Source organism: Nonomuraea sp. NPDC048892, assembly GCF_040649735.1.
Classification (GTDB): Bacteria; Actinomycetota; Actinomycetes; order Streptosporangiales; family Streptosporangiaceae; genus Nonomuraea; species Nonomuraea maheshkhaliensis.
Genome location: NZ_JBEZFZ010000001.1, coordinates 483,368 through 540,080, shown reverse-complemented (window position 1 = coordinate 540,080; position 56,713 = coordinate 483,368). Strand labels below are relative to the sequence as shown.

The 56,713-nt window shown below is 70.4% G+C and carries 52 protein-coding genes and 1 tRNA gene (1 of these 53 only partly in view); 27 read left to right on the top strand and 26 right to left on the bottom strand.

Annotated features, from left to right (window positions below):
- On the top strand, window positions 1-1,315 hold the 3' portion of the coding sequence (locus AB0C28_RS02625) for a PLP-dependent aminotransferase family protein (RefSeq protein ID WP_357839553.1). It extends 53 nt beyond the left edge of the window; only the last 1,315 of its 1,368 coding nucleotides appear in the window; its start codon lies off the left edge, out of view; it ends in the stop codon at window positions 1,313-1,315.
- Window positions 1,316-1,324: 9 nt separating this feature from the next.
- Here AB0C28_RS02625 and AB0C28_RS02620 read toward each other — a convergent pair whose 3' ends face one another.
- Window positions 1,325-1,843, bottom strand: a complete 519-nt coding sequence (locus AB0C28_RS02620) for a universal stress protein (RefSeq protein ID WP_357839556.1) — start codon at window positions 1,841-1,843, stop codon at window positions 1,325-1,327.
- Window positions 1,844-1,952: 109 nt separating this feature from the next.
- Here AB0C28_RS02620 and AB0C28_RS02615 point away from each other — a divergent pair, with 109 nt between their 5' ends.
- The 3 genes from AB0C28_RS02615 to AB0C28_RS02605 are packed head-to-tail and all read left to right on the top strand — an operon-like array spanning window position 1,953 to window position 8,270.
- Window positions 1,953-5,159 carry a BTAD domain-containing putative transcriptional regulator gene (locus tag AB0C28_RS02615; RefSeq protein WP_357839559.1) on the top strand — a complete coding sequence of 1,069 codons (3,207 nt, stop codon included), beginning with the start codon at window positions 1,953-1,955 and terminating at the stop codon, window positions 5,157-5,159.
- Between the two features lie 48 nt (window positions 5,160-5,207).
- The gene (locus AB0C28_RS02610; RefSeq protein ID WP_346109279.1) at window positions 5,208-5,369 is read left to right on the top strand and encodes a hypothetical protein; all 162 of its coding nucleotides are present in this window, start codon (window positions 5,208-5,210) and stop codon (window positions 5,367-5,369) included.
- 48 nt (window positions 5,370-5,417) lie between these two features.
- On the top strand, window positions 5,418-8,270 hold the full coding sequence (locus AB0C28_RS02605; protein WP_358072865.1) for a LuxR C-terminal-related transcriptional regulator: 2,853 nt from the start codon (window positions 5,418-5,420) through the stop codon (window positions 8,268-8,270).
- 60 nt (window positions 8,271-8,330) lie between these two features.
- Here the strand turns inward: AB0C28_RS02605 and AB0C28_RS02600 are convergent, their stop codons facing one another.
- Window positions 8,331-9,026 carry a hypothetical protein gene (locus AB0C28_RS02600; RefSeq protein WP_358072863.1) on the bottom strand — a complete coding sequence of 232 codons (696 nt, stop codon included), beginning with the start codon at window positions 9,024-9,026 and terminating at the stop codon, window positions 8,331-8,333.
- Window positions 9,027-9,141: 115 nt separating this feature from the next.
- Here AB0C28_RS02600 and AB0C28_RS02595 point away from each other — a divergent pair, with 115 nt between their 5' ends.
- The 3 genes from AB0C28_RS02595 (at window position 9,142) to AB0C28_RS02585 (ending at window position 11,413) form a co-directional block, all read left to right on the top strand.
- The gene (locus AB0C28_RS02595; RefSeq protein WP_357839568.1) at window positions 9,142-9,681 is read left to right on the top strand and encodes an MFS transporter; all 540 of its coding nucleotides are present in this window, start codon (window positions 9,142-9,144) and stop codon (window positions 9,679-9,681) included.
- A gap of 95 nt (window positions 9,682-9,776) precedes the next feature.
- Window positions 9,777-10,301 (top strand): copper chaperone PCu(A)C, encoded by a 525-nt coding sequence (locus AB0C28_RS02590; protein WP_358072861.1) that lies wholly within the window; start codon window positions 9,777-9,779, stop codon window positions 10,299-10,301.
- Window positions 10,298-11,413, top strand: a complete 1,116-nt coding sequence (locus AB0C28_RS02585) for a Dyp-type peroxidase (protein WP_358072859.1) — start codon at window positions 10,298-10,300, stop codon at window positions 11,411-11,413. Before AB0C28_RS02590 ends, AB0C28_RS02585 begins: the two co-directional genes overlap by 4 nt.
- A gap of 20 nt (window positions 11,414-11,433) precedes the next feature.
- Here AB0C28_RS02585 and AB0C28_RS02580 read toward each other — a convergent pair whose 3' ends face one another.
- Complete coding sequence (locus tag AB0C28_RS02580) at window positions 11,434-12,762, bottom strand: aminotransferase class I/II-fold pyridoxal phosphate-dependent enzyme (RefSeq protein ID WP_358072857.1); 1,329 nt, start codon at window positions 12,760-12,762, stop codon at window positions 11,434-11,436.
- Window positions 12,763-12,797: 35 nt separating this feature from the next.
- Here AB0C28_RS02580 and AB0C28_RS02575 point away from each other — a divergent pair, with 35 nt between their 5' ends.
- Window positions 12,798-13,415, top strand: coding sequence for an FMN-binding negative transcriptional regulator (locus tag AB0C28_RS02575; protein WP_357839577.1), 618 nt, complete (start codon window positions 12,798-12,800; stop codon window positions 13,413-13,415).
- A 348-nt stretch (window positions 13,416-13,763) separates the two neighbouring features.
- On the opposite strand, the gene AB0C28_RS02570 is transcribed toward AB0C28_RS02575, so the two are convergent.
- The 3 genes from AB0C28_RS02570 to AB0C28_RS02560 all read right to left on the bottom strand — a co-directional run bounded on the left by AB0C28_RS02570 (window position 13,764) and on the right by AB0C28_RS02560 (window position 16,471).
- Entirely contained in the window at window positions 13,764-14,483 is a 720-nt protein-coding gene (locus AB0C28_RS02570) for a hypothetical protein (protein WP_358072855.1), read from the bottom strand.
- Between the two features lie 113 nt (window positions 14,484-14,596).
- A complete protein-coding gene (locus tag AB0C28_RS02565; RefSeq protein WP_357839583.1) occupies window positions 14,597-15,349 on the bottom strand; it encodes a class I SAM-dependent methyltransferase in 753 nt (250 codons plus the stop codon).
- 156 nt (window positions 15,350-15,505) lie between these two features.
- Entirely contained in the window at window positions 15,506-16,471 is a 966-nt protein-coding gene (locus tag AB0C28_RS02560) for an MBL fold metallo-hydrolase (protein WP_358072853.1), read from the bottom strand.
- Window positions 16,472-16,698: 227 nt separating this feature from the next.
- Here AB0C28_RS02560 and AB0C28_RS02555 point away from each other — a divergent pair, with 227 nt between their 5' ends.
- Window positions 16,699-18,888, top strand: coding sequence for an MMPL family transporter (locus AB0C28_RS02555; protein ID WP_358072851.1), 2,190 nt, complete (start codon window positions 16,699-16,701; stop codon window positions 18,886-18,888).
- On the opposite strand, the gene AB0C28_RS02550 is transcribed toward AB0C28_RS02555, so the two are convergent.
- Genes AB0C28_RS02550 through AB0C28_RS02540 form a run of 3 tightly spaced genes read right to left on the bottom strand, consistent with a single transcriptional unit; the run spans window position 18,825 to window position 22,322 of the window.
- Window positions 18,825-19,727, bottom strand: coding sequence for an alpha/beta fold hydrolase (locus AB0C28_RS02550; RefSeq protein WP_358072849.1), 903 nt, complete (start codon window positions 19,725-19,727; stop codon window positions 18,825-18,827). The genes AB0C28_RS02555 and AB0C28_RS02550 overlap by 64 nt on opposite strands.
- Window positions 19,728-19,734: 7 nt before the next feature.
- Window positions 19,735-20,727 carry an NAD-dependent epimerase/dehydratase family protein gene (locus tag AB0C28_RS02545; RefSeq protein WP_358072847.1) on the bottom strand — a complete coding sequence of 331 codons (993 nt, stop codon included), beginning with the start codon at window positions 20,725-20,727 and terminating at the stop codon, window positions 19,735-19,737.
- A complete protein-coding gene (locus AB0C28_RS02540) occupies window positions 20,724-22,322 on the bottom strand; it encodes a fatty acid CoA ligase family protein (protein WP_358072845.1) in 1,599 nt (532 codons plus the stop codon). The genes AB0C28_RS02545 and AB0C28_RS02540 overlap by 4 nt, the downstream gene beginning before the upstream one ends.
- Window positions 22,323-22,408: 86 nt before the next feature.
- Between AB0C28_RS02540 and AB0C28_RS02535 the strand changes: the two genes are divergently transcribed.
- Window positions 22,409-22,633, top strand: a complete 225-nt coding sequence (locus AB0C28_RS02535; RefSeq protein ID WP_357839602.1) for a hypothetical protein — start codon at window positions 22,409-22,411, stop codon at window positions 22,631-22,633.
- Here AB0C28_RS02535 and AB0C28_RS02530 read toward each other — a convergent pair.
- The 3 genes from AB0C28_RS02530 to AB0C28_RS02520 are packed head-to-tail and all read right to left on the bottom strand — an operon-like array spanning window position 22,630 to window position 24,499.
- Entirely contained in the window at window positions 22,630-23,013 is a 384-nt protein-coding gene (locus AB0C28_RS02530; RefSeq protein ID WP_358072843.1) for a hypothetical protein, read from the bottom strand. The genes AB0C28_RS02535 and AB0C28_RS02530 overlap by 4 nt on opposite strands.
- Before the next feature lie 11 nt (window positions 23,014-23,024).
- On the bottom strand, window positions 23,025-24,251 hold the full coding sequence (locus AB0C28_RS02525; protein WP_357839608.1) for a beta-ketoacyl-[acyl-carrier-protein] synthase family protein: 1,227 nt from the start codon (window positions 24,249-24,251) through the stop codon (window positions 23,025-23,027).
- Window positions 24,248-24,499 carry a phosphopantetheine-binding protein gene (locus AB0C28_RS02520; protein ID WP_357839611.1) on the bottom strand — a complete coding sequence of 84 codons (252 nt, stop codon included), beginning with the start codon at window positions 24,497-24,499 and terminating at the stop codon, window positions 24,248-24,250. The genes AB0C28_RS02525 and AB0C28_RS02520 overlap by 4 nt, the downstream gene beginning before the upstream one ends.
- Window positions 24,500-24,691: 192 nt before the next feature.
- Here AB0C28_RS02520 and AB0C28_RS02515 point away from each other — a divergent pair, with 192 nt between their 5' ends.
- The 6 genes from AB0C28_RS02515 to AB0C28_RS02490 all read left to right on the top strand — a co-directional run bounded on the left by AB0C28_RS02515 (window position 24,692) and on the right by AB0C28_RS02490 (window position 31,192).
- Entirely contained in the window at window positions 24,692-25,693 is a 1,002-nt protein-coding gene (locus AB0C28_RS02515; protein WP_358072841.1) for a 3-oxoacyl-[acyl-carrier-protein] synthase III C-terminal domain-containing protein, read from the top strand.
- Between the two features lie 22 nt (window positions 25,694-25,715).
- On the top strand, window positions 25,716-26,264 hold the full coding sequence (locus AB0C28_RS02510) for a hypothetical protein (RefSeq protein ID WP_357839617.1): 549 nt from the start codon (window positions 25,716-25,718) through the stop codon (window positions 26,262-26,264).
- A gap of 146 nt (window positions 26,265-26,410) precedes the next feature.
- Complete coding sequence (locus AB0C28_RS02505) at window positions 26,411-26,761, top strand: VOC family protein (protein ID WP_357839620.1); 351 nt, start codon at window positions 26,411-26,413, stop codon at window positions 26,759-26,761.
- A gap of 128 nt (window positions 26,762-26,889) precedes the next feature.
- A complete protein-coding gene (locus tag AB0C28_RS02500; protein ID WP_358072839.1) occupies window positions 26,890-29,271 on the top strand; it encodes an excinuclease ABC subunit UvrA in 2,382 nt (793 codons plus the stop codon).
- 51 nt (window positions 29,272-29,322) lie between these two features.
- Window positions 29,323-30,657, top strand: coding sequence for an MFS transporter (locus AB0C28_RS02495; RefSeq protein ID WP_358072837.1), 1,335 nt, complete (start codon window positions 29,323-29,325; stop codon window positions 30,655-30,657).
- 175 nt (window positions 30,658-30,832) lie between these two features.
- On the top strand, window positions 30,833-31,192 hold the full coding sequence (locus AB0C28_RS02490; RefSeq protein WP_357839629.1) for a hypothetical protein: 360 nt from the start codon (window positions 30,833-30,835) through the stop codon (window positions 31,190-31,192).
- An 8-nt stretch (window positions 31,193-31,200) separates the two neighbouring features.
- Here the strand turns inward: AB0C28_RS02490 and AB0C28_RS02485 are convergent, their stop codons facing one another.
- The gene (locus tag AB0C28_RS02485; protein WP_358072834.1) at window positions 31,201-31,929 is read right to left on the bottom strand and encodes an SDR family oxidoreductase; all 729 of its coding nucleotides are present in this window, start codon (window positions 31,927-31,929) and stop codon (window positions 31,201-31,203) included.
- Window positions 31,930-32,163: 234 nt separating this feature from the next.
- Between AB0C28_RS02485 and AB0C28_RS02480 the strand changes: the two genes are divergently transcribed.
- Window positions 32,164-32,682, top strand: a complete 519-nt coding sequence (locus AB0C28_RS02480) for a hypothetical protein (RefSeq protein WP_358072832.1) — start codon at window positions 32,164-32,166, stop codon at window positions 32,680-32,682.
- 3 nt (window positions 32,683-32,685) lie between these two features.
- Here AB0C28_RS02480 and AB0C28_RS02475 read toward each other — a convergent pair whose 3' ends face one another.
- The 3 genes from AB0C28_RS02475 to AB0C28_RS02465 all read right to left on the bottom strand — a co-directional run bounded on the left by AB0C28_RS02475 (window position 32,686) and on the right by AB0C28_RS02465 (window position 34,507).
- Entirely contained in the window at window positions 32,686-33,312 is a 627-nt protein-coding gene (locus AB0C28_RS02475; protein ID WP_358072830.1) for a class I SAM-dependent methyltransferase, read from the bottom strand.
- A complete protein-coding gene (locus tag AB0C28_RS02470; RefSeq protein WP_357839641.1) occupies window positions 33,309-33,497 on the bottom strand; it encodes a hypothetical protein in 189 nt (62 codons plus the stop codon). The genes AB0C28_RS02475 and AB0C28_RS02470 overlap by 4 nt, the downstream gene beginning before the upstream one ends.
- Before the next feature lie 161 nt (window positions 33,498-33,658).
- The gene (locus AB0C28_RS02465; RefSeq protein WP_357839644.1) at window positions 33,659-34,507 is read right to left on the bottom strand and encodes an alpha/beta hydrolase; all 849 of its coding nucleotides are present in this window, start codon (window positions 34,505-34,507) and stop codon (window positions 33,659-33,661) included.
- A 78-nt stretch (window positions 34,508-34,585) separates the two neighbouring features.
- Between AB0C28_RS02465 and AB0C28_RS02460 the strand changes: the two genes are divergently transcribed.
- On the top strand, window positions 34,586-35,215 hold the full coding sequence (locus tag AB0C28_RS02460) for an ABATE domain-containing protein (protein WP_358072828.1): 630 nt from the start codon (window positions 34,586-34,588) through the stop codon (window positions 35,213-35,215).
- A 231-nt stretch (window positions 35,216-35,446) separates the two neighbouring features.
- Entirely contained in the window at window positions 35,447-36,007 is a 561-nt protein-coding gene (locus AB0C28_RS02455; RefSeq protein ID WP_358072826.1) for a hypothetical protein, read from the top strand.
- A gap of 426 nt (window positions 36,008-36,433) precedes the next feature.
- On the opposite strand, the gene AB0C28_RS02450 is transcribed toward AB0C28_RS02455, so the two are convergent.
- From AB0C28_RS02450 to dnaA, 10 genes are all read right to left on the bottom strand, one after another.
- Entirely contained in the window at window positions 36,434-36,730 is a 297-nt protein-coding gene (locus AB0C28_RS02450) for a GntR family transcriptional regulator (protein WP_358072824.1), read from the bottom strand.
- An 87-nt stretch (window positions 36,731-36,817) separates the two neighbouring features.
- Window positions 36,818-36,891: transfer RNA gene (locus AB0C28_RS02445), tRNA-Ile, on the bottom strand.
- A 128-nt stretch (window positions 36,892-37,019) separates the two neighbouring features.
- Window positions 37,020-37,766 carry a DUF3566 domain-containing protein gene (locus AB0C28_RS02440; protein WP_358072822.1) on the bottom strand — a complete coding sequence of 249 codons (747 nt, stop codon included), beginning with the start codon at window positions 37,764-37,766 and terminating at the stop codon, window positions 37,020-37,022.
- A gap of 3 nt (window positions 37,767-37,769) precedes the next feature.
- Entirely contained in the window at window positions 37,770-40,268 is a 2,499-nt protein-coding gene (gyrA, locus tag AB0C28_RS02435) for a DNA gyrase subunit A (RefSeq protein WP_357839657.1), read from the bottom strand.
- A gap of 21 nt (window positions 40,269-40,289) precedes the next feature.
- A complete protein-coding gene (gene gyrB / locus AB0C28_RS02430) occupies window positions 40,290-42,233 on the bottom strand; it encodes a DNA topoisomerase (ATP-hydrolyzing) subunit B (protein WP_357839660.1) in 1,944 nt (647 codons plus the stop codon).
- A gap of 305 nt (window positions 42,234-42,538) precedes the next feature.
- Window positions 42,539-43,174: a DciA family protein gene (locus tag AB0C28_RS02425; RefSeq protein WP_358072820.1), complete on the bottom strand. Its 636-nt coding sequence runs from the start codon at window positions 43,172-43,174 to the stop codon at window positions 42,539-42,541.
- Window positions 43,164-44,408: a DNA replication/repair protein RecF gene (recF, locus tag AB0C28_RS02420; RefSeq protein WP_358072817.1), complete on the bottom strand. Its 1,245-nt coding sequence runs from the start codon at window positions 44,406-44,408 to the stop codon at window positions 43,164-43,166. Before recF ends, AB0C28_RS02425 begins: the two co-directional genes overlap by 11 nt.
- Before the next feature lie 155 nt (window positions 44,409-44,563).
- Window positions 44,564-45,508, bottom strand: a complete 945-nt coding sequence (gnd, locus tag AB0C28_RS02415) for a phosphogluconate dehydrogenase (NAD(+)-dependent, decarboxylating) (protein WP_358072815.1) — start codon at window positions 45,506-45,508, stop codon at window positions 44,564-44,566.
- Between the two features lie 49 nt (window positions 45,509-45,557).
- Complete coding sequence (dnaN, locus tag AB0C28_RS02410) at window positions 45,558-46,697, bottom strand: DNA polymerase III subunit beta (protein ID WP_357840672.1); 1,140 nt, start codon at window positions 46,695-46,697, stop codon at window positions 45,558-45,560.
- A gap of 541 nt (window positions 46,698-47,238) precedes the next feature.
- Window positions 47,239-48,819 carry a chromosomal replication initiator protein DnaA gene (gene dnaA, locus AB0C28_RS02405; protein WP_346109215.1) on the bottom strand — a complete coding sequence of 527 codons (1,581 nt, stop codon included), beginning with the start codon at window positions 48,817-48,819 and terminating at the stop codon, window positions 47,239-47,241.
- A 446-nt stretch (window positions 48,820-49,265) separates the two neighbouring features.
- Here dnaA and rpmH point away from each other — a divergent pair, with 446 nt between their 5' ends.
- From rpmH to AB0C28_RS02365, 8 genes are all read left to right on the top strand, one after another.
- Window positions 49,266-49,403: a 50S ribosomal protein L34 gene (gene rpmH / locus AB0C28_RS02400; RefSeq protein WP_043614899.1), complete on the top strand. Its 138-nt coding sequence runs from the start codon at window positions 49,266-49,268 to the stop codon at window positions 49,401-49,403.
- 59 nt (window positions 49,404-49,462) lie between these two features.
- Window positions 49,463-49,825: a ribonuclease P protein component gene (gene rnpA, locus AB0C28_RS02395; protein ID WP_357839675.1), complete on the top strand. Its 363-nt coding sequence runs from the start codon at window positions 49,463-49,465 to the stop codon at window positions 49,823-49,825.
- On the top strand, window positions 49,822-50,103 hold the full coding sequence (gene yidD, locus AB0C28_RS02390; protein ID WP_357839678.1) for a membrane protein insertion efficiency factor YidD: 282 nt from the start codon (window positions 49,822-49,824) through the stop codon (window positions 50,101-50,103). Before rnpA ends, yidD begins: the two co-directional genes overlap by 4 nt.
- Before the next feature lie 4 nt (window positions 50,104-50,107).
- Window positions 50,108-51,058: a membrane protein insertase YidC gene (yidC, locus tag AB0C28_RS02385; protein WP_346109209.1), complete on the top strand. Its 951-nt coding sequence runs from the start codon at window positions 50,108-50,110 to the stop codon at window positions 51,056-51,058.
- A gap of 20 nt (window positions 51,059-51,078) precedes the next feature.
- Window positions 51,079-51,567 (top strand): R3H domain-containing nucleic acid-binding protein, encoded by a 489-nt coding sequence (locus tag AB0C28_RS02380; protein WP_346109300.1) that lies wholly within the window; start codon window positions 51,079-51,081, stop codon window positions 51,565-51,567.
- Window positions 51,568-52,044: 477 nt separating this feature from the next.
- Window positions 52,045-52,749 carry a 16S rRNA (guanine(527)-N(7))-methyltransferase RsmG gene (gene rsmG, locus AB0C28_RS02375; RefSeq protein WP_357839681.1) on the top strand — a complete coding sequence of 235 codons (705 nt, stop codon included), beginning with the start codon at window positions 52,045-52,047 and terminating at the stop codon, window positions 52,747-52,749.
- A 137-nt stretch (window positions 52,750-52,886) separates the two neighbouring features.
- Window positions 52,887-53,822 (top strand): ParA family protein, encoded by a 936-nt coding sequence (locus tag AB0C28_RS02370; protein WP_357840675.1) that lies wholly within the window; start codon window positions 52,887-52,889, stop codon window positions 53,820-53,822.
- 1,062 nt (window positions 53,823-54,884) lie between these two features.
- Window positions 54,885-55,859 carry a ParB/RepB/Spo0J family partition protein gene (locus AB0C28_RS02365; RefSeq protein ID WP_358072812.1) on the top strand — a complete coding sequence of 325 codons (975 nt, stop codon included), beginning with the start codon at window positions 54,885-54,887 and terminating at the stop codon, window positions 55,857-55,859.
- Window positions 55,860-56,713: the final 854 nt, after the last annotated feature.

Here is a 56,713-nt window from a genome sequence, read left to right as displayed (position 1 = left end):
CCGCCAGCTTCTCGACGCCATCCTCGACGGCCGCCTCAGATCGGGCGAACGCCTCCCCCCGACCAGAGACCTGGCCCGCAGCCTGGAGATCTCCAGGAACACGGTCGCCCTCGCCTACGACCGCCTGGTGGCCGACGGCTTCCTCGTCGGTCGCGCGGGCGCGGGCACGTTCGTCTCGGCGGAGCCGGTCAGGGGCCGGGCCGCCCCGAAAGGCGTCGTACGCCCGCGTCCGGTGTGGAATGACCTGCCCCTCCCGCAGCCCATGACCCCCGCCCGGTACGACTTCCGCGCCGGCGTCCCCGACCCGCGCCTGTTCCCCATGGAGACGTGGCGCCGCCTGGTGGCCCGCGAGCTGCGGGTGAGCGCCGCCGGCTACGGCGATCCTGCCGGTCACGAGCCGCTGCGCGCGGCGATCTCCCGTCACATCGGCCTCAGCCGCTCGGTGCACGCGGGCCCCGGCGACGTGCTGATCACGAACGGCGCCCAGCAGGCGCTCGACCTGATCGGCCGCGTCCTGATCGAGCCGGGCGCGGTCGTCGCCGTCGAGGAGCCCGGCTATCCCCCGGCCCGCCTGCTGTTCCGCTCGCTGGGCGCCCGCGTGGCCGGCGTTCCCGTGGACGGTGAGGGCATCGACGTCACGGCGATCCCGGGTGAGGCCCGCGTCGTGTACGTCACGCCGTCGCACCAGTTCCCGCTGGGCACGCCCATGTCGCTGGCCCGCCGCGCCGCCCTGCTGGCCTGGGCCGAGCGCCGCAGGGCGGTGGTGATCGAGGACGACTACGACAGCGAGTTCCGCTTCGGCGAGCGGCCGCTGGAGCCGCTGCAGAGTCTCGACCGGGCGGGCCGCGTCATCTACGTGGGCTCGTTCTCCAAGACACTGCTGCCCATGCTCAGGCTCGGCTTCCTGGTCGCGCCCGCCTCGCTCGCGCCGGCCCTGCGCGCGGCCAGGCAGTTGTCCGACTGGCACGGGGAGCTGCCCACGCAGGCGGCGCTGGCCCGTTTCATCGACGAGGGGCTGCTGGCCAGGCACATCAGGAAGGCGACCCGCGAGTACGCCGCCAGGCACGCTCTGATCGCCGAGGCGCTGGCGGGAGACGACCGGCTGCTGCCGGTGCCGTCAACGGCGGGGCTGCACCTGTGCGCCCGGTTCGCGCCGGGTGTGATGATGCGTCCGGTGCCGGAGCTGGCGGTGGAGTCGCTGGCGGCGTACTACGACGGGAGCACGCCCGAGCCGGGCCTGGTGCTGGGGTACGGCGGGATCGGCACCGAAGCCATCCCGGAGGGACTGCGCCTGCTCAGGTCGACGATTCGCTAGAGGCCCTGGTCAGGGATGTCGGCGGGTCCAGAATCTGCGGTTGCGCTCCCCCGACATCTCGGGGTCGTCGGGCGGGGAGGGCTGCTGCACGATCACGACCGTCGTACGAGCGTGCCGTGCGCAGTACATGCTGGTCGAGGGCAGGAAGATGCGGCTGAGCACGCCGCGTCTCCCCCGTCCGAGCACCAGCAGGTCGCCTTCGCGGGCCAGGTCGACGAGGTGATAGCCGGGGTCGCCGACGCGGCCGACCATGAAGGTGGCCAGGTCGTCGGGCACCCCGCCCGCCACGTCCTCGAACACGCCCGCGATCACCTCGGTGCAGCGCGCCTCCTCACCCGCCCGGACGGCGTGCTGCACGGGCAGCGCCTCGGGGAAGGGGTGGACGGGCGCGCGGCTGACGTGCACGGCCACGAGAGCCATCCGGTGCAGCCTCGCCGCGCCGATGGCCCAGGCCAGGGCCCAGCGCGCCGCCGGGGATTCGTCCACCCCGACGATCAGCCGCGCACCGCCGGGCAGATCCTGTTCCACGGTGCCTCCTGTCGAAGTACGACCATAGTGCGCCTGCCCGCTGGTTACCGGGAGGTGGCACTTTGCGAACTCTGGAGTCCCCCGGCGAGGCCGGGCGTAGCATGCGGGGGTGGAACGAGGGTGGGTGCGGCCTCGTCCCGCCCTCGACCGGCGGCTCGACGGCGCACTCGTACACCGGCTCACCTCGCTCGTGGCGACGACAGGCTACGGGAAGTCGACCGTTCTGGCTGGTTGGAGCCAGGCTGTGGGTGCGGTGCTGCACCGGCTGGGGAGCGCCGATCGTGACCTGCCCACGCTGGCCGCGGCGGTGGCCTCGGCGGTGGCGGCCAAGGTGCCCGATCTGCCCGCCGAGCTGGTGACCGCGGCGGGGGCGCCGCTCGGGCCCGGCGCCGACGAGGCGTCCAGGGCGGCGGCGCTCGCGGGTGCGCTGGCCGAGGCTCTGTCGCGGCGGCTGCGGCGCGGGCTGGTCCTGGTCTTCGACGGTGTCGAGGTGATCGCGGGCGCGCCGGGTCCCGTCCGGTACGTGGAGACGCTCGTACGTGCCGCGCCCCGCCACCTTCACCTGGTCACCGCGTCGCGGGCGCCGCTGCCGTTCCCGACGGCCCGGTTGCGGCAGGACCACGAGGTGCTCGACCTGGACGCCACCGATCTCGCGCTGACGCCGGAGGAGACGGCCGCCTGGGCGCGGGCGCTGCTGGGCGAGGCGGGCGCGGACATCGCGGCCGAGTTGCACCGTACGTGCGCCGGCTGGCCCGCGGCGGTGCAGGCGGCGCTCGACGCGCTGGCCCGCGAGGACCCCGCCGCCTGGCGCGGCACCGTAGCCGGGCTGACGGCGAACTCGGCCACGCTCGACCGGCTCACGGTGGCCGCGTTCGAGGACCTGCCGGCCGCCATGCGTGAGCTGCTGCGGGCCGCCACGGTGCTGCCGGTGCTGACGCCGGACCTGGCCGGGGCGCTGGGCGCACCGCCCGACACGCTGGACGCGCTGGCCGGCCGCGGCCTGTTCCTCGAATTCCTGGAGCCGGGCCGCGAGAGCTGCCGGCTGACCTCCCAGGGCGGCCAAGTGCTGGCGAAACACGCCCCGCTCGACCGGCACGAGGCGCACGACGTGGCGGCGGTCGCGGCCCGCTGGTACGTCGAGCACGACCGGCCCGAGCTGGCCCTGCGCGCGGCGATCTCGACCGCCCACTCCGTGCTCGCCGCCTCGCTGCTCGACGCGCACGGCCCGCGCCTGGCCGAACGCGGCGACGTGCCGGCCGCGCTGGAGCTGCTGCCCGAGCCCGCCAGGCGCTCTCCCCCGATGCTCAAGCTGGCCGGCTTCGCCGAGCAGAACCGCGGCCACTGGACCAGGGCCCGCGAGCTGCTCGCCCAGGCCGCCGATGGGCCGGCCTTCGACGCCTCCGTGGCCAGGCGGCTGGCCTTCATCGACCACCTGCGCGGCGAGCTGGACCGGGCGCTGGCCATGTACGAGCAGGGTCACGCCTTCGGCCTGCCGCCCGCCGACGCGGCCATGTGCACCGCCTCGATGGCCTCGGTGCACTGGCTGAAGGGCGACCGGGTGTCCTGCGCCGAGCTGGCGGACAAGGCGCTGGAGCAGGCCAGGAGCCTGGGCGATCCGGGCGCGCTGGCCATGGCCAACACGGTCCTCGCGATGCTGGCCGCGCTCGACGGCGACCGCCGCGCCAACGACGCCTACTACGTGCGGGCGCTGGCCTACGCCGAGCGGGCCGGCGACCTGGTCCAGCTGATCCGCATCCACGCGAACCGGGCCTCACGCCACCTGGACGAGGCCGCGTACGAGGACGCGCTGGCCGAGACGGAGATCGCCGGCCGGCTGTCGGATCTGGTGGCCTTCGCCCCCTTCGCCGCCCTGAACGTGGCCAACCGCGCCCAGGCCCTGACCCGGCTGGGCCGCCTGGAGGAGGCACTGACCGAGGCCGCCGACGCGGTGGCCAGGTGGGAGGCGATGGGCTCCAGGCTGACCGGCACCGGCATGAACCAGCTCGCCACCGTGCACGCGCTGCGCGGCGACCGAGGGGCCGCGGCGGCGCTCTACCGGCGGGTGATCGCCCAAGCGGAGCCGTCGGGGGAGGTGCAGGCGCTGTCGCACGCGCTCAACGGGCTGGCCGAGCTGCTCGCGTACGAGGATCCCGACGAGGCCGCGCGCGTCGCCCGGCAGGCGCTCCGGTACGCCGACGGGATCGCCGGGGTGGCGGCCAGGATAGCCGCCGTACGGGTGGCGCTGGCGGCCGGGCGGCGCGAGGAGGCCAGGGCGCTGCTGGAGCAGGTCGAGCCGGTCGCGGCCGGCCGCAGGGACCACGCCGCGCTGGCGGCCGTCGCGGAGGTGCGCGCGGAGCTGGACGGCGACGTCGCCTCCGCCGACGAGGCGGTGCGCCGGTGGACGATGCTCGGCGACCCCATCGGCCGAGCCAGGGCCGAGCTGGTCAGGGCCGCGCTGGCCGACCCCGCGACCGGCGTCGAGGTGGCCGTGGCGGTGCGCGAACGGGTGCACGCGATCGGCTGCCGGGCGCTCGACGACCGCATCGACGCGCTGGTGGCCCGCGCCGCTCCTCCACGCCAGGCGAAGGTGGTCGTGGAGACGATGGGAACGTTCCGCGTGCTCAGGGGCGCGGTGCCCGTACCGCGTACGGCCTGGCAGTCGCGCAAGGCCCGTGACCTGCTGAAGATCCTGGTCAGCCGCCGGGGCGGCGCGATCGGCAGGGAGCGGCTGGTCGAGATCATCTGGCCGGAGCAGGAGGACCAGGCGGTGGGGCTGCGGCGGCTGAACGTGATGGTGTCCACGCTGCGCGCCGTGCTGGATCCGGGGCACGAATGGCCGGCGGACGAGATCGTGGTCTCGGAGGAGGGGGCGTTGCGGCTGGAGCTGGCCAACGTACAGGTCGATGTAGAGATATTTCTGGATCTGGTGGCTGAGGCCGTACGGCTCGATCAGGCCGGACGTACGGCGGAGGCGCTGGAACGGTGGGCGGCGGCCGAGAACGCGTACGGCGGGGAGTTCTGCGAGGAGGACCCCTACGCCGACTGGGCCGTGGGGCTGCGTGAGCAGGCCCGGCTGGCGTACGTGCAGGCGGCGGCCAGGCTCGCCACCGAGCGGGCCGGCACGCACCGCTACGACGAGTCGGCCCGCTACTGGCTGCGGCTGCTCGAACGCGACCGCTACGACGAGCGCGCCCACCTGGGCCTGGTACGGGTGCTCGACCTGGCGGGCCGGCGCGGCGACGCCCGCAGGCGCTACCAGTTCTACGCGGAGCTGATGCGCGAGCTGGAGGTCGAGCCCGCACCGTACCCTGGCTAGCATCCCGACCTGAACCAGACCTGAACCGCCTGGCGAGATCGTGCACAGATGAGAACGGTCATCGTCCGGCTGGTCGAGCCCGAGCAGTCCGGCGGCCAGCTCCGTGGGCTGCTCGAAGAGGTCGGAGGCGAACCGGTGCCGTTCAGCGGCCCGGAAGCCGTCATCGAGATGCTGATGGTGGCCGCGGGACTACGCAGAGATTCGACCTGAACCTCCCGCGAACACCTCTCGCCACGATGGGTGACGAGAGGAGGCACGATGAGCGAGCACGGGAGCTGTTGGCCGTTCGTCGGGCGAGGGGGGTCACTCACGACCGTACGGGAGGCGTTGCGGTCGGGAGCGGGCATGATGATCGCCGGGGCGGCAGGGGTGGGCAAGAGCAGGCTGGCGGCGCAGGCCGTGGCTGGGCTGCCGGGATACGCGGTGGTGCACGCGCTGGGGACGGAGACCGCGGCCGCGATCCCGTTCGGCGCGTTCGCGCACGTGCTGACGGGGCCGCCGCGCAGCGGCGAGAACCTGCTGCGCTGGGCGGCGCGGCACCTGCGCGGACAGGCGGGGCGGCGGGGGCTGCTGGTGAGCGTGGACGACGCGCAGCGGCTGGACCAGGCGTCGGCTGCGCTGGTGCACTACCTGGCCGAGAGCGGGGAGGCGCAACTGCTGGTGACGGTCAGGTCGGAGGAGCCGCAGCCGGCTCCGGTCACCGCCCTGTGGAAGGACGAGCTGCTGCGGCGGATCGAGCTGCCGCCGCTGACGGTGGCGGAGGTCGGTCAGGTGCTCGAAGCGGCGCTCGGCGGGGAGGTCTCGGCGCGGACCGTACGGCAGCTCGCGGGGGTGAGCAGAGGGAACGTGCTCTACCTGCGCGAGCTCGTGCACGCGGGGCGCGACTCGGGCTGCCTGGCCGAACGCGGGGGCACGTGGCGGTGGAGCGGCGAGCCGGCCATGACCACCCGGCTACGCGAGCTGGTCGGCGACCGGATCGGCCATCTCGACCAGGACGAGCGCGAGGTGCTTGAGCTGGTGGCGTTCGGTGAGCCGGTGGGCATCGAGCTGCTGACGGCGCTCACCTCGGCGCGGGCGGTCGAGCGGGTCGAGGCGCGCGGCCTGGTCGTGACCGTGACCGACGGCCGGCGCGAGAACCTGCGGCTCGGCCACCCGCTCTACGGTGAGGTGATCCGCGGCGACTGCGGCACCCTGCGGACGCGGCGGCGGCTGCGGACACTGGCCGAAGGGCTGGAGGCGGCGGGGCTGCGGCGGCGCGAGGACGAGCTGCGGGCTGCGGTGTGGCGGCTGGACAGCGGCTCGCCCACCGACCCCGGGCTGCTCACGTCGGCGGCGCGGCAGGCGTGGAGCCGGCAGGATCCTCGGCTCGCGGCTCGGCTGGCGAGGGCTGCGATCGAGGCGGGGGCGGGTGTGGGGGCGGTGGCGGTGCTCGGCGAGGTCCTCACGGTGCTGGGCGAGACCGGCCCGGCACTGTCGGCCCTGTCGTCGGCGCTGTCGTCGGTGTCGGCGCTGTCGTCGGGAACGTCGGTGTCGGAGTCAGGGGCAGGGGCGTCGGGGACGCTGTCGGCGTCGGGCGTTTCGGGAATTTCGGGAACGTCGGCGGCGCAGGGGACTGCTGGGCCGCAGAGGGCTGCCGGGGCTCGGGATGCGATGACCGAGGGCGAGCGGGCGCAGCACGCCTGCAGCCTGGGGATGAACCTGGCGTGGGCGGGTGCGGACGCCGAGGCGTGCCGGGTGCTCGACACGGCGGTCGCGACGCTGACGGAGCCGGGGTGGCGGCAGGAGGCGTATGTCTACCGCGCCGTCGCCGACTGCTTCGCCGGCCGGCTGAGCGACGCGGCCGAGTCGCTGGCCGGAGCCCGTTCCTGCGTGCCCGCCACCGCCCGCGGCCGCGCCCACGCGGCGGCACTGGAGACCTGGGTGGACGCCTACGCGGGCCGCCAAGAACGCACCCTCGCCCGAGCCGGCCGAACGGCGGACACCGGAGCAAACCGGCCCAATACTCCGACGCCGCTGCACCGGGCAGATGCTCGGGCGTCGCTGGACCGGCCGCACGCTCCCGCGTCGCTGGACGCACGGGAGTCCGCGCACGCGCTGTTGGCTGTGCCGGACGTGCTGGAGTCCGCGCACGCGTTGCCGACGTTGCTCGACGCGTTGTGTGTGGCGCACCTGTTCTCCGGGCGGCTGGAGGAGGCGGCACGTGCTGCGGAGCGGGGCATGGAGTTGCCGGCCGCCGAGTTGCCGGTGACCGGGTTCGCGGCGCATCTGGCGATGGCGGCCAGGCTGAGGGGCGACGCGGCGGAGGCGGTGCGGCGGTGCGGGGACGATCTGGCCAGGCTGCCGGAACACGAGCCGTACCTGGGGCGGTGCCTGGCCGAGCAGGCGCACGCGTTCGCGCTGCTCGGCAGGCTGGGCGAGGCCACGCGGGCGCTGGCCGAGGCCGAAGAGGCGGCGTCCCGGTGGGCTTTCACCCGTCAGCACGTGCTCCACGCCTCCGTCTGGGTGACGGCGGCGGGCGGTGACGTGGCCGACGCCGTACGGCGGTGCCTGGCGGCGGCCGAGCACGCGGAGCGGCACGAGCTGCGCGGTCACCTGATGTTCGCGCTGCACGACCTGGTTCGGCTCGGGGCCGCTCCTGCCGCCGTGGAGCGGCTGCGGGAGCTGGCGTCCCTGGTGGAAGGGCCGCTGGTGAAGCTGCTCGCCCGGCACGCGCGGGCGCTGGGGGATCCGGGCGCGCTGCGGGAGGTGGCCGGGGAGTTCGAGCGCCGGGGCCTGCTGCTGTACGCGGCCGAGGCCACGGCGCACGAGGCGGTGGCGTACCGGGAGACGGGGCGCGGCACCCTGGCCAGGGGTGCGCGGACGCGGGCATGGGCATTGGCCAGGCGCTGCTCGGGGATCAGCACACCGGCGCTGGTCGAGCTGGCCACGCCCGAACTCACGCCACGGCAGCGGGAGATCGTCCAGCTCGCGGCGGCCGGGCTGACCAACCGGCAGATCGCCGACCGGCTGACGCTCTCCACCCGGACAGCGGCCAACCACCTCCAGGCCGCCTACGACAAGCTCGGCGTGAACGACCGCACACAGGTAGCCCGCCTGCTGACCGCCCTGTGAGCAGACATCCAGATCGACCTGCGCAGGCCGTCTCAGGTCGGGACGGCTTGCGCGGGGCGGTCAGATGAGTTTGAGGAGGATGTCGTACAGGGTGTCGCGTTCCGTCTCGGACAGTGCCCCGTACGGTGCCGACGCGCGCCGGTTTGTCTCGGCCTCGATTGCGGTGCGTTCGGGGCCGTCCCGCAGGTCGACGATCTCGGACGCGGACAGGCCCACCGAACGCCATGCCGCCGCATGCGCGTCGGCGCGGTGGTAGCGGAGGGCGGCGAGGCGGTTGAACAGGCGCAACCCCGGCCCCGTGCCCTCCGGCTCGTACGGCGGTGCCACCAGCTCCAGCGCCCCGCCCGGCAGCCGTTCGGCGGCGGCGAGCACCCGGCCCACCAGCTCGGCGGGCCCGGCCAGGTCGTGGCCCACCCAGACGCGGGCCACAGCGGCGGCGTGCAGGTCGTAGACGTGGTGGACGAAATCCAGGCCCTTGTCCGTCAGCCGCAGCAGCCCGTCGCCGTCCTCGGTCAAGGTGCCTTCGTCGAGGTGCTGAAGGAGGGTTCGTTCCTGGTCGGAGGCGTACCGGTAGAGGACGGCCAGGCCGGTGCGGGGCAGCGGACGGAGGGGGAGGGTGAAGCGCAGGTCGTACAGGTACGCGGGGGTCAGGCCCGAGGCGGCGGCCAGGTCGGCGAGGGGTTGGGCGGCCGAGGCGTGCACATTGACGTGGGCGACGTTGATGACCGGGGCGATTTCCGCCGCATACTCCGACAAGTCCCGAAATTTAGGCATCAGACTCGATTATCCGGGTCTTGGTGGCGAGGGCGATGGTTTCACGTGAATCGGGATCGACGCCCGGACCGCCGGGCCGGCGTGGAATGCTAGATCCATGGCGCTGTCGCTCCGTCTCGCCCGCACCGCGGTGTTCGCCGTCGTGTGCCTCGGGCTCGGCGTGGCGGCTCACGTGCTCGGCGGCTCGTCCGTGCCCGCCCCCGCCATGGTGGTGGCGTTAGGACTGGCGTTCGGGGCCGCGTACCCACTGGCGGGGCGTGAGCGCTCGCTCGCGCTGATCCTGCCGCTGCTCGCCGGCCTCCAGGTGCTGCTGCACCTGCTGTTCAGCCTGTCCCACACGGTCTCGCCCGCGGCGCCGGCCATCCACCTGCACTCGGGGCTGGTGCCGGGCCTGGGCATGCTCGCCGCCCACGGCTGGGCGGTCGGGCTGACCGCGCTCTGGCTGGCGCGCGGCGAGGCCGCGCTCTGGGCGCTGCTGCGCCGCCTGGCCGTGCGGTTGCTGGTCGTCGTCCGGCTGCCGCTGCTCGTCACTCCTTTCTCCGCATCCCTGGGTACGCCCGAGCCGCGCGTGCTGCGCTCGGCCGTGCTGCGGCACGTCGTCAGCAGAAGGGGCCCGCCGCGGGCCGTCGCCGCCTGACCTCCGGGTCCGGCAAGACGTTCTCCCCTCTATGACGACCCCCGCCGCCCGGCAGGGTCTGCTTCGGCATGCCGGGCGGAGAAAGGCCTTTTGCCATGTTCGTTCGACATGCCCTCGTACTCGCCGCCACCGCCGTGGCGCTGACCGCCTGCGCCGACGCCTACGAGCCCGCCGCACAGGCCACCACCTCGGCCCAGGCCACCGCTCCGGCCACCGCCCCGGCCGCCGGACTGAGCATCACCGACCCCTGGGTGAAGACCACGAAGGAAGGGATGACCGCGGCGTTCGGGACGCTGGTCAACAGCGGCGCCGCGCCCGTCACGATCGTCTCCGGCGCCTCCCCGCTGTCGCCCAAGATCGAGCTGCACGAGGTGGTGGAATCCGGCGGCAAGATGGTCATGCAGCCCAAGGAGGGCGGGTTCGTCGTGCCTGCGGGCGGCACCCACGAGCTCAAGCCCGGCGGTGACCACATCATGCTGATGGGCGTCACCGAGGAGGTGCGGCCGGGGGCGAGGATCTCGTTCACGCTGCAGGTTCAGGGCGGCGCGCCGCTGGAGTTCACCGCCGTGGGCAAGGACTTCGCCGGCGGCGAGGAGGACTACCAGCCGGGGCACAAGTGATCAGCCGCAGAGGGCTGATCACCGGCGGCGCCGTCACCGCCGCCGGCGTGCTCGGGCCGCACCGGGCCGAGCGGCAGGTGATCTGGCTCACCTCCACCGAGGTGACGCCGTTCCACGGGACGCACCAGGCGGGCGTGGCCACACCGCCGCAGGCGCACGCGGTGTTCCTCGGCTTCGACCTGCTGCCGCGCACCCGTAAGGAGGCGATCGTGCGGCTGCTCCAGCTCCTGACCGACGACGCGGCCCGCCTCACCCAGGGGCGGCCCGCGCTGGCGGACACCGAGCCCGAACTGGCCATGACCCCGGGCGGGCTCACGTGCACGTTCGGGTTCGGGCCGGGGCTGTTCGCGGCGGCCGGGGTGGACTCGCCGGTGGCCGCGCTGCCCGCGTTCAAGACGGACCGGCTGGACAAGCGCTGGAGCGGTGGCGATCTCCTGGTCCAGGTGTGCGCGGACGACAGCGTGAGCGTGGCGCACGCCGTACGGATGATCGTGAAGGACGCACGCTCCTTCGCCCGCGTACGGTGGACGCAGCGCGGCTTCCACAGCCCCACCAGGCGCAACCTGATGGGCCAGATCGAGGGCACGGGCAACGCCACCGACCTCGACAAGGCCGTCTGGATCGGCCAGGGCCCGATGCGCGGCGGCACCACGATGGTGTTGCGCAGGATCCGGATGAAACTGGAGACCTGGGACGCCGCCGACCGGGTGGCCAGGGAGTTCACCATCGGGCGGCGGCTGAGCGACGGCGCGCCGCTCACCGGCGCGGCCGAGCGCGACGCGCCCGACTACGCGCGCAAGAACGCCCTCGGGTTCCCGGTCATCTCCGAGTTCGCCCACATCCGGCGGGCGCACGTGGCCGATCCCGCGTCGCGACTGCTCCGGCGGCCCTACAACTACGACGAGGGGCTGAGCGTCGAGGGCGAGTCGGACTCGGGGCTGCTGTTCGCCTCCTTCCAGGCGGACATCGGCCGGCAGTTCGTCCCGGTGCAGCGCATGCTGGCCGAGGGTGACCTGCTGAACGAGTGGATCAGCGCGATCGGGTCGGCCGTGTTCGCCATCCCGCCGGGGTGCGCGCCCGGCGGGTGGATCGGGGAAACCCTGCTCTCCTGATCATCAGGCTGGCCGCCGTCCTAGCCGTACCTGCCCGTCGAGGCAGGGCGCAGGGCGGCGGCCAGGTCGTCGGCCAGCGGCTCGATCTCCTCCTGGGTCAGGGTGGAGACGGTCAGGCGCAGCGCGGGCGGCGAGCCGATGCGGTTGCGCGCGCCGGGCGCGCACGCCCAGCCGCGCGTCAGCAGCCGGGTGATCGCGGTGCTCTCGTCCGCGACGGGGATCCACACGTTCAGCCCGCTGCGTCCGTACGCGGTGACGCCGCGCGCCGCCAGCGCCGCCACCAGGCCGTTCCTGCGCAGCCCGTACGCCGCCGCGACCGCCGCGGAGTCCACCGCCTCCGTCCGCCAGAGGTGGGCGACGACGCGTTGCAGCAGATGACTAACCCAGCCCGCGGCCAGCCGCTGCCGCCCGCGCAGCCGGTCGAGCGTGACCGGGTCGCCGGCGATCAGGGCGAGGCGCAGGTCGGGGCCGAACGCCTTGGCGGTGGAGCGGGTGTGGATCCAGCGCGCGGTGGCCCCGGCCAGCGGATACGGCGGCAGGTCCACGAAGCCGGAGCCGTGGTCGTCCTCGATCAGCAGCACCTCAGGACTGGCCGCGAGCAGCGCCCGCAACTCCCGTGCCCGCGCGGCGGACAGGGCCGCTCCCGTCGGGTTCTGCGCGCGAGCGGTGATCACCACGGCGCGCACCCCTGCCCGCAGTGCCCGCGCGAGCTCGTCCGGCAGTGGGCCCTCCTCGTCCAGCCGCATCGGCACCGGGCGCAGCCCGAGAACGGCGACCAGGTCGAGCAGGGCCGTCCAGCCCGGGTCCTCGACGGCGACCGGGTCACCGGGACGCAGGTGGGCGGTGAGCACGCGTTCGACGGCGTCGAGGGTGCCGGAGGTGATCGCCAGCGCCTCGGCAGGTACGCCGTCGGCCCGCAGCCGGGCTCTGGCCAGGGTGATGAGCTCCTCGTCGTCGCCGGTGCCGTACATGGCGGGGCTCTCCTCGTGCGCCCGCGCGGCGGCGGCGAGTGCCTCGTGCAGCGGCGGGAGCAGGGCGGGATCGGGGTTGCCCCGGGACAGGTCGCGCACGCCCGGCGGCGCCTCGATGCGGATCTCCTCGCGGAACGTGCTGGCGGGTCGCGGCCTGACCCGCGTGCCGCGCCGGCCCGCGGTCTCCACGACGCCGCGCTCGCGCAGCAGCCGGTACGCGGCCGCCGCCGTGCCGGGGCTGACCCCCGCCCGCTCGGCCACCTCGCGCACCGGCGGCAGCACCGCCCCTGGCGGCAGCCGACCCTCGGACACGGCGACCTCGACGCCGGACGCGATCTCGCTGGCCGTTCCGCCGGTGAACGGATATGTTTCTAGCACAATGCTAAGTATGTACTAATACAAAGAGGTTCGCCATGCTCATCAACCCATGGGACGCCGCCAGGAACGAGGACGAGTGGCGTGAGTGGCTGCGTACGCGCGACTTCGGCCAGATCGCGGTCAACGGCGTGGGCGGCGCGGCCCCCGTGGTGGTGCCGACCCACTTCCTGTTCGACGGGGAGGAGATCGTGCTGCACCTGGCCCGGCCCAACCCGATCTGGGCGGCGCTGGAGGCGAACCCCGCGGCGGTGGTGAGCGTGTACGACGACTACGCCTTCATCCCGAGCGGCTGGCGTGGCGACTCTCCCGAGACGGGCGTGCCGACCAGCTACTACGCCTCCGTCCAGCTCGTCTGCCAGGCCGAGATCGTGGACGACAGGGAGGGCAAGGCGGAGATCGTGCGCCGCCAGCTGGCCCACCACCAGCCGGACGGCGATCACGGCGAGATGGCCGCCGGCGCGGGGCCGTACCACAAGCTGCTGTCGGCGCTGCGCGGGCTGCGGCTGCGGGTGGTGGACGTGCGGGCCAAGTTCAAGTTCGACGACCATCGGCCGGAGGTGCGCGAGCGGGTCTCGGCCGGGCTGGCCGAGCGCGGCCTGCCCACGGACGCCGGCGCGCGGGCCCGGCAACTCAGGCGCGCGGCCGGCGGCTGAAGAGGGGCTCGGCGGGGCTCTTTTCCACACGATGCACAGTCTGTGGATAACTGGCCTCTCCTGTGGATAACGTCGTTTCGGCCTCCGCGCCGGACGGCTCCCGCGGCCGCCCGTCCGCCGGTGACGGCCGCGACTTCGGGCGACCCCATGGCCCCACCTCGGCAAGAAGTGTGTTCTCCCAGGTCAGGGCCATGCTTTCGGCGGGCAACGAGTGTCCGTACCACACCTCAAAAGCTGCCTGAAACGGCGGCGAGGAAGGGGCCCGTACCTGTATGGGGACGGGTACGCGCCCCTCCCCAGCCCGCACCCCACACCCTGTGGACGAACGACCCGGTGGAGCGGCCTCCGTCACCAGTTCCAGTACGACCGCGCCTCGGACTTCCACTCCTTCGGGAAGTACTGGTGAATCTTGAACGCCATGCCCTGGCCCCGCGCGATGTACTGATCGCGTTCGAGCTTCCTGACGATCGGCTTGCCCGGGTTGCCCCGGTTGTCCCACCAGGACTCCCACTGCTTGACGCAGGTCTGAGCCCCCAGGTACTGGTTCGAGCAGGAGGCCGGCGGCGACCAGATCTGGGTGTGCCCGAAGTCGATGGTCTTGCCCGACGACTGCTCGGTGATCGTCCCCCACGCCTTCATGCAGTAGCCCTGTGCGGGAATCGCCCATTTGACGTAGTGCTGCCGCCCCGAGGTGGCGATAGTCGTGAGATTTCCGCACTTGGCGTCACCGATCTGCTCCTTGGTGACCCGTACGGTGTAGTAGGTGCCGTTGTCGCGCCAGCCGTCCAGCATCAGCCAGCCGCCGGTGCGGACGAACTTCTCGGCGGACGCGGGCGGCCACTTCTTCGGATCGCCCCAGCTGATCTCCGACGTCGTGGACGACAGGGGCTTCCAGGTCCACTGCCCCGCCGCCTGCCCGTCGGCCCAGTGCTGGCCGGCGCTGCGCGCGCCGAACATGGAGTACTGGCCGTAGTTCTCCGCCGCCTGGGCCGGGGCGCTCATGCCGGCGAGCACGGCGACCGCGCCCACGACGGCGCCGGTCCGTACGCTCATCTTCTGGATCATCACCGGCCGGATGGTATCGGCGGACCCGCGCGTCACCCCGTCGGATCAAAATTTCTCGAACTGATCAGTGGTGGTCGGCGGGGCCCCGGTGCGAAGGACCGGGGCCCCGCCCCGGGTCAGCCGGACCGCCTCATGAGGGCGAAGATGCCCCAGCCGAGGTATTCACGCTGGTAGCGGACATGCCGCACCGGCGACTCGTCCAGCTCCGCGCGCAGCTCGGCCGCCAGCTCGTCATCGGGGTTCGAGTCGAGCCAGCGCCGCAGGTTGAGCCACTGCGGAGCCACGTACCTGTCCCAGCTGTCCTGGTCGGCCAGGACCATCTCGACGACGTCCCAGCCGAGCTCGCCGAACTGCCCGACCAGCCCCGGCAGGGAGCGCAGGTCGCCCTTGTCGCGCATGTGGCAGCCCTCGACGGTGGCCTGGTCGGGCGGGTCGAGCCGCCAGTACGGCTCCCCGATCAGCATCAGGCCGCCGGGACGCAGGCTGCGTTCGAGCAGCTCGACGGTGCCCCGCAGGCCGCCGCCGATCCAGGTCGCGCCAATGCAGGACACGACGTCGACCGGCTCGTCGGCGACGTAGGTGGAGGCGTCGCCGTGCACGAACGTGACGGCCGCTCCGACGCCCAGCTCGGCGGCCCGAGCGCGCGCCGCCGCGGTGAACACGGTGCTGACGTCGACTCCGGTGCCGCGTACGCCGTGGTCGCGGGCCCAGGTGCACAACATCTCGCCCTTGCCGCTGGCCAGGTCGAGCAGCCGGCTGCCGGCCGGCAGGTCGAGCGCCCGGCCCAGGGTGGCGAGTTTGCCGGCGGTGACGGGGTTGAGGATGCGGTGGCTGTGCTCGCGGATGGTGATGCTACGTGGAAGATCCACTTCTGAGGTTCCTTCGGGTCGTAGACGCGATTCGTACGTGACTGGACCGGTTCGCACCGGCCGAACGCGCCTGGACCTTCATACAAAGCACCTCATCGCGTGGCTCGAGAGTCGTCCGGGCGAGGCTAGAACAGCCTGTCCGCCGACGTCCACCGGTTATTTCCCGGCCTCCAGGTCCGTGGCGATCCGGCCGCGCATCATGGCCTCCATGACCTTCATGAACCGCTGCGTCCGCGCCCGTCCGAGGACGAACGGGTTCGCCGCCGCCCCCGCGCGCAGTTCCTCCATGCGCGCCAGGCCGTGATCGGCGGACCCGTGGTTGTTCAGCTCCACCTCCACCCCCGCCTTGCGCATCCGGGAGGCGAAGGCGAGCACGGAGGCGAGGTAGACCCGCTTGTCGGCGACGGCCGCAGGCGGGTTGGTGCCGCCCCACAACATCGCGGTGTGCCGCCGTCCCTTCCACCGCGCCGGGAAGATCATCGAGACGGTGCCCGGCGTGTGGCCGGGGGTGTGGTGGAAGGAGATCGTCGTGTCGCCGAGGGTCAGGCGGCGGCCGTCGGCGATGTCGAGGTCACGCTTGGGGGCGTGCTGCGGCTTCTCCGCGGCGAGGAGATCCCAGTCCTTCGGGCTCATCATGACGCGGGCGCCGTAGCGGTCGGCGAGGTACTGGGCGCCGCCGAAGTGGTCGGCGTGCCCGTGGGCGGCCACCACGTACTTGATCGCCGACGGCTCGACGCCCAGCGACTTCAGCTGGGGGACGATGACCTTCGCGGCCTCGTCAGGCGATCCCAGCGCGTCGATCAGGATGACGCCGCCCGAGGTGAGCAGGGCCGTGACCGAGACGAATCCGGTGCTCACCACGGCCACGTTGTCGAAGATCCGCAGCGGCTCCGGCGCCTTCGGATTGGGCGCTGTCACGCCCGGAGTGAGCGCCTTGACCAGGGACTTGAGCACCGGATCGCGGCCGGCCAGCTTCGCCGCCCTGGCGTAGTGGTCGCGCGCGCTCCCCGGCGCGGCGGCCTGCGCGGTGGTGGCCTGCGCGGGGGTGCCGCCCGCCAGCGGCAGCAGGGCCGCGGCCGACAGCAGGGCCCGGCGGGACGTGGTGGACTGCGCAAGGGACATTCGCCTCGTACCTGCTTTCACTCGCCCGGATGCGACGTCGCTCCAGCAGAGCAGAGCCGATCAAGGGGCGTCCAATATTGAGATCCCCCGCGCGTCGATAGCGGAGCCGATATCAAAGCTGGTCAATGCCCCGGCAAACGTGTGTGCGCGGCCGGGCGGGTGAGCCGGGTCCGCCGCCACTGCTTTGCCTACTGTGAGCCCCCGATTGATCGGGAAAGGCGGGACTCATGCCGGTCGGGAGCATCCGTCGTGATCCGGCCCTCGTCGAACCCGCGCCGGGCGCGCTGGGCAGGTGGGGGTCCGCGATGGCCCGCCGCGGGCGGCTGGTGATCGCGTTGTGGCTGGTCCTGGCCGCCGGCGCGGCGGCGCTGCTGCCCGGGCTGCCGGCGCGGCTGGCGCCGCCCTCGCTGGAGGTGCCTGGCTCGGAGTCGGCCGTCGCGGCGGCCGTGATCGCGCGCGGCTTCCCCGAGCAGGGCACCGAGCAGGTGGTGCTGGCCTTCACCTCGGCCACGCTGCGTGCCGCCGAGCCGGGGTACCAGCGCGTGATGGCCGCCGTGATGAACGCGATGGCCGCCCGTCAGGACGTCGGGGCGCTGCTGCCGCTGCCCGAGGTCGCCGGCCAGCATCCCGGGCACGCGTACGTGCTGACCGGGGTGCACGGAGACGAGCGGGCCCGGCAGCGCAACCTGCCCGCCCAGCTCGCGACCGCTCAGGAGGCGGCGAGACAGGCGTCGGGGGGAGCCGTCTCGGTCACGATCCTGGGCGCCGGCCGCGCGTTCGCCCAGCTCGCCCACACCGACATGGCCGATCTGCGGGCGATGGAGACCATGACCGTCCCGGTGGCCGTGCTGCTGCTGGTGCTCGGGCTCGGCGCGGTGGGCGCGGCCCTGGTGCCGCTGCTGGTGGGCGGTGCGGCGATCCTGACCGCGATGGGCGCGCTCGCCCTGGCCGGTACGTACGGACACGCCGACTCGACCATGCTCACCTACACCGTCACCATGACCCTGGGCCTCGGCCTGGACTACAGCCTGCTCATCCTGCTGCGGTACCGCCAGGCGCGGGCCGGCGGCCGGTCCCCCGAGTCCGCGGCCGGGCATGCCGTCGCCACGGCGGGCAGCACGGTGACCTGGTGCGCCCTGGCCATCATGATCACCTCTTGTGCGTTGTTCCTGGCCGGGGTGCCATGGGCGGGTTCGATGGCGCTGGCCGGTCTGCTGTCCGCCCTGGTCACGCTCTCGGCGGCGCTGACCCTGGCGCCGGCGCTGCTCCCCCGGCTGGACGGCCTGCTCGCGTGGGGCACACTCCCCTGGCGGCGACGCGACCGGGAACGCGAGCCCGCGTGGGCGCGGGGTGAGCGGGAGCCCAGGTGGGTGCGGGGCGCGCGGCAGCTGATGCGTCATCCGGTGCCGTACGCGGCGGCGGCCGTCGCGGTGCTGCTCCTGCTCGCCCTGCCGGCCCTGCACCTGCGTACCGGGCTGCACTACGACCGCGCCACGCTGGCCGGCACCGACATGGGCACCGGGCTGGAGCAGTTGGAAGCCGACAAGGTGGCCAGCCTGACCAGCCTGGCCCTGCCGCATCCGCCCGGCTCGGGCCCGGTGGACACGAGCGCGCTGAGCGCCGCGCTGCGGGCCGACCCCAGGGTGTCCGTGGTCAGCGAGTTCGACAACGGCAGGGACCTGACGCTGATGCTGGTCGCCGACCGGTCCGCCCCGGACAGCGCGGCCGCCGTCGCCTTCCTGCGGGACGTGCACGAACGGGCCGCGCGCCTGCTGCCCGCCGGTCAGCGGGTGCTCGCCGTCGGGCCGGCGACGCGGCTGCGCGACCTGACGGCGGGGGCGCTCGACGGGCTGTGGCGGGTGCTCCTCGTCGTCCTGCTGGCCTCGTTCGCGCTGCTGCTGATCACGTTCCGCAGCCTGCTGATCCCGCTGAAGGCGGTCGCGATGAACCTGCTCTGCGTGTGCGCCACGTTCGGCCTGCTCACGCTGACCTTCCAGGATCCGGCGACGGACGTCAACGCGCTGCTCCCCCTGATCGTCTTCACCATCGTGTTCGGCCTGTCCATGGACTACGAGGTCTTCCTCGTCCACCGCGTCCACGAGCACTACCGCCGTACCGGTGACAACACGGCCGCCGTGCTGCACGGGCTGCGGCACACCGCGCGCCCGATCACGCTGGCCGCCGCGATCATGGCCGTCACCTTCTCCGGGCTGATGTTCACCCGGCGGCTCGACTTCCAGCAGGGCGGCTTCGCCGTGGCCGTCGCGATCGTGCTCGACGCCACTCTCATCAGGATGGTGCTGGTCCCGGCGCTGATGCGGCTGCTCGGCCGGCACAACTGGTGGCTGCCGGGTCAGCGCCGCAGGAACGCCTCGATGGCGGGGACGAGCCGTTCGTACGCGTCCTCCAGCACGTAGTGGCCCGCGTCGGGAAAGGCGTGCACTTCGGCGCCGGGGAAGCGGCGCCGCCACTCGGTCAGCATGAGCGGGTCGAAGACCGGGTCTCGCAGCCCCCAGCCGATCAGCACGGGCCGGTCGGCGAACTCCCCCAGGCTCTCCCCCGTCCGCGTCAGCAACGGCCACGCCTGGTCGCCGGGACCGAGCGGGATGTCCCCCACGAACCGCCGCACCGCCACCCGGTGCCCCCGTCCGTCGTCAGGGGCGAGGAAGGCGTCGCGCACCTCCCTGGGCAGGCGGCGCCGCACCCCGAACGGCGGCAGCGTGGCCAGCCTGGCGAAGGCGTGGTGGCGCAGGAACAGCCGGGCGCCCATCCGGGTCTCGCGCAGCAGCCACAGCGGCAGACGGAGCGCGGGGCGTACTCGTGCGCCGTGCGGGTTGGGGAAGGCGGCCGTGTTGAGCACCACGAGGCGGGCCACCCGCTCGGGGTGTCGGCTCGCCCAGGCCATGCCGATCGGGCCGCCCCAGTCGTGCATCACCACCGTCCACCCGCGCTCCGGGGCGCCCTGCGCGGCGATGAGGTGATCGGTGAGCGCGTCCAGGTCGTCCACGCGGGAGGCGAGCGTGTACGCGTAGCGGTCCTCGTCCGGCTTGTCCGACAGGCCCATGCCGATGTGGTCGGGGGCGACGCAGCGGTGCTCGGCCCGCAGCGCCACGATGAGGCGGCGCCACAGGTAGCTCCACGACGGGTTGCCGTGCAGCATGAGGACGGGCGCGCCGTCGCCCTCGTCCACGTAGTGCTGGGTCAGGCCGGCGCGGGTGAGGAAGTGCGAGGCGAACGGGTAACCGGGCAGGGTCATGACGCTCTTAACTCCGGTGGCCGTTGAGGTGGGCGGTCAGCCGTGACAGGCCCTCCGCCGTGCTGACCAGGGGTTCGTAGCCGAGGTCGCGGCGGGCGGCGGTGAGGTCGAACCAGTGCGACGTGGTGGCCTGCACGACGGTGAGCCGGGTCAGCGGCGGCTGCGACCGTACGCGGGCGAGCCGGTAGGCGTGCTCGACGACGCCGCCCGCCAGCCGGGCCACGCGGGCCGGCACCCGGGGCGTGACCGGGGCGAGCCCCGCCGCCGCGAGCAGGCCGTTGATCCAGTCCGCGATCGGCGCCGGCTCGTCCTGCGCGACGAAGTAGGCCCGGCCGGCGGCCGGCGAGCCGGGGGAGAGCGCCTCCAGCGCCAGCACGTGTGCTCGTGCGGCGTTGTCGATGTAGACGGTGTCGACGCGTTTGCCCGGCACGCGCGGCAGCACCAGCCGGCCGCGCCGCGCCCGTTCCACGAACCTGGGCAGGAAGTGCGGGTCCCCCGGCCCCCAGATCAGGTGCGGACGCAGGGCCACGGTGGCCAGCCGCCCGCCATCGGCCGCCAGCACCAGCCGCTCGGCCTTGGCCTTCGTCGCCGGGTAGGGGGCGAGGAAGCGGCGGGCGTACGGGGCCGACTCGTCCACGCCCTCCAGATCCCGCCCGTCGTGGACGACGCTGGGCGAGGAGGTGTGCACCAGGCGGGGGACACCGGCCCGCAGGCAGGCGTGGATCACGTTGGCCGTGCCGCCGACGTTGACCTCGCGGTAGTCGCGGGCCGGGCCCCAGACACCGGCCAGGGCGGCACAGTGCACCACGGCATCGCGGCCCTGGACGGCGGCGTACACGGCATCCGGGTCACGGACATCACCGGCGAAATGGACGATGTCCCGTATGGCCGGGTCGAGGACTCGGCGCTGGAAGGTGGCGACCTCGTGACCGTGTTCGGCGAGGAGCCGGGAGACGGCGCGGCCGAGGAAGCCTCCGCCGCCGGTCACCAGGACCCTCATCGGCCGCACCGGCCCAGCTCGCGGGCCGCCCACCGGGCCAGCAGCGGGCGGCGGATCTTGCTGGCGTGCCTGACGTCCATCGGGAAACCTCGGTGCGGCAGCACCTCGCCCAGGTCGGGGCCGTGTGCGCGGACCCGTTCCGCGATCTCGCGCCGTTCGCGCCGCGACGTGCCCGGCTCGCACTCCACGCAGAGCACGGGAATCTGGCCTCCCGCCGGGCCTACGCCGACCAGCGCGGTGCGGCGCACGCCCGGCAGCGCGTTGAAGACGGGTTCGACCTGGTCGGTGTAGAGATCGCCGTCCGGCGTACGCACCCGCTCGCTCTTGCGGCCGGCGAACCACAGCCGTCCCTGCTCGTCCAACCGGCCCAGATCCCCCATGCGGTGCACGGGCCCGTCCTCGCCGGCGATGCGCGCGAGTGCCGTGTCATGGGGACGGCCGAGGTACGGGTCGCTCACCGCCGGGCCCGCCACGGTGATCTCCCCCACCGTTCCCGGCGGGACCAGCAGATCGTCCGACCACTCGGAGATGGCCTCGTCGGTGACGGCGATGACGCGTACCCGGTTGCCCGGCAGCGGCCTGCCCAGGCAGGTGCCCGCGCCGTGCGCGGTCGCGGGGGCCGTCGCGGTCAGCTCGGCCGCGTCCGCCGCGCTCACCAGCAGACACTCGGTGGAGCCATACACCGAGCACACCTCGGCGTGGGTGGGCAGGCACCGCTGGGCGCGCTGGAGCACGGAGAAGGGCAGCGGCGCGCCCGCGGTGAGCACGGTCTCGACGGTGGCGAGCCGCGGGTCGCATTCGACGCAGTGACGGGCGAGCCGATCCAGCAACGCGGGCGCGGCGAACAGCCCGGTGACGCCATGGGCCGCGATGGAGCCGGCCATCGCGGCCGGGTCACCGCGCTCGGGATGACGCGGGTCGAGCCGGGGGATGACCGATCCGCAGCCCATCGACGGCGCGGCCAGCGCGAACGGCAGAAAGGTCGAGTAGACGACCGCGCCGGGCGTCAGTGCACCGAGCCGGGCCAGCAACTCCGTCTGCCCGGCCAGATGCCGACGCCGGAAAGGCACCCCTTTGGGCGGACCGGTGGACCCGGAGGTGAAGGCGATCAACGCCAAGTCCTCGGCACCACCCGTCCCGGACTCCACCGCTTGCCTGGTTGCCGGCCGGCGGCCATGCGAGCGCACCGTGACCGTCGTACGTACGCTGCCCCGCCCCCACCCCAGCAGGACCCGCGCCAGGTGGGCGCGCGGCACCCCGACGAACGCCTCGGGAGCCGCCTCCGCGAAGCACGCACCCATGGCGCGCGCCCCGAGCCCGGGATCGACCAGAATCGGCACCGCCCGCAGCCGGAACAGCGCCATGACCACCGCCACCAGTTCCCGCCCCGGCGGCACCAGCACCGCCGTCCTCGTCCCCGCGCCCACCCCCGCGCCCACCAGGGTCCGCGCGGTGCGGTCGATGAGGTCGTTCAGCTCCGTGTACGTGAGCGTCTCGGCGTGACGGCGGCCGTCGATGTGGCAGGCGACGGCGTCGGGACGGGTGTGCACCCATCGCTCGGTCATCGCCACGACGTCGAAAAGCCCTGAACCCACCGATGCCACCTCCTCCAAGCGTTTTGGATGATCCACCATTGGTAACGATCTGTAGCGAAATATAACTAAGAGTGATAGGAGTAGCCATGCACCGATTTGCCGCCGCCATCGTCACGGGAGCCGCCGGAGCCGTGCTGTCACTGGCCGCCGCGGGCCAGGCCCAGGCCGCCGCCGCGCCCGTGCCGGGCACCGTGACCGCGATCGACTGCGTGCTGGGGGCCGGCGTGGTCCTCCCCAGCGCTGCCAGCTCCAGCCGCCTGATCTGCGTCGGCGGCCTCTACAACAACTCGCCGATAGGCGGCCTCGCCTAGCAGGGCACGGCCTCGAGGATGGTCAGGTCCCGCGGCAGGCCCGTATCCAGGAGAAGCCGCTCCATCAGCGGAACGCCCGCGAGCGACTGCGTACCGGCGAGCGAGGCGTTCACCGGAGCCGGAGCGGGGACCGCAGACTGGACCCCGGCTTGTGCTGCGGTCACCGTCCCGCCACCCGTGCCGGCCAGGCCGAAGAAGGCGGCGAAGGTCTGGGCGAGCGTGTTCACGGGAACGCTGATGCAGAACTTGCCCAGCACATCCCCACCGACCGGCACCGGCTCCACGGGAACCAAGGAGTCCTCGGAATCAGCGACCGCCGGGACAGCCGGCAAGAGGGCGGCACAGAGGGCGACACAGCAGGCGGCGGTGTAAGCGCGCATGAAAGCTCTCCTCAGACCGGCGCGAAGATCAGAGTGGCATTGTGACCACCGAACCCGAACGAATTGGACATCACCGGCCCAGCCGCCATCGGCCGCACCTGCCCGACGACATCCACAGCACACTCCGGATCGATCGAATGGAGATTGGCCGTGGGCGGAATCGTCCGTTCGTTCAGCGCCAGCACGGCGGCCACGGCCTCGATCGCCCCGGCGGCCCCGATGGCGTGCCCGGTGATGCCCTTGGTGGAAGTCACCGGCACCGCGCCGGCCCCGAACACGGCGCTGATCGCCTGAGCCTCGGCCAGGTCGTTCAGCGGCGTGCCGCTGCCGTGCGCGTTGACGTGCGTGATCTCCTCCGGGCCGAGCCCGGCGTCGGCGAGCGCGGCACGCATGCAGCGGGCGGCCCCGTCGCCCTGCGCGGGCGGCGCGGTGATGTGGTGGGCGTCGGAGGTGAGCCCGCAGCCGGTCAGCTCGGCGTAGACGTGGGCGTCGCGGGCCAGCGCGTGCTCAAGGTTCTCCAGGACGAGGAACGCGGCGCCCTCGGCCAGCACGAACCCGTCGCGGTCGCGGTCGAAGGGCCTGCTGGCCAGCTCAGGGGCCTCGTTGCGTTCGGACAGGGCGCGGCAGCGGTGGAAGGCCAGCAGCACGGTCGGCGTGACGCACGCCTCCGCGCCCCCGGCGACGACCACGTCCGCGGTGCCGTCGCGCAGCAGCCGGGCCGCCTCGACCACGGCATGGGCGCCGGACGCGCACGCGGTGGCCACCGACAGGCTGGGGCCCAGGATCCGGTGGCGGATGCTGATCGCGGCGGCCAGGGCGTTCGGCATGACCATCGGCACGTGCAGCGGCCCGGGGTTTCCGCGCCCCGGAGCCTTGGCGTCCAGCAGGCAGTCCTCGTACGTCAGGGTGCCGCCGAAGCCGCTGCCGGTCACGACCGCCTGCCGCTCGGCCGGCACCCGGAAGGCGCCCGCGTCGCCCAGCGCGTCGGCCGCCGCGCACACCCCGAGCTGGGTCACGCGGTCCATCCGGGCGGCCTGTTTGGGCGTCAGGTAGTCCGTGATGTCCAGGTCGTGGATCTGGCAGGCGAACTCGGTGCCGATGCCGGTGGTGTCGAAGGAGGTGATGCGCCGGGCGGTGGACTGCCCGGACAGCAGCGCGTTCCACAGTTCCTTGAGCCGTGAGCCGGCGGGCGTGCGCACGCCCATGCCGGTGACGGCGATCCGTTGGTGCGGCCTCATCCCGTGCGCTCCGCGACCAACTCGCGGGCGCGCACCATGACGTCGCCCACGGTCCGCACGTCGGCGAGCGCCTCGCGCGGCATCGACCCCCACTCCTCCTCCATGACGACATGGAGCTCGGCCAGGTCGAGGCTGTCGGCCTCCAGGTCCTCGCGCAGCCGCGCGTCCTCGGTGACCCTGCTCGGGTGGACCTTCAGGATGCTCGCGCAGCGCTCGCGTACCAACGTCATGATCTCCTCGTCGCTCATGTCCGCTTCCTTCCGCCGGGCGTGCTGACCGTTGTGTCGCCCAGCCTCGCCGATGGCGGGAAAGATGATCACTTGTGACGCGACGCCACCCGTTAAGGAATTGATCAAGTTTGCCGGTGCGGCGATTCGCGCACCGGCCGCGATCCCGCCCCCTCCCTATCGTGGCCGCACGGGGACACGAGGGGGATGAGCATGAACTACGCGCACGTGGCCGGGGTGGCCGTGCACCTGCCCGAGCGGAGCATGACCACCGCCGAGCTGGAGGAGCGGCTGGCCGAGAGCAGCCCCGGCGTGCGCATCCCGCGCGGCCTCATCGAGCAGGCCACCGGCGTGCAGCGGCGGCACCTGGCCGGCCCCGGCCAGACGGCCGCCACGATGGCCGTCGCCGCCGCCCGCCAGGTGATGGAGGAGACCGGCCTGGCCGCGCCGTCCCTCGATCTGATCATCTTCGCCGGGGTGAGCTGCGACGCCGTCGAGCCCGCCACCGCGCACATGGTCGCCGCCGAGCTGGGCGCCGGCTGCCCGGTGTTCGACGTGCGCAACGCCTGCAACAGCGTGCTCAACGCGATCGAGCTGGCCGACGCGCTCATCGCGGCCGGCCTGTACCGGACGATCCTCATCGCCTGCGGCGAGATCGCGACCTCCTCCATCCGCTGGCGGGTGGAGTCGCCCGACGACTTCGTCGCCGCCATCCCCTCCTACACCGTCTCCGACTCGGGCACGGCCCTGCTGCTGCAGGCCGCCGCCGCGCCCGGCGTCGTCGCCCACCGCTTCTGCGCGAACTCCAGCCACTGGCCGGCCGCCGTCATGCCGATCACGCCGGCCCCCGAGGGCGGCTTCGAGGTGGCCCCCTTCCGGGTCGACTTCGTGGACCTGGCCGTCGGCGTGCGCAAACTCGACCGCGCCGCGCTGACCGGGCCGCTGACCGAGCGCGGGCTCGAATGGGACGACCTGGCCGCGATCTGCGTGCACCAGGCGTCGCTGGCGTCGCTGAACCTGATCTGCGAGCTGGCCGGGATCCCGCTCGACAAGGTCGAGGTGACGATCGTCGAGCACGGCAACCTGGTCGCCTCCAGCCTGCCGGCGCAGCTGCACCAGGCGATCCGAGCCGGGCGTGTGCAGCGCGGCGACCTGGTCGCCCTGGTGGGGCTGGCCAGCGGGGTGAGCGCCGGAACCGTACTGCTGCGCTGGTAGCCCGTACCGAGGGAGCACGAACATGTCCAAGATTCTTTTCGCCGCCGTCGCCTGCATGGCCGCGGCTGCGCCGCCGGTGTCCACGCGCGGGTCCACGCACGCCGCGCAGACCGTCCTGACCTGCCGGATCAGCACCGCGGCCGGGCAGCCGGTGACGTTCACGCCGGCCGTGGGCTTCCTCCCGCGTACGGTCACCGCCCAGGGCACGCTCGTTCTCACCGGCTGCTCCGGCACCGCTCCGTCCGCGGCGAACCTGCGCTCCGGCCGCCTGACCGTCCACGGAACCGGCCGCGCCTTCTGCACCGGTGTGCAGAACATCCGCGGCAAGGGCCAGATCACCTGGTACGGCGCGGACGGCCGGGAGGCGGGCGTGTCCACCCTGCGCCCGGAGGCCGGCCAGGTACGCAGCCACAACCCCGGCGACATGCTGCTCAGCGGCAAGATCGTCAGGGGTCCGCTGGCGGGTGCCCGTACCGCCGGCACCGCGACCCCGACCTCGAACGTGAGCACCTGCGCCACCCGGGGGATCACCGGCGTCCACGGCGCGGGCACGATGACGTTCTCTCTCTGAGCCCTTCGCTGAGCAGCTCGCGGAGGGCGAAACCAAGCGAGCAGGATTCGAGAAGCGCCACCCCTCGCCCCGCCCCTAGCGTGAAGGTCACGAACAGCCCGGAGCACCGTCTCCGGGCTGGTGAACCCACGAATCCAGGAGCGAGCATGACCTCCAACCAGGGCATCAAGACCGTGCTGCACCCCGTGTCCGACATCCAGGCCGCCAAGGCGGTCTACGCCGCGCTGCTCGGCTTCCAGCCGCAGACCGACGACCCCTACTACGTCGGCTTCGAGTGCGAGAACGAGCAGATCGGGCTGGTGCCCGGCGGCAAGACCGAGGACCTGTCCTCGCCCACGGTCTACTGGCAGGTCGACGACATCGACGCCAAACTGGCGGAGGTGACCGCGGCCGGCGCCACCGTGAAGTCAGCCCCGCGCAAGGTGGGCGGCACTCGCGTGGTGGCCACGTTCACCGACCCCGACGGCAACGTTCTCGGGCTGCTGCAGGACAAGTGAGCGGCCCGCTTCCGCTCCCGCTTCGCGGCGGGAGCGGAAGGCAAACGGACATATCGCTCATAGCTGGTTAAATTCGAGTCAACACCGGCGGAGACCGCCCAGGCAGCCCCCGACACGATGGAGAAACGATGAGCACGCCCCCTCAGCAGTCGTCCGAGCAGCACGTCGCCGACAGCCACGGCCTGATCCGCGTGCACGGCGCCCGCGTCAACAACCTCAAGGACGTCAGCGTCGAGCTGCCCAAGCGCCGCCTCACGGTGTTCACCGGCGTCTCGGGGTCGGGCAAGAGCTCCCTGGTGTTCGGCACGATCGCGGCCGAGTCGCAGCGGCTGATCAACGAGACCTACAGCGCGTTCGTCCAGGGCTTCATGCCGACAATGGCGCGGCCGGAGGTCGACGTGCTCGACGGGCTGACCACCGCCATCCTCGTCGACCAGCAGCGGATGGGCTCCGACCCCCGCTCCACGGTCGGCACCGCCACCGACGCCAACGCGATGCTGCGCATCCTGTTCAGCCGGATCGGGCAACCGCACATCGGCTCGCCCCAGGCGTTCTCCTTCAACGTGCCCACCGTACGCGCGAAGGGCGCGATCACCGTCGAACGCGGCAACCGCAAGACCGAGAAGGCGAGCTTCACCCGCATCGGCGGCATGTGCCCGACCTGCGAGGGCCGCGGCGCGGTCACCGACCTCGACCTCACCCAGCTCTACGACGACTCCAAGTCGCTCGCCGAGGGCGCGTTCACGATCCCCGGCTGGAAGTCCGACAGCTTCTGGACCGTGCGCGTCTACGCCGAGTCCGGCTTCGTCGACCCGGACAAACCGATCCGCGACTACACCAAGCAGGAGCTCCAGGACTTCCTCTACCGGGACCCGGTGAAGGTGAAGGTCGACGGCGTCAACCTCACCTACGAGGGGCTGATCCCGAAGATCAGGAAGACGTTCCTCGCCAAGGACCGCGAGTCGATGCAGCCGCACATCCGGGCCTTCGTGGACCAGGCGGTCACGTTCACCACCTGCCCCGGCTGCGACGGCACCCGGCTCAGCGAGGAGGCCCGCTCCTCCCGGATCGGCGGCGTCAACATCGCCGAGGCGTGCGCCATGCAGATCACCGACCTCGCCACGTGGATCCGCGGCCTGGCCGAACCGTCGGTCGCGCCGCTGCTCGGCAAGCTGCTGCACACCCTCGACTCGTTCGTGGAGATCGGGCTCGGCTACCTCTCCCTCGACCGCGCCTCCGGCACGCTGTCGGGCGGCGAGGCGCAGCGCGTCAAGATGATCCGCCACCTCGGCTCCTCGCTCACCGACACCACGTACGTCTTCGACGAGCCCACCATCGGGCTGCATCCCCACGACATCCAGCGGATGAACGACCTGCTGCTGCGGCTGCGCGACAAGGGCAACACGGTGCTGGTCGTGGAGCACAAGCCGGAGACGATCGCCATCGCCGACCACGTCGTCGACCTCGGCCCCGGCGCCGGCACGGCGGGCGGCACCGTCTGCTTCGAAGGCACCGTCGAAGGGCTACGGGCCAGCGACACCATCACCGGCCACCACCTCGACGACCGCGCCACGCTCAAGGAGAAGACGCGCAAGCCCACCGGGGCGCTGGAGATCCGCGGCGCGACCACGCACAACCTGCAGAACGTCGACGTGGACATCCCGCTCGGCGTGCTCGTCGTGGTCACCGGCGTGGCCGGGTCCGGCAAGAGCTCGCTCATCCACGGGTCCATCCCGGCGGGCGCGGGCGTGGTGTCGATCGACCAGAGCGCGATCCGCGGCTCGCGGCGCAGCAACCCGGCCACCTACACCGGGCTGCTCGACCCGATCCGCAAAGCGTTCGCCAAGGCCAACGGCGTCAAGCCGGCGCTCTTCAGCGCCAACTCCGAGGGCGCCTGCCCCGGCTGCAACGGCGCCGGCGTCATCTACACCGACCTCGGCATGATGGCCGGCATGACCACCACCTGCGAGGACTGCGAGGGCAAGCGGTTCGACCCGTCGGTGCTCGACCACCGCCTCGGCGGGCGCGACATCAGCCAGGTGCTGGCCATGTCGGTCGAGGAGGCCGCGGAGTTCTTCGGCGCGGGGGAGGCGCGCACCCCGGCCGCGCACGCCATCCTCGGCCGGCTCGCCGACGTCGGGCTCGGCTACCTCAGCCTCGGCCAGCCGCTCACCACGCTGTCCGGCGGCGAGCGGCAGCGGCTCAAGCTGGCCACCCACATGGCCGAACGCGGCGGCGTCTACATCCTCGACGAGCCCACCGCCGGCCTCCACCTCGCCGACGTCGAACAACTGCTCCGCCTGCTCGACCGGCTGGTGGACGCGGGCAAGTCGGTGATCGTGATCGAGCATCACCAGGCGGTCATGGCCCACGCCGACTGGATCATCGACCTCGGGCCGGGGGCGGGGCACGACGGCGGGCGGATCGTGTTCGAAGGCACTCCGGCCGACCTCGTCGCGGCCCGTTCCACCCTCACGGGCGAACACCTCGCCGAGTACGTCGGCGCCTGAGCCGCCCGATGCCGTTTACCCCCACCCGCACCCCCGGTGCCTGAGCCGCCGATGCCCCTGATCCGCGTTCCCTCCGCCTACCGTCCGGTGCTGGCCAACCGCTTGTTCCGGCGGCTCACCCTCGGCTTCGGCGTCTCCTACCTCGGCGACGGCATGAGCTTCGTCGCCGTCGCCTGGCTCGCCATCGAGCTGGCGCCGCCGGGGAGCGTGGGCCTGTGGGTGGGCGCCGCGGTGGCCGCGTCCACGCTGCCGGGGGTGGTCGGGGCGCTGGCGTTCGGCCGCCTGCTGCGCCGCGTGCCCGCCAAGCGGCTGCTGCTCGCCGACAACGCGCTGCGCTGCGTGCTCCTCGGCGCCGTGCCACTGTGCTGGCTGGCCGGTCTGCTCTCTTTGCCCCTGTACGTGACACTGCTCGCCCTCTCGTCCCTGCTGCACGCGTGGGGCAGTGCGGGCAAGTTCACCTTGCTGGCCGAGCTGCTGCCGGGGGAGCAGCGGCTCGCCGCCAACACCCTCCTCAGCTCGCTCGCCTTCGCCGCCACGATCGCCGGTCCCGCCATCGCCGGGGTGCTGGTCACGTACGTGGACGCGGCCCTCGTCCTCGGCCTGGACGCCCTGACGTACGCGTTCCTCGCCGTGCTCGTCGTACGGACCCGGCTGCCAGAACGGGACCCCAACGCGCACGTGTCACCCGCCGACCCGCTGCCCGAACCGGACCCCGACGCGCAGGTGTCACCCGTCGATCGGACGGCCGCCCGCGGCGGCCTCGCGTTGCTGCGCTCCCACCCCGAACTGTTCGGCCTGCTCGCCCTCACCTGGTTCTTCAACTTCCTGTACGGCCCCGTCGAGGTGGCCCTGCCGCTGCACGTGACCGGCGACCTGCACGCGCCCGGCACCCTGCTGGGCCTGTACTGGATGCTGTTCGGCATCGGCGCGATGCTCGGCGGGCTCGCGACCGGCGCGCTGCGGCAACTGCCGCTCTGGCCCGTGACGATCGGCGTGGTGATCGGCTGGGGGCTGTGCCTGCTGCCGTTCTGGTTCGACGTGCCGGTGCCCGTCACCGTCGCGGGCTTCGCGCTCGGCGGCATGATCTACGGCCCGTTCGTGGCGCTCTCGGTGACGCTCATGCAGACGAAGGCGCCGCCGCAGCACCTGACCGCGATGCTCGCCGCCCGCAGCGCGGTACTGCTCACCGCGTCACCCATCGGCACGGCCCTCGGCGGACCACTCACCTCGGCCCTCGGCCCGCGCCCGACCCTCGGCAGCTCGGGCCTGGCCACCGTGGCACTCGGCCTCGTCGCCGGCACACTCCTCCTGTTGTCCCGCCACCGCAAGAGGCCGGCCCCAGTAACACCGCCGCAGTGGAGACCAGATTCACCTACCGGCCCATGAACCTTCGACAGCACCGCCACGGTGGAGACCGGCTTGACCTGACACCCGGCCCGACAGCGCCACCACGGGGATACTGGATAGGCCGTCCGCAGCCCCATGAAAGCCCTGCCTCATCACCCCGGCCGCCGCCGAGATCGCTTGCCCTGAAGACCATCTCACCCTTGAATGGGGATTCATGCCCCTCCGCAGCCTCAAACCCGCCACCTCACGCCCCACCGAGCTCCTGATCGGCATCGGCTTCTTCGTGGCGGTCGCGGCCTGCGCGATCACCGCGGTGCTGATCCCGGCCGCCCAGTTCGAGCTGCGGTTCTTCGTGATGGGCCTGGCCGGATGCGCGTACGCACTGGCCGCCGCCGACCTGTGGGCCGCCGCGGTGACGGGCGTCTCGGCCTGGGCGCTGGCCACCGGCTTCCTCATCCCGCCCACCGGCGAACTCGCCGTAACCGGCGGCCCCGACGTGATCCGGCTCATCGCGATCGTGGGCCTCTCCCTGGCCGGCGGCCTCTACGGCATCTTCCGCCGCCGCACGGATTGAGCCCGCCGTCAGCCGGTCGGTCCTGGAAGATCCGCGTGCCGGTACGGCGTCGGCTCCATCCCGCCCTGCACCACCAGCACCGTCCCTGACGACTCGTCCCGGAACAGCCCGTCCACGGCCTCCGCCACCTCGTCGGCGGTCATCATCGGCAGCCCGGCCGCCAGCAGGAAGTCCTTGGCAGGCGCGATCAACGGCGTATCGGTGAAACCAGGACAGACAGCACCGATCCTGACCCCCGCCCCCGCCAGCGGCTCCACGAGCGCCCTGACCAGCCCGATCACGGCGTGCTTGCTCATCGAGTAGATCGGGTCAGGGCCGAACCCGACCAGCCCCGCCATCGACGACGTGACCACGATCGAGCCACCGCCGGAGCTCTTGAGCAGCGGAAGCGCCGCCGCGACGCCGTAGACGACGGAGTCGGCGTTGATCCCCATCACCGTGCGGTACCGCTCGGCGTCGAACGCGGAGAAGTCGACGCCACCATTGGTGCCGGCGTTCAGATGCACGAGATCCAGGCGGCCGTAACGTTCACCGGCGAGCGCCACAGCTCGTACCGACGTCTCCTCGGAGCTGACGTCACCCACCACCCACACACCGCCGACCTCCTTGCCGACCCGCTCGACGCCCTCGGCGTCCCGATCGACCAGCACACAGTCGGCCCCGCCTGCGGCCAGCCGCCGCGCCACGGCGGCCCCGATGCCACTCGCCGCGCCGGTGATCAAAGCAACGCTGCTCATGAACGCTCCTAGGGGAGGCACGGATTGGGCGTCACCCGTGGATTGTGCGCCCCCATCGTCACCTGAGCAACAGCCGAGATCACTGGTTCTGGGAGACCCAGACCTCTCTCACCGGCGCGACAACCTCCCGAACGGACAACCGCGTCGTATCCACCCGAATATCACCCGCCGTCCGCACGTCCCCACCCCCATTCGTGATCTCCATGATGATCGAAACCAGCTACCCTGCCGGACGTGCGGCGATTAACGACTTCCCGGGCAGCCCGGCTCACCCTCGCAGCGGCCTTAGCGACAGCCGTGGCACTCGTGGCGGCACTCCTGGCAGCACGACGCCGCCCCCGAGACACCATCACCCAACCACCGCCCACCATCCCCATCACCCGCGCCACCCTTGGCCCCGAGCCCCCAGTCGAACGGCCGGCCCCCGTCCCGATCCTCGGCACCCCCACAGCCGCGGACCTCAAGCGCTTCACCCCCAAGCCTTCCGTCCTGGACCGCCCACCGGCCGCGCCCCGCCCCCCACGCGAGCCCCTGACGAGGGCGACCCGCCGCCGCCTCACCCGCTGGGCCGTGTTCGCGGGCACCCTGCTCCTCCTGGCCTTGTCCACCCAGGCGCTCGAAAACACGGTCTTCGACAGAGGCCCATCGACGGAGTACGTGGACGAGGTCGTCATCTCGATCCCGGACGGATCGCCGCTACCCGGGGCAGACAACCGCGAAGAGAAGTGGATCTTCCTCGACGTCGGCCCCTGAGCCCTACCGCGGACGACGCAGGGTCAACGACTGGAACCGCGTCTCATCCGCTCCGACAACATGAAAGTCCACGATCTCGAACACCCGCCCGGCGAACTCCTGCAACTCCTCGTCCCCACGGAAGGAGAAGAACCGGGGCGGCTCGTGATCGTCCCCCTCGAAGATCCCCTCTCCGTGCAGGGCGCCGCCGCCGTACACACCGAGGAAGAACAGCCCACCAGGCCGCAGCACCGTACGAACGGTCTCCAGCACCGCCGGCAGATCAGCGTTGGGCACGTGCAGCAGACAGTTGAGCGCGTACGCCGCGTCGAACGACCCCGGCTCGAAGTCGAGCCCCAGGAAATCCATGACGTGAGCGTCGAGGCCCTTCTCCCGGCACAACGCCACCATCACGGGCGACAGATCGACGGCGACGACGTCCAGCCCGCCGTCCCGGAAGAACACACTGTCCTGACCCGTCCCGGCACCGACCTCCAGCAACCGCCCGCCACCGTCGTCCAGAACCCGGCCCAGGAACGCCTCCCGCTCCGCCAGCTTCCACCGCTGCTTACCCGCGCCGTCCCGACGCTCAGCGCCCCCGTCGTAAGCTGCCCGCAGGGCCCCGATCACCTCGTCATAACGTTCGCTCATTTGTCGCGCTGCCCGTAAATGGCAAGAGCGACCGCACCGACCATGAACCCGATGCCGATCAGGGCACAGGAGATCGCGAATCCCGGCTCTCTCGCCACGTTGCCGAAAACCACGCCGAGAATGGCGACGGCGAGCGCGAAAGCACCGGCTAACCACACATAGACAAACAGATCACGATCACTCATGGGCCATCCCCAACATCGAAGCAGTACAAGATCGAAGAAGGCCCAGAATAACCACCCACCACCCGCACGTCCCGCCCCATGCCCGACGAACCGCACAGCGACCGGCACGACCCGCCAGGCCGACGAGCCCACGACGGCCCGGCGGAAATCAGCTCAGGAAGTCAGGCCAAAAAGTCCCGGAGGTGGTCCAGAAGAACCTCCGGCCGCTCCTCAGGAATGAAATGGCCGCATTCCGGGATCTGAGCCCCGGTCACGTCATCGGCGTACTCACGCCAGATCTCCAACGTAGGCAGCCGAGCAGGCAGCCCCACGGACCCCCACAGCGCCAGCACCGGCATCGTCAGCCGCCGGCCGGCGGCGGCGTCCTCGTCGTCCAGCGCGAGGTCCTGCTCGTGAGCGCGGTAGTCGTCGAACCCGGCCCGCAGCGCACCGGGCCTGGAGAACGCCCGCACGTAGGCGTCCACCGCCTCCGGAGTCAGCCCGTCCCGGTTGTAACTCCAACGCTCGAAGAAGTACTCCAAATACCCACGAACATCATTCCCGACCAGCCGCTCAGGCAGGTCCGGCTGCAGGTGGAACAGCCAGTGCCAGTAGCCCGCCGCGACGAACCCGTCCATCCGGCGGAACATCTCACGAGTGGGAACCACGTCGAGCACGGCGAGCCGCTCGACCTGCTCGGGCCGGTCGAGCGCCCAGCGATGCGCGACCCGCGCGCCCCGATCGTGCCCCACCACCGACGCCCGGTCGAAGCCGAGCGACCTCACCAGCCCGGCCATGTCCATCGCCATCCGCCGCTTGTCGTAGCCACTCGCGGGCTTGTCGCTGTGCCCGTACCCACGCAGGTCCGGGGCGACGACCGTGTGATCGGCAGCCAGTCGCCCGAGCACGGGCTCCCAACACAGACTGGTCTGCGGCCACCCATGCAACAGCACCACCAGCGGCCCGGACCCGGCCCGCGTGTAGTGCAGCCGAACACCATCGACAAGGGCCGTACCGGCCTTCACTTCCATGAACGCGCTCCTTCTTCATCTAACCTTTTCATAGGGTTAGAGACGTTAGCACGCGCTTTCGAGACGACAATGGAAGACATGGCACCGACCGACGAGTGGATCCGGGACGGCGGCCGGGTGTGTCTCGACCTGGCGAACACCCTCCGCGACCGCTGGAGCGTGCCCCACGAAACCCTCGTCGACCCTTCAGACCTGACGCGCTGGCTCCACGGCGCCGGCCTGCTGGCAACGGAAGGTCTCCCCAGCCCAAGCGACGCCACACTGCACCAGGCCCGACTCCTGCGAGAGGCCATCGACCGCGCCGTCCTGACCACAGCCGAAGGACGCCTCCCCACCCAGGACGACATCAACCTGATCAACGAAACGGTCGCGGCCGCACCCCGCCCCCTCCTCCAACTCACGATCACCGACGACCACCTCACAACGAGCAGCACCGACACCCCGGTGAACGACGCGACCGCCGCCCTGGGCCTCATCGCCCGCGACGCCATCGACCTCCTGGTCTCTCCAGAAGTGACCCGCGTACGCGTCTGCGCCTCCGACCGCTGCGGCCTGCGCTTCGTGGACCGCTCACAAGGAGGCAGACGCCGCTGGTGCTCGATGAGCCGCTGCGGCAACCGCACCAAGGCCCAGCGCCACCACCTCCGCCTCCGCACCCCTGACACCAACGACAGCGCCGCAGGAATGGAAGACAAGCCGTATCCCTGAAATCCGCACACACAAATCCACAGCGCGAACACACAAAGACCACATGTATGCCGACCGCTATTGTTAGCTCCTGTTTGCTCCAGAGTCAGGACGGCACTCATGGTGGGACCGTCCGCCCGGATCAGCGAATATGTCGAAGGGCCAGGCTTTCCGATCAACTGCTTCAGGCCGATAGTTGGGGGTGCCACTCTTCCCGATCATCGATTCCTGGAAGCAGGGGGAAGCACATTCATGCCCAATTTCGAATGGACCAAAGCCAAGATCGACTCAGAGACCGAAGCCTTGACATCGGCCACGCAGGCAGCGAAAGATCTCCAGGCCCACTGCAACGAGAACGGCTGGAACGAGAGCATCGCCACCACGGCCACCGACTACTACGAGGGTCTTCAGGCACTCCAGGCAAAGCTGTCGCACCTGCGGGGCCTGGTGGAGCAGCAGGAGACCGAAGAGGCGCGTCGGGTGATTACTGGCGCTGATCTCACACTGCTCCGCGAGGACGTCGGACGCATGGTAGCCACCCAAGAAGAACTGGCGAAACGCATAACCACTTCCCACGAAGAGATCGCTGAACATCAGCGGATCAAACACGAACAGATCGCGATCAGCGCGGATGCCGCCTACCAAGCGAGCGCACGCCTCTTCCAGAGCCTGACCGATCTCACCCAGGGGAGCGCAGCGACACCCGAGCCGGAGGTGCACTCCACTCCCGTCGTCGAGGAAGCCCCGCCTCAGCCGCCCTCTTCGGAAACAGAAGAGCCGCCGGAGGAACCGAGCTCTTCAAGCAAAAGCTAGGCCGAACCGCCGCTCCCTGCTCCAATGGCTGAAGACGCTCTTCTCTTGGCGGGGCGCAAGGGCCGGTGAAGGCGATCAAGGCTGAGCAGGAGACGCCCTGAGCAACGCAGAAGCCCCAGCGCATATGTCCTGACCCTCTCAGAGCACGTCGACGCCAGAGAGGCCCTCAGCGTTTCTGCCCTCACCGAGGACATCGGGGACAGCCCATTTCCGGCTCCACCCCGGTGTCCTACGGCACACCGCCGTCGACTCGTAGGGCGTGATCCCGCCAGCCGGTGCCAGACTGGGTCACGCACTCAGCAAAAGGGCCACTCTGCGAATACCGGACAGTGGCTTCGTCGTTGGTCAACTAGGTGCACTACCAGGACTTCAGCCTGAGGCATCTTCCTGATCGGATGCTTCAGTCGAAACGCCTGATCTCCACGATCAAGGAACGGACTGCTGCTCCTGGTACTCGCGATCGGCGCGCCCGCGTTCCTGCTCGGGGTGCTGAAGGCGGGTCGGCGAGACGAGACCGGGCGGTGCAAGTTCCCCTTCGAGGTGCGGCAGGCACCCGCTGAGCAGCCTTTCTACGGCATCGTCGTACTCCTCGGCCATGACGCGGTGGGCCGGCAGGCGAGCCCCGGCGGTGAGCGTGCCGGAGCGGATCTTCTCCCGCAGATCATCTGCAACCCGCACATAGGCGTGTGCCCGTTCCGCCACAGCGAACGGTGTGCCGCTCACGGACGTCACTCGGTGAGCGACAACCCCATAGGCACTCAGAAGATCAAAAAGCCACTTCCGATTTACGGAAATGGCTTGTGGACTATGTGGGGCTACCAGGACTTGAACCTGGGACCTCTTCCTTATCAGGGAAGCGCTCTAACCGTCTGAGCTATAGCCCCGCTCGCACACCGAACGTTATCGCATTCGCCCCAGTGAGGCGAACCGGTTGTTCGGACGAGAAGAGCTTACCGCGTCCGGCAGGCTGCTCGCGCCGCGCGATCCGTGCGCGCGGCGCGAGCCTCCATGCCTATTCGGCCTCGCTGAACGTCACTTCAACGCCGCCCACCAGGTCGGAGGCGATGTTGTAGATGACCGCGCCCAAGGTGGCCAGGGCCGTGATCAGGACGACGTTCACGGCCCCGATCAGGGCCGTGTAGCCGAGGATGCGTACCGGCTCAAACCACGTGGCGATGTCGATCGGGATCGAGCTCTGGCCCTGCTCGCCCTTTCCGAGCTGGTTGACCAGGTCGACGATGGAGTCGAAGACGCCCAGTGCCGACAGCACGCCGTACAGGACGGCCACGGCCACGAACAGCACCACGAAGCAGACGAGGGAGACCACGAAGCTGAACTTCATGGCCGACCACGGCTCGACGCGGCGCAGGACCAGGTGTGCCTTGCGGGGGAGCCGGCCCCCCGCGGAGTTGGACGACTTCTTCTTGGGCAGTTCGAGGGCCGGCGGGGCCTCGGTGGCCAGTGACGGACGCAACCGGACGGTCTCGTTGCCCTCCGGCGGCTGCGCCCCACCAGGCCCACCAGGCCCACCAGGCCCGCCAGGCCCACCGGGACCATTGGGCCCGCCACCGGGCGGAGGACCGGGCTGAGGAGGCGCGGGCTTGCCGGCCTCCTGCCCGGGCAGGGGCCGGCCCTGCGCGGGCGAGGTGTCCTTGCCTTCCTCGACCGGCGTGAATATTTCGGTCTCTGCGGGTTTCTTCGGTTGCTGACCGTTACCCGCAGCCGCCTTTGTCCTGGCGGTGCCACCCTGGGCGCTCATGATTTACTCTCCTCCCCCGTCTTCCTCACTCTCCATCGGAGTCTCCATGGACTCCGCGTTCCGGGCGAGGGCTACCACGCTGTCGCCTTCGGCGAGATTCATCAATCGCACTCCCATGGTCTGGCGGCCGGACTGCTTGATCTCGCCGGCACTCGTCCGGATCACCCCGCCGGCGGACGTGATCGCGAAGACCTCGTCCTCTGGGTTGACCATGACGGCTCCGACCAGCTTGCCACGGGAAGATACGATTTTCGCAGTCAGCACACCCCTACCGCCACGTCCTTGAACCGGATACTGATCCACTGGCGTCCGTTTTGCGTACCCAGCCTTCGTGGCGATAAGCACATCTTGACCGTCGGCGATGCGATTCATGGCCAGAAGTTCGTCACCCTCGAGGAACCTCATGCCGATGACACCGCTGGTCGCCCGCCCCATGGGCCGCAGAGCCTCGTCGGAGGCGGTGAACCGGATCGACTGCGCGCCCTTGGAGACGAGCAGCAGATCGTCGGACTCGGAGACCAGGCGGGCTCCGATGACCTCGTCGTCGTCCCGCAGGTTGATCGCGATCAGACCGCCGGACCTGGGGGAGTCGTACTCGGACAGGCGCGTCTTCTTGACCAGCCCGCTGCGGGTGGCGAGGACGAGATAGGGGGCGACGTTGTAGTCGCGTAGGTCGAGAACCTCCATGACTGTTTCGTCGGGCTGCATGGCGAGAAGGTTCGCCAGATGCATGCCCCGCGCGTCGCGACCCGCGTCGGGCAGCTCGTACGCCTTGACGCGGTAGACCCGGCCCTTGTTCGTGAAGAACAGCAACCAATGGTGCGTCGTGGTGACGAAGAAGTGGTCGACGATGTCGTCCTGGCGCAGTTGCGCGCCGCGCACGCCCTTGCCGCCGCGCTTCTGCGCCCGGTAGAGGTCGGTCCGGGTGCGCTTGGCGTAGCCGCCCCTGGTGATCGTGACGACGATCTCTTCCTCGGCGATGAGGTCCTCGATCGACATGTCGCCGTCGTACGCGATGATCTCGGTCTTGCGCTCGTCGCCGTAGCGGCCGACGATCTCGGCGAGCTCGTCGTTGACGATCTCCCGCTGGCGGCTCTCACTGGCCAGGATCGCGTTGTACTCGGCGATCTGGGTCATCAGCGCGTCGTGCTCGTCCTGGATGGCCTGCCGCTCCAGGGCGGCCAGCTTGCGCAGCTGCATGTCGAGGATGGCCTGCGCCTGGATCTCGTCGATGTCCAGCAGCCCCATCAGGCCCTGCTGGGCGTGCGAGGCGGACTCGGAGGCCCGGATCAGGGCGATGACCTCGTCGAGCCGCTCCAGGGCCTTCAGCAGGCCGCTCAGGACGTGGGCCCGCTCCTCGGCCTTGCGCAGCAGGTAGCGGGTCCTGCGGACGATGACCTCGATCTGGTGCGCCACGTAGTGGCGGATGAACTGGTCGAGCCGCAGGGTCCGCGGCACGCCGTCCACCAGCGCCAGCATGTTGGCGCCGAAGGTGTCCTGGAGCTGGGTGTGCTTGTAGAGGTTGTTGAGGACGACCTTGGCGACCGCGTCGCGCTTGAGCACGATGACCAGGCGCTGCCCGACCCGCGACGAGCTCTCGTCGCGGACGTCGGCGATGCCGGTCAGCTTGCCCTCGCGCACCAGCTCAGCGATCTTCAGCGCGAGGTTGTCGGGATTGACCTGGTACGGGAGCTCGGTGACGACCAGAGCCTGCCGGCCCTTGTCCTCCTCGACCTCGACCACGGCCCGCATGGTGATCGAGCCGCGCCCGGTGCGGTAGGCGTCCTCGATCCCGCGCCGGCCCACGATGAGCGCCTTGGTCGGGAAGTCGGGCCCCTTGACCAGCCTCATGGCCGCTTCGAGCAGCTCTTCCTCGCTGGCCTCCGGGTTTTCCAGGGCCCACTTGACCGCGCTGGCGACCTCGCGCAGGTTGTGCGGCGGGATGTTGGTGGCCATGCCGACGGCGATGCCGCCCGAGCCGTTGACCAGCAACTGCGGGATGCGCGCCGGCAGGACGTCGGGCTCCTGCGACTTGCCGTCGTAGTTGGGGCGGAAGTCGACGGTCTCCTTGTCGATGTCCCGCAGCATCTCCATGGCGATGGGCGCGAGCTTGCACTCGGTGTAACGCATCGCCGCCGCCGGGTCGTTGCCGGGCGAGCCGAAGTTGCCCTGCCCGTCGACCAGCGGATATCGCAGCGACCACGACTGCGCCAGGCGGACCAGCGCGTCGTAGATCGAGGTGTCGCCGTGTGGGTGGTAGGTGCCCATCACGTCGCCGACGACGCGGGCGCACTTGAAGTAGCCGCGGTCGGGACGGTAGCCACCGTCGTACATCGCGTAGAGCACCCGCCGGTGCACCGGTTTGAGCCCGTCGCGCACGTCAGGCAGCGCCCTGGACACGATGACGGACATCGCGTAGTCCATGTAACTGCGCTGCATCTCGGACTGGATGTCCACAGGCTCGATGCGGTCAGCCGGGGGAGTGGTGTTCACGTCCGTCACAGGTAAAGGTCCTTCTTGTGGCTAAACGTCGAGGAAGCGCACGTCGCGCGCGTTGCGGATGATGAAGTCGCGCCGCGCCTCCACGTCTTCCCCCATCAGCACGCTGAACAGGTCGTCGGCCTGGGCCGCGTCGTCGAGCGTGACCAGGCGCAGCAGCCGGGTCTCCGGGTTCATCGTGGTCTCCCAGAGCTGGCCGGCGTTCATCTCGCCCAGTCCCTTGAAGCGCTGTACGTTGTCGCGGGGCCGCGGGTCGGGCTTGCCGTTGGCGATGCCTTCGGCGATGACCGCGTCGCGTTCGCTGTCGGAGTAGGCGTAGGAGGCGTCCTCGCCCTTCCGGTCCCACTTGATCTTGTACAGCGGCGGGCACGACAGGTAGACGTGACCTGCCTCGATCAGCGGTCTCATGAACCTGAACAGCAGCGTCAGCAGCAGCGTGTTGATGTGCTGGCCGTCGACGTCGGCGTCGGCCATGAGGATGACCTTGTGATAGCGCAGCTTGGTGATGTCGAACTCGTCGTGCACACCGGTGCCCAGGGCGGTGATCAGCGCCTGGACCTCGTTGTTCTTCAGGACCTTGTCGATCCGCGCCTTCTCGACGTTGAGGATCTTGCCGCGGATGGGCAGGATCGCCTGGAAACGCGAGTCGCGGCCGCCCTTGGCCGAGCCGCCGGCCGAGTCGCCCTCGACGATGAACAGCTCGCACTTCTCCGGGTCGTTCCACTGGCAGTCGGCCAGCTTGCCCGGCAGCCCGCTGCCCGCTTCGAGCAGCGACTTGCGCCTGGTCAGGTCGCGCGCCTGGCGGGCCGCGATGCGGGCGCGTGAGGCCTGCAAGGACTTGTTGATGATGTCCTTGGCCTCGCCGGGGTTGCGCTCGAACCAGTCACGCAGGTGGTCGTTGCAGGCCTTCTGGACGAACGACTTCGCCTCGGTGTTGCCGAGCTTGGTCTTGGTCTGCCCCTCGAACTGCGGGTCGGACAGCTTGACCGAGATGATCGCGGTCAGCCCCTCGCGGACGTCCTCGCCGGAGAGGTTGTCGTCCTTGCCCTCCTTGAGGAACTTCTGCTCGCGCGCGTAGCGGTTGACGATGGACGTCAGCGCCGCGCGGAAGCCCTCCTCGTGGGTGCCGCCCTCGGCGGTGTTGATGACGTTGGCGAAGCTGTAGACCGACTCCGAGTAGGAGTTGTTCCACTGCATGGCGATATCGACCGCGAGGCCGTCGCTCTCCTCCTCGAAGGAGATGATCGACGCGTGCGCCGGCTCCTTCTTGGCGTTGAGGTGCTGCACGAAGTCGGCCAGGCCGCCCTCGTAGTGGTAGGAGACGGAGTGCGGCTCGCCGTTGATGTGGTCGGGGCGCTCGTCGACCAGCGAGATCGTCAGGCCCTTGTTGAGGAAGGCCATCTCCTGGAAGCGTCGCGAAAGCGTCTCGTAGTTCCAGGTGGTGGTCTCGAAGACGTCGGGGTCGGGCCAGAACGTGATCGTGGTGCCGGTCTCGTCGGTCTCCTCGCCCTTGGCCAGGGGGGCCGTGGGCTTGGACATCTCGTAGCGCTGGCGCCAGTAGTGGCCCTTCTGCTTGACCTCCACCTCCATGGCGGTGGACAGCGCGTTGACGACGGCCGAGCCGACGCCGTGCAGGCCGCCGGAGACCGCGTACGACTGGCTGTCGAACTTGCCGCCCGCATGCAATGTGGTCAGCACCACCTCGACCGCGGAGATCTTCTCCACCGGGTGGATGCCGGTGGGGATGCCTCGGCCGTCGTCGACCACGCGGACGCCGTTGTCGGCGAGCAGCGTGACGTCGATCTTGGTCGCGTAACCTGCCAGGGCCTCGTCCACCGCGTTGTCCACGATCTCTTGGACGAGATGGTGAAGGCCGCGCTCGCCGGTGGAGCCGATATACATACCCGGGCGCTTGCGAACCGCCTCAAGCCCCTCGAGTACGGTGATTGAGCTAGCGTCGTAGGACAACTGCGAAATCCTCCTGCCGCGGACACGCGGCTGGGTAGGCGTTCAACGTTCGAAAGCTGCCCCTGCCGTGCCCGTCACCGTCGTGAGTGCCCCGATGCGCGGTCACCCGGGGGAGTCGGCTTGCTGCCGGGGTGACACGCAAGCGGACGTGTCCGGAATCCTTTTTCATTCTACCGCTTCCGGAGGGTCAAGGTGGCAATGAACGCGCCTGTGATGCCCTCTAGCTCGTTTTGCCCCCTGCCGAGCATCCCCCCTCCGGAAAGGGGGCTTATCGCGTCTGCGGCGGTCTGATCGCCCTTGACAGGCTAGCCGTAGGTGTCGCCGGGACCCCGGCTTCCGGTCACCCGCAACCCGCCTGACGGCCGGGGCGCGTTCTGCGGGCCTCTGACCTTGACCTTCGTCACGGTGCCGTCGCCGAGCTCCTCGTTGAGCCTGCGCACGAGGGTGCGCGCGAGCAGCCGCACCTGCGTCGCCCAGGCCGTCGAGTCGGCCGCGATCAGCACCTCGCCGTCGTCGAAGGACTCGGGTCTGGTGTGCATGGCCAGGTCAGGGCCGACGATGGTGGCCCACCGGCCGAACACCGCGCCGACCGCCGCCGAGCGCTCCCAGCCGCGGTCGGCCAGCAGGTCGGCGATGGCGCGGCCGAAGAGCTGGGGATCGCCGCTGTCTCTGCGCGGCCCCGTCGCCTTGCGTCTGGGCTCGCGCCGGGGGAGCTGACCGCGTTTGGCGGCGTCGGCCTTGGCCTGGGCCAGCTTCTCCCGCGCCAGCGCCACGCCCCTGGCCGCCGTGCCGTTGTCCCCAGCCTGTGGACGACCGGCCCCGGATCCGGCGGCTCCGTTCCCGACAGCTCCGTCACTGACGGCCCCGGATCCGCTCGTGCCGCCCGCGTCGGCGCCCGCCTGCGGGCCGGCGCCGACGCCGGGCTTGTCGTCATCGGACACGGGTCACGCTCCCTTCCGCGACGTCGTACCTGCCTCCCACCAGCTCCCCCGGCACGTCGTCCGCCACGGCCGCGGTGATCAGCACCTGCTCGGCCGGCGCGACGATCTCGGCCAGCCGGCGCCGCCGCTGGCTGTCGAGCTCGGCGAACACGTCGTCGAGGATCAGCACGGGGTCTCCGCCGTCGGCCCGCAGCAGGTCGTAGGCGGCCAGCCGGAGCGCCAGCGCGAACGACCACGACTCGCCGTGGCTGGCATAGCCCCTGGCGGGCAGGTCGCCGAGGCCGAGGATCAGGTCGTCGCGGTGCGGCCCGACGAGGGTGACGCCTCGGTCGAGCTCCGACTGGCGGACCTCCAATAGCCGCTCCCGCAGACGTTCTTCAAGGGTTTTCCCCAAGTCTGTGGATAACGTCTGTATATCGAAAGATCCCCGCTCACCGGGGACTTCGCCCTCCTGATCACCCTCAGCCTGGTCCCCACCTGTGGACAACGTGCTGCGGTAGGCGAGGGTCGCCGGAGCGCTCGACGGGGCCAGCGCGGCATAGGACCCGGCCACCAGCGGACGCAGCGCCTCGATGAGCTCAAGGCGGGCCCGCAGCAACTCGGCGCCGTACCGGGCGAGGTGGGCGTCCCAGACCTCCAGAGTGCTCAGCACGTCGCCCGCGCCCGCCGCCGCGAACCCGCTGTCGCCCTCCTGCCGCCGGGCGCTCCTGCTGCCCCTGCGGGCCTGCGCGGCCGTGCGCAGCAGGGCGCCGCGCTGCTTCAGCACGCGGTCGTAGTCGGCGCGGACCCCGGCGAACCTCGGGGCCCTGGCCACCAGCAGGTCGTCGAGGAAGCGGCGGCGCTCGGACGGGTCGCCCTTGGACAACGACAGGTCCTCGGGGGCGAACAGGACGGTGCGCAGCAGGCCGATGGCGTCGCGGGCCCTGGACACGGGGGAGCGGTTGAGCCGGGCGCGGTTGGCCCGGCCCGGGTTGATCTCCAGCTCGATGAGCGCCCGCCGGTCGTCCCGCTGGACGGCACAGCGCACGATCGCCCTGGCGGCGCCCTGCCGTACGAGCGGCGCGTCGCCCGCCACCCGGTGACTGGAGTGCGTCGCGACGTAGCCGAGGGCCTCGACCAGGTTGGTCTTGCCCTGGCCGTTGGGCCCCACGAAGGCCGTGACGCCCGGCTCCAGGCCGAGCTCCACGGACGCGTAGGACCGGAAGTCGGTCAGCGAGAGGTGGGCGACATGCACCCCACGAAGGTTAGTGGGCCTCGCGGGTCACCGGGGTCACCGGCATGCGTTCTTGTGGAAAACCCTGGCCGTTGTGGAAAACCTCGCTGTCGGACGCCGGCGGCGCGGGGTTCCGGACCGGAGAGCGGCCGGAACGGTCAGGACGGCCCGCACGGTCAGCGCTCGGCCTCGCGCGGCGGTTTCACGTCGGCGCCGGGGGAGTCCGCGCCCTTCTCGGTGCCGCCCTCGGCCGAGGTGATGGCGTGGCCGCCGAACTGGTTGCGCAACGCCGCCACGACCTTCATCGCGGGGGAGTCGTCCTGCCGCGAGGCGAACCTGGCGTAGAGCGCGGCGGTGATCACGGGCAGCGGGACCGCGTGGTCGACCGCCGCCTGCACCGTCCACCGGCCCTCGCCGGAGTCTTGGGCGTAGCCGCGCAGCTGTTCGAGGTGCTCGTCGTCGTCGAGCGCCCGGACCATCAGGTCGAGCAGCCAGGAGCGGATCACGGTGCCGGTGCGCCAGCTGCTGAAGGAGCCCCTGACGTCCTTCACCACGTCGGAGGCTTCGAGCAGCTCCCAGCCCTCGGCGAAGGCCTGCATCATGCCGTATTCGATGCCATTGTGGACCATCTTCGCGAAGTGCCCCGCGCCGACGTCGCCGGCGTGGACGAAGCCGTCCTCGCCCTCAGGCTTGAGCGTGTTGAAGATCGGCATGAGGCGGTCGACGTCGGGCTTGTCGCCGCCGCACATGAGCGCGTAGCCGTTCTGCAGGCCCCAGACGCCGCCGCTCACGCCGCAGTCGACGAAGCCGATGCCCTTCTTGGACAGCTCGGCGGCGTGCTTCTGATCATCCACATAGTGGGAGTTTCCGCCGTCGACCACGAGGTCGCCCTCGCTGAGGAGCTCGCCGAGATCGTCGATGGTGCTCTGGGTGGCCTTGCCCGCCGGGACCATGACCCAGACCGCACGCGGCGTCTCGAGGCGCTCGGCCAGCTCCTTGAGGCTGCCGACGTCGCTGACCGCCGGGTCGCGATCGTAGCCGATCACCTCGTGACCGCCGCGGCGCAGCCTCTCGGCCATGTTGCCGCCCATCTTGCCCAGTCCCACCATGCCGATCTGCATGACTGTCCTCTACCCCCTTGTCAGGCTTCCATCATTCCCGACGACCGGTTCAGCCTGACAGGCGGATGGGCATGATCAGATAACGGTAGTCCGTGGTGGCTTGGTCCTCCACAGGCTTGCCACCGGTGAGGATAGCGGGCTTCGTGGACGTGGTCATCTGCAGCCGCGCGACGTCGGAGTCGATGGCCCCGAGACCTTCCAGCAGGAACTGGTGGTTGAAGGCGATGTTCATCTCATCTCCCTCGTAATCCACCGGAAGCGCCTCAACGGCCTGCGCCTCGTCGCCGCTGCCGGCCTCCAGCACGACCTCGCCGCTCTTGAACGCCAGCCGTACGGGGGTGTTGCGCTCGGCGACCAGGGCCACGCGCTTGACCGCCTCGACGAACGGGCCTGTGGACAGGTCGGCCCGGGCGGAGAACTCGGTCGGCAGCAGCGAGCGGTACTTCGGGAACTCGGGGTCGAGCAGGCGCGTCGTCGTACGGCGTCCGGCGCTGGAGAAGCCGATCATGCCCTCGCCGGTGCCTCCTGCGGAGCTCAGTGCGATCTCGACCTCCGCGCCGGTCGCGCCGAGCGCCTTGGCCGTGTCGGCGAGGGTCTTGCCGGGGATCATCGCGATGGCGGAGAAGTCGGGCTGGTCCGGCTGCCACTTGAGCTCGCGCACGGCCAGGCGGTAGCGGTCGGTCGCGGCGAGGGTCACCGTGTCACCCTCGATCTCCATCCGTACGCCGGTGAGCATCGGCAGCGTGTCGTCGCGGCCCGCGGCGACGGCGACCTGACCGACGGCGGAGGCGAACACGTCGCTGCCGACGCGGCCGGCGGCCGGGGGCATGGCCGGCAGGGACGGGTAGTCCTCCACAGGCATGGTCAGCAGGGTGAAGCGGGCGCTGCCGCACGTGACGACGGCCTTGGCTCCGTCCACCACGAAGTCCACAGGCTGTGCGGGAAGGGCGCGGGTGATCTCGGCGAGCAGCTTGCCCGAGACCAGCACGACGCCCGGCTCGCCCGTGTGGACCTCCAGCGTCACCTCGGCGGAGACCTCGTAGTCGAATCCGGAGAGCTTGAGCTGAGTCCCCTCCGTGACCTCCAGGCGCATGCCGGCGAGAACGGGCACCGACGGACGCGCCGGGAGGCTGCGTGCCGTCCATGCCACCGCCTCAGCGAGGACGTCTCGCTCGATTCGGAACATCACGGTCATCAGCCTCCTGGGTCGTCGTTGATTCAAGGATCTCAAGGATCCACCCTCCCGGACTCGCGCTCCGGGAGAACCCCTCTATGGGTCTTTGAGTTTCCTAGTTAGAGATATAGAGGTCATCACACTAGGGGCTGTGGGAACTGTGGACAACCGGCGTCTTGGCTGGTCAGCGGCCATATTTTCATCCACTGGGGATGTGGGTGACGCCTGGGGAGAACTTCCGCGCCTGGGGATGACGATTCTTCGCCCACAGGCCGTCCCCAGATCATGGTGCCTTCATCCACCGTCAGACCGGGGTTATCCACGAGGTTTCCACAGGTTGTCCACGGGGTAAAACGGGCCCTTCTGGAGCCCCAGATCCGTTGTTCACAGTCTGTCCACACACTGTCCACTGGTAGTCCCCAGGTTCTCCCCAGGATGTCCCCACCCTTGTCCCCAACCAATGTGGACGGATTTTTCCCACCATTGCCGGGCGAACGGCGAGTGAATTTTTGCGTTTGCGCTGGTCCACAGCGTTTTCCACAGGCTGTGTATGAACTCAAGATCCACGCTGTGTCTGCTTGATCCGCATTGTCAGCTCGTTGACCTGGTTGTACATCGACCTGCGCTCCGCGATCAGCGAGCGGATCTTGCGCTCGGCGTGCATCACGGTGGTGTGGTCGCGGCCGCCGAACTGCTGGCCGATCTTCGGCAGCGACAGCTCGGTCAGCTCGCGGGCGAGGTACATCGCGATCTGCCTGGCGTTGACGAGCGCCCTGCTGCGGGAGGTGCCGCACAGGTCGTCGATGCTGATGCCGAAGTATTGAGCGGTCTGGTTCATGATCGCCGCGATGGTGATCTCGGTGTCGGACTCCGAGGTGATGAGGTCCTTCAGCACCACCTCGGCCAGCTGCAGGTCGACGCCCTGCCGGTTGAGGCTGGCGAACGCGGTGACCCTGATCAGCGCGCCCTCCAGCTCACGGATGTTGGTGGAGATGCGGCTGGCGATGTATTCGAGCACCTCGGGCGGCGCGGCCAGGCCCTCCTGGATGGCCTTCTTGCGCAGGATGGCGATCCGGGTCTCCAGCTCGGGCGGCTGGACGTCGGTGATCAGGCCCCACTCGAACCGGTTGCGCAGCCGGTCCTCCAGCGTGATGAGCTGCTTGGGCGCCCGGTCGCTGGAGATGACGATCTGCTTGTTGGCGTTGTGCAGCGTGTTGAAGGTGTGGAAGAACTCCTCCTGCGTCTGCTCCTTGCCCTCCAGGAACTGGATGTCGTCCACGAGCAGGATGTCGATCGCCCGGTAGCGGCCGCGGAAGCCGTCGGCCTTGTGGTCGCGGATGCTGTTGATGAAGTCGTTGGTGAACTCCTCGGAGCTCACGTATCTGACCCGGGCGCCGTCGTACAGGCTCTGGGCGTAATGCCCGATGGCGTGCAGCAGGTGCGTCTTGCCCAGCCCGGAGTCTCCATAGATGAACAGCGGGTTGTACGCCTTCGCCGGCGACTCGGCCACCGCCACCGCCGCCGCGTGCGCGAAGCGATTGCTGGCACCGATGACGAATGTCTCAAATGTGTACTTCTGATTGAGCCTGGCCGGTTCGCTGGGCTTGTTGCTCTTCGCCTCCCACCGATTGGGCGCCGGTTCCGGCGTCTTCTCCACAGGCGGTGTGTACGGCTGCGCCTGTTCAAAAGAGAAGCCCTGCTGTGGATATTCGGTGGATATCTGCGGCGGCTCGGGCTGTGGAGAATAGAACTGAGGGGGCTCGGAAGCCGGGTTGTGCTGCGGTTGCGCGGGCTGTGCATAACGCAGCTGACTCTCCACACCCTGGGGATAACTCTGAGTCACAGGCTGTTGATGAGAGTCGACCGTCGGCTGTTCGGGGGCCGTGGTGTCGATCATCACGGCCAGGCGCATGGTCCGGCCGAGCTCCTGGGAGAGCGCGTGCGCGACCAGCGGGCGCAGTTTGCCCTCGATGAGGTCCTTGAGGAAGTCGTTGGGGACGCCGAGCACGATCGTGTCGTTGGCCAGGGCGATCGGACGCACCATCGACAGCCAGGTGCGCTGCTGGATGGGCACGTTCTCGTTGAGGAAGTTGCTCAGGGCGCTCGCCCATACCGTGCCGAGGTCGACACCGTTCATGGTGCGGTTCCCCTCCTCCATCTCGCGGCCCCCCGCGATCGTTTATCCACATGGCACGACCGCCCGCTGATGATCGACGGCCCTTCGTCCACACGTGGCGGCCGGGCATCCCGCCCACGCTCTCCACAGGAGATCCACAGACTGTCCACAGCGCTTGAGCGGGCCTGGAAGGGCCGACAGTATCCATGTGCACAGCTGTGTTCAAGACGTTGTCCACAGCCTAGTGGTAGCTGGGTACACATACTGTGGACGTGGGGCCGGCGGTGGACAAGTGGCCTGTGGATTAGTGGATAACCGGTCCGGTTTGACCTGGACGGTGCTTGCCCCGTAACGTACGACGGTCGGCTTGTCACGCGACGGCTATTTGCCGTGCCCTCGCTTCCTTGGCAGGCCATCCATGAGTGTTAGGCGCCTTCGTGGCGCACCATCAAGCCTGGAGCCCACCCGTGAGCAAGCGTACTTTCCAGCCGAACAACCGTCGCCGCGCGAAGACCCACGGCTTCCGGCTGCGGATGCGCACCCGGGCCGGTCGCGCCATCCTCGCCGCTCGCCGCCGTAAGGGCCGCGAGAAGCTGTCGGCCTGATCGTCCCTCGCGTTAGCAGCCCGCCGGTGCCTCATACCGGCGGGCGTTAGACGTATACGGTGCTGTCCCGTCAATCCCGCATGCGCCGCGGGGAGGAGTTCGATGCGGCGGTCAAGCGCGGCAAACGCGCCGGCCGCCCGACTCTCGTGGTGCATTTCACCATTTCCGGGGAAGAGCCACCCCGGGTCGGTTTCGTCGTGAGCAAGGCCGTCGGTGGCGCAGTGACCCGGAACAAGGTCAAGCGGCGGCTTCGACACCTCATGCGGGACCGTCTCGACGCGCTGCCACGAGGTAGCCTGCTTGTGGTACGCGCCAATCCACCGGCCGCGTCCGCGGGATTCGAGCAACTGGCCGCCGAACTCGATCTCGCGCTGGCTCGTTTGCTCAGGCGGCGCGAGTCCTCGACGGGTGGACAGAGATGACGGAGCAACCGCAAGGGGCGGCGCCGGGCCTGGCGGCCCGGGCGCTGATCGTCCCCATCCGGTTCTATCGGGCGTTCATCAGCCCCATGCTCGGTCCACGCTGCCGGTTCTACCCGTCCTGCAGCGCGTACGGACTCGAAGCGATCGCCGTACATGGAGCATTGCGCGGCATTTGGCTGACTGTCCGGCGCATCGGGCGGTGCCACCCATTCCATCCCGGAGGTATTGACCCGGTGCCCCCACGCCCGGTCCGGTCCCACGAAACGCAAGGGAGATAGCTCGGTGGAGCTGTCCTGGCTGAGCTGGCTGTACCAAGCCGTAGCCCAAGTCATCATCTGGATCCATACTGCATACAGCACGGTCCTCAACCCGGACAGCGGGCTGACCTGGGCGTTGACGATCATCACGCTGACCGTGTTCATGCGGATCCTGATCTTCCCGCTCTTCCTGAAGCAGATGCGCTCGTCGCGGAAGATGCAGGAACTCGCCCCCAAGGTTCAGGAGCTGCGCAAGCGTTACAAGAACGACAAGCAGCGGATGAACCAGGAGGTCATGGCGCTCTACCAGGGCGCCGGCGCCAACCCGCTCGGCGGCTGCCTCCCGGTCGTGGCCCAGTTCCCGATCTTCATCTCCATGTTCACCGTGCTGCACAACATGGCCGACGGGCACGCCAAGTACGGGATGACGCAGGAGCTGGTCGACAGCGCCCGGGCGGCGCACATCTTCGGCGCGCCGCTGCCCGCCAACTTCTTCATGTCGGAGGCGCAGCTCCAGACGTTCGGGGCCGGCAACATCCAGACCAAGATCGTCCTGGGGATCTTCGTCGCGGTCAGCTCGCTGACCACGTTCCTCACCGTCCGGCAGAGCGTCACCCGCTCCATGGCGCAGATGCCGGACAACCCCATGGCGCAGCAGCAGAAGATCCTCATGTACATCTCGCCGCTGTTCGCCTTCTTCAGCCTGAACTTCCCCCTCGGTCTGATCATGTACTGGGTCACCACCAACCTGTGGACCCTCGGTCAGCAGCACTGGTTCTACAGCCGCCACCCGATGCCGCAGTACGACGCCAAGGGCAACGTGATCCCGGTCGAGCCGAAGGCCGGTCTGATCGCCAAGCTCCGCAAGACCACTCCGGAAGAACAGGCCCCTCCGCCCCCTCCGGAGCCTAAGATCATCAGACAGCAGCCGAGCAGGCAGAGCCGCAGCAAGCGCACCGGCAGCAAGAAGTCGTGAACACGAAGGAGAGGCCGGCCATGACCGAGGCCGAGCAGGAGAAGGCTCCTGATCTCAATGCGCTGGAGCAGGAAGGCGAAATCGCTGCCGACTACGTCGAAGGGCTTCTCGACATCGCCGACATCGACGGCGACATCGACATGGACGTCGAAGGCGATCGCGCCCTGGTCTCCGTCGTCGGGCTGAAAGGCACGGAGCTGGTTGGGCCGGCCGGAGAGGTCCTCGAGGCGCTGCAGGAGCTGACCCGTCTGGCCGTGCACCGGCAGACGGGGGAGCGCTCTCGGCTGATGCTCGACGTGGCGGGCTACCGCGAGCGGCGCCGGGCCGAGCTCACCAAGCTCGGCACCGAGATCGCCAACCAGGTCAAGGAGCGCGGCGAGCCCAAGTCGCTGCAGCCGATGACCCCGTTCGAGCGCAAGATCGTCCACGACGCGGTGGCCGCCGCCGGGCTCCGCAGCGAGTCCGAAGGCGAGGAGCCGCAGCGGTACGTGGTGGTCCTGCCCGCCTGAGGCGCGTCCCGCCATCCGATCCGGCCGTCTGCCCGCCGTCGCGCGCGGCAGACGGCCGTTTCGCGTTCCTGCCCTTCTGTTTTGGTACGTAGCCTTTGTCCCGGTACGGAGGAGCGGCCGGCAGTCGGCGCCGCGGATCACCCACTCGGGAAGCCGCTCAGATCGGGTGTCCACCCTCAGCGGGGCCGGTCGCACACCGGAGGGTCGGCAGCACCGAGGAGCTCACCCGGACCGAGGGGTCGGCCGCACCTGGAAGGGGTACCGGGACCAGGAGCACCCGCACACCCAGGGTTGGCTGACGGCGTGCTCACAGGCCACCTTCATCCGGGCCCGATAGTCTTCCCTTGTGATCTCACCCTTAGCCTTGGGTGAAGACCGGACTCTCAGACACCGTCGCCTTACCGTGTTGACCCCGCTTCTTTCGCGTCGGGGGTCACGAGACCGGGCGGCGAACCCCGTTCCAGCGAAACACCGAGCATGGGCGACCAGCCCCAGAAAGGCCACCGACCAGTGAGCGATGAGCTTCCGGAGCCTCCGGAAATAGCGCGGGACGTCTTCGTCGGGGAGGCTTGGGATCGCGCACGCGCGTTCGCCGAGCTGCTCGCGGGACCCGGCGTGGTCCGCGGGCTGCTGGGTCCGCGGGAGGTGCCCCGGATCTGGGATCGCCACCTGCTCAACTGCGCCGTCGTGGCCGAGGCCGTACCGGAGGAGGTGCGGCTGGTGGACATCGGCTCCGGCGCCGGGCTGCCCGGGCTGGTGCTGGCGATCGTCCGGCAGGACATCACGGTTACGCTGCTGGAGCCGCTGCTGCGTCGTACCGTGTTCCTGGAGGAATGTGTCGAGGCGCTCAAGCTCGACAACGTCGAGGTGCTGCGCGGCCGGGCGGAGGAGCTGGCCGGGCAGCGCGAGTTCGACGTGGCCAGCGCTCGTGCGGTCGCGCCGCTCGACCGCCTCCTCACGTGGGCGATGCCGCTGCTGCGTGAGGGCGGCGAGCTGATCGCCATGAAGGGGGAGCGGGCCGCCGGCGAACTCGCCGAGGCACAGTCGCAATTGCAGGCCAGCGGAGCACGAACGGCCGAGCTTGTGACCGTCGGGCACGGTAAGGTCGAGCCGCCTGCAACATTGGTTCGGGTGGTAGCGGGTCGCGCGCCGGAGCGTGCCAGGCGGCGACGAAGGAGGTGACGGTTGTGCCAGTCGCGTCAAGTGGTCTTGGCTGGCCGGACAACCGTCCGTCTGAGAGCCCAACCGGAGTTGGCTGGCCCGAAATGGGCGTGTCGCGACAGCAAATTCCCGGCACCGGCACACCACTGGTTGAAAGGATGGCGAACGTGACCCAGACCCCCCTGAACCCCGGTGATTCGCCGTTGGTACGAGAGGCGCTCAGCTCAGTGGTTTCACGTGAAACATCTGCAACCCAGACGGCCGCCCAGACCGGCGAAACCTCCGGCGATGGCGACGGCACCTGGCCGCGCCCGTCCAAGACCAGAGTGGTCGCCGTGGCCAACCAGAAGGGTGGCGTGGGCAAGACGACCACTTCGGTCAACATCGCCGCCGCCCTGTCGATGCACGGCCAGCGAGTCCTCGTGGTGGACCTCGACCCCCAGGGCAACGCTTCCACCGCCCTGGCGACCGAGCATCGTGGCGATGTGCCCGACGTGTACCAGGTGCTCGTGGACGATCTCCCCATGGCGGACATCGTCAAGCAGGTGCCGGAGATGCCGAACCTCTTTTGCGCTCCCGCCACCATTGATCTTGCTGGTGCTGAGATCGAGCTGGTCTCGTTGGTGGCCAGAGAGGCGCGACTGCGGCGGGCGCTGGCGGCGTACGAGGCGATGGAGCTCGACTACATCATCATCGACTGCCCGCCGTCCCTCGGCCTGCTGACCGTCAACGCGCTGGTGGCCGCGGACGAGGTGATGATCCCGATCCAGTGCGAGTACTACGCCCTTGAGGGCCTCGGGCAGCTGCTCAGGAACGTGGACCTGATCAAGGCTCACCTCAACCCGACGCTGCGCCTGTCGACGATCGTGCTGACGATGTACGACGGCCGCACCCGGCTCGCGTCGCAGGTGGCCGACGAAGTACGGGCGCATTTCGGGGACACGGTGCTCAACACGGTGATCCCGCGGAGCGTGCGGCTGTCGGAGGCGCCCAGTTATGGGCAGTCGGTGATGACGTACGATCCGGGGTCGAGTGGGGCGATGGCGTACATGGACGCGGCCCGCGAGATAGCCCACCGCGCCACCGTCGCCTGACCTTCACCGCTCGGCTGCTTGAGCGGTGGCGCCGCTGAGAACGCCTGGGCGTCCGAGCTTGCCGGCCTCCCGAGGCCGGCTGATCTGGGCGGGGGACGGGCGGGTTCGCGGGTGTCGCGACGCGCCATCCCGACGAAACGATCTCGTCAGCCCTTCGCCCTGGCCATGGGGCATCCAGGTGCCTGCTCCCACGGCACCGAGGCCCGGCATCGTCATGGGTGCATAGCGTCGTGGACGGCGTCGTCATGCGCGCTTTGGGGGAGCCATGTGCTGGGTCGTGCTCTACCGCGCCAGCCGTGCAGTGCTGCGCCAGCCGTGCAGTGCTGCGTCGGCCGTGCAGTGCTGCGCTGGGCATGCTCTGCCGCGCCGACGGTGCTGTGCCGCGTCGGCCATGCTCCGCCGTGCGAGCGGTGTCTCCCGACAGCCCTCTGAGCGTTGCGCATGAATGGAAACGTCCCCGGATGGCGCGCATGAGCACCGCTTGCGAGTACCCCGCTCGGGCCCTGGACGAGGGTCACGTCACGCCCCATGCGGTGGCCGGTCATCGTCACCTTCATCACCGACGGCCCGCACTGCGACTCTTGCGCAAACCCGTGCAGGCATCCCCGTGTGAGAGCTGCCCCGCGAGCACCCGCATGCAGGCACCCACGTGTGAGAACTGCCCTGCAGGCGCCCGCGTGCAGGCACCTCCGTGTGAGCACTCTCGCGCGGGCATATCCGTGCGGACATCCACGCACGGGCACCAGCAGGCGGCATCTCCGGCGGACACCAACGCGCGGGGAGCTGCGTTCGGCACCTTCGTGGGGGCACCGGCGTGCGGGCATCGGCGTGCGGCAACCCCGTGCGGATACCGGCGTGCAGGCACTCTCATGCGGGCACGGGCTGAAACGGGGTGCATCCACTGGATCCGCATCTTGGGGCTCGGTCACGAGTTGGGCAGGTTTGTGACCGTGTCGGTGTAAATCCAACTGGGCGGTGTGTGGCGAGGGGGCACTACGTCGGGCCCGCGACGGTAACCTCTCCTGGAGTGACCGGAATCGACCGGCTGGATGAGGAGACGCAGTGAGTCAGCAGCGGCGGGGATTGGGCAAGGGGCTCGGGGCGCTCATCCCGACCGGTCCCATCGTTGACGGCACGGGGACGGCGCCGTCCCCTGCTAACGGTTCAACGGGGGAGACGGGGCCGAAGCCGATCGCCGGGGCGTACTTCAAAGAGGTCGCCTTGTCCGCGATCGTCCCCAATCCACGTCAGCCACGTGACGTCTTCGACGTGGAGCGCTTGGAGGAGTTGGCGGCGTCCATCCGCGAAGTCGGTCTGTTGCAGCCGATCGTGGTCCGTTCGGTGGGCGGCGGTCAGTACGAGCTGATCATGGGGGAGCGGCGTTGGCGGGCCTGCCAGCAGGTCGGCTTGGATCCGGTGCCGGCGATCGTGCGCAACACCCAGGACACCGATCTCTTGCGGGACGCGCTGATCGAAAACCTGCAGCGCGAGCAACTGAACGCTCTTGAAGAGGCGGCGGCCTATCAGCAATTGCTTGACGACTTCCAGGCGACGCATGACCAGCTCGCCAAGAAGGTCGGCCGCTCCCGTTCTCACATCACGAACACTCTCCGCCTGCTGGGCCTCCCGCCCGAAGTCCAGCGTACGGTGGCGGCTGGCGTCATCAGCGCCGGCCACGCCCGCGCCCTCCTCGGGCTCAAAAGCCCCGAAGCGCAACTGAAGCTCGCCAAGCGCATCGTCGCCGAGCTCCTCTCGGTACGTGCAGTGGAGGAGATCGTCGCCACGGGCAGCGCCACGGGCAGCCCGGCGGGGACCGAGAAGACACCCCGGGAGCGCCAGCCCGCCAAGCCCACCGCCCCCGGCCTCACCCATCTGGCCGACCGCCTCTCGGATCACTTCGAGACCAAGGTGAAGGTGGACCTGGGGCGGCGGAAGGGGCGGATCGTCGTGGAGTTCGCCACGATCGACGACCTTGAGCGCATCATCGGGACGATGGCTCCGGAGGCTGTGCGGGCGATGCGGGATTCTGAGGAGTGAGCGTTCGAGGGTAGGGCGGGCGTGTGTTTCACGTGAAACACACGCCCTTCGTCTTGTCGGCCACCCTCCGCGCCCCCGACCTCCCACGGCCGCCACACCCCTCCTAGACCCATGTCTCTCCCGCCGTCACCAAGCTCTCCCTCGACCGCACGCCCTTTCCACCGTCGCCACGCCTCTCCCCAGACCGCACACCCCCCTCTGCCCTCGCCACCCTTTCCACTTGACCGCCCACCCCCTTCCGCCGTCGTGATGCCTCTCGCCAGTTCGCCCTTGCTTCAACCGCTGCCACGCACCTCCGGACCCCACAACCCCTCCCGCCGTCGCGACGCCTCTCCCCAAATTGCCCTCCCTTCCGCCCTCGCCACCCTCTCTTCTTGACCGCAAACCCCTTCTGCCGCCGTGATGCCTCTCGCCGGTGCGCCCTCCCTTCCACCGTCGCCACACACCTCCGAACCCCACAACCCCTCCCGCGGTGTCCGCCTCCCGCGGTGTCCGCCTCCCGCGGTGTCCGCCTCCCGCGGTGTCCGCCGTCCGGCGCGTCCGCCATCTCCGCCCCTTCTGGCGTCTCGCTCGTCCGGGTGCTCGGCCGTTCACCGTCTCCCTCGCCTACCTCGTTGAAGGCAGCGCCGTCTTCGCCACGCTTCTGATCGTCGTCTGCCGTCTGTTGTCTCGGCTCCCTGACTTCCCGCCGCAGCCACTCATCTCGTCTCCGGACTCCGAGATCTCCCGCCTCGCAGCGCCTTCACCCCTCGGCCTTCGCCCCTCGGCCTTCGCCCCTCGGCCTTCGCCCCTCGGCCTTCGCCCCTCGGCCTTCGCCCCTCGGCCTTCGCCCCTCGGCCTTCGCCCCTCGGCCT

Bases quoted from the DNA above. Each gene is read 5' to 3' on its own strand.
- AB0C28_RS02610 (WP_346109279.1), top strand. From the start codon at position 5,208: ATGAGAACGGTCATCGTCCGGCTGGTCGAGCCCGAGCAGTCCGGCGGC.
- AB0C28_RS02605 (WP_358072865.1), top strand. From the start codon at position 5,418: ATGAGCGAGCACGGGAGCTGTTGGCCGTTCGTCGGGCGAGGGGGGTCA.
- AB0C28_RS02595 (WP_357839568.1), top strand. From the start codon at position 9,142: ATGGCGCTGTCGCTCCGTCTCGCCCGCACCGCGGTGTTCGCCGTCGTG.
- AB0C28_RS02590 (WP_358072861.1), top strand. From the start codon at position 9,777: ATGTTCGTTCGACATGCCCTCGTACTCGCCGCCACCGCCGTGGCGCTG.
- AB0C28_RS02575 (WP_357839577.1), top strand. From the start codon at position 12,798: ATGCTCATCAACCCATGGGACGCCGCCAGGAACGAGGACGAGTGGCGT.
- AB0C28_RS02560 (WP_358072853.1), bottom strand. From the start codon at position 16,471: ATGTCCCTTGCGCAGTCCACCACGTCCCGCCGGGCCCTGCTGTCGGCC.
- AB0C28_RS02555 (WP_358072851.1), top strand. From the start codon at position 16,699: ATGCCGGTCGGGAGCATCCGTCGTGATCCGGCCCTCGTCGAACCCGCG.
- AB0C28_RS02550 (WP_358072849.1), bottom strand. From the start codon at position 19,727: ATGACCCTGCCCGGTTACCCGTTCGCCTCGCACTTCCTCACCCGCGCC.
- AB0C28_RS02545 (WP_358072847.1), bottom strand. From the start codon at position 20,727: ATGAGGGTCCTGGTGACCGGCGGCGGAGGCTTCCTCGGCCGCGCCGTC.
- AB0C28_RS02535 (WP_357839602.1), top strand. From the start codon at position 22,409: ATGCACCGATTTGCCGCCGCCATCGTCACGGGAGCCGCCGGAGCCGTG.
- AB0C28_RS02530 (WP_358072843.1), bottom strand. From the start codon at position 23,013: ATGCGCGCTTACACCGCCGCCTGCTGTGTCGCCCTCTGTGCCGCCCTC.
- AB0C28_RS02525 (WP_357839608.1), bottom strand. From the start codon at position 24,251: ATGAGGCCGCACCAACGGATCGCCGTCACCGGCATGGGCGTGCGCACG.
- AB0C28_RS02520 (WP_357839611.1), bottom strand. From the start codon at position 24,499: ATGAGCGACGAGGAGATCATGACGTTGGTACGCGAGCGCTGCGCGAGC.
- AB0C28_RS02515 (WP_358072841.1), top strand. From the start codon at position 24,692: ATGAACTACGCGCACGTGGCCGGGGTGGCCGTGCACCTGCCCGAGCGG.
- AB0C28_RS02510 (WP_357839617.1), top strand. From the start codon at position 25,716: ATGTCCAAGATTCTTTTCGCCGCCGTCGCCTGCATGGCCGCGGCTGCG.
- AB0C28_RS02505 (WP_357839620.1), top strand. From the start codon at position 26,411: ATGACCTCCAACCAGGGCATCAAGACCGTGCTGCACCCCGTGTCCGAC.
- AB0C28_RS02500 (WP_358072839.1), top strand. From the start codon at position 26,890: ATGAGCACGCCCCCTCAGCAGTCGTCCGAGCAGCACGTCGCCGACAGC.
- AB0C28_RS02495 (WP_358072837.1), top strand. From the start codon at position 29,323: ATGCCCCTGATCCGCGTTCCCTCCGCCTACCGTCCGGTGCTGGCCAAC.
- AB0C28_RS02490 (WP_357839629.1), top strand. From the start codon at position 30,833: ATGCCCCTCCGCAGCCTCAAACCCGCCACCTCACGCCCCACCGAGCTC.
- AB0C28_RS02485 (WP_358072834.1), bottom strand. From the start codon at position 31,929: ATGAGCAGCGTTGCTTTGATCACCGGCGCGGCGAGTGGCATCGGGGCC.
- AB0C28_RS02475 (WP_358072830.1), bottom strand. From the start codon at position 33,312: ATGAGCGAACGTTATGACGAGGTGATCGGGGCCCTGCGGGCAGCTTAC.
- AB0C28_RS02470 (WP_357839641.1), bottom strand. From the start codon at position 33,497: ATGAGTGATCGTGATCTGTTTGTCTATGTGTGGTTAGCCGGTGCTTTC.
- AB0C28_RS02465 (WP_357839644.1), bottom strand. From the start codon at position 34,507: ATGGAAGTGAAGGCCGGTACGGCCCTTGTCGATGGTGTTCGGCTGCAC.
- AB0C28_RS02460 (WP_358072828.1), top strand. From the start codon at position 34,586: ATGGCACCGACCGACGAGTGGATCCGGGACGGCGGCCGGGTGTGTCTC.
- AB0C28_RS02455 (WP_358072826.1), top strand. From the start codon at position 35,447: ATGCCCAATTTCGAATGGACCAAAGCCAAGATCGACTCAGAGACCGAA.
- AB0C28_RS02440 (WP_358072822.1), bottom strand. From the start codon at position 37,766: ATGAGCGCCCAGGGTGGCACCGCCAGGACAAAGGCGGCTGCGGGTAAC.
- gnd (WP_358072815.1), bottom strand. From the start codon at position 45,508: ATGCAGATCGGCATGGTGGGACTGGGCAAGATGGGCGGCAACATGGCC.
- dnaA (WP_346109215.1), bottom strand. From the start codon at position 48,819: ATGAACGGTGTCGACCTCGGCACGGTATGGGCGAGCGCCCTGAGCAAC.
- yidD (WP_357839678.1), top strand. From the start codon at position 49,822: ATGACGGAGCAACCGCAAGGGGCGGCGCCGGGCCTGGCGGCCCGGGCG.
- AB0C28_RS02380 (WP_346109300.1), top strand. From the start codon at position 51,079: ATGACCGAGGCCGAGCAGGAGAAGGCTCCTGATCTCAATGCGCTGGAG.
- rsmG (WP_357839681.1), top strand. From the start codon at position 52,045: ATGGGCGACCAGCCCCAGAAAGGCCACCGACCAGTGAGCGATGAGCTT.
- AB0C28_RS02370 (WP_357840675.1), top strand. From the start codon at position 52,887: ATGGCGAACGTGACCCAGACCCCCCTGAACCCCGGTGATTCGCCGTTG.